Annotated in this window: 47 protein-coding genes and 1 tRNA gene (1 of these 48 running past the window's edge); 29 read left to right on the top strand and 19 right to left on the bottom strand. The window is 43.3% G+C overall.

Annotation, left to right across the window (positions count from 1 at the left end):
• Nucleotides 1–921 carry the 3' portion of an SMP-30/gluconolactonase/LRE family protein gene (locus ACO1R6_RS20335; RefSeq protein ID WP_486266943.1) on the top strand. It extends 15 nt beyond the left edge of the window, so the window shows 921 of its 936 coding nt (coding positions 16–936); its start codon lies beyond the left edge, outside the window; its stop codon occupies nucleotides 919–921.
• Between the two features lie 162 nt (nucleotides 922–1,083).
• Here the strand turns inward: ACO1R6_RS20335 and ACO1R6_RS20330 are convergent, their stop codons facing one another.
• From ACO1R6_RS20330 to ACO1R6_RS20300, 7 genes are all read right to left on the bottom strand, one after another.
• Nucleotides 1,084–2,226 (bottom strand): PQQ-dependent sugar dehydrogenase, encoded by a 1,143-nt coding sequence (locus ACO1R6_RS20330; RefSeq protein ID WP_486266942.1) that lies wholly within the window; start codon nucleotides 2,224–2,226, stop codon nucleotides 1,084–1,086.
• A gap of 295 nt (nucleotides 2,227–2,521) precedes the next feature.
• Nucleotides 2,522–4,168, bottom strand: coding sequence for a beta-N-acetylhexosaminidase (locus tag ACO1R6_RS20325; RefSeq protein ID WP_486266941.1), 1,647 nt, complete (start codon nucleotides 4,166–4,168; stop codon nucleotides 2,522–2,524).
• 181 nt (nucleotides 4,169–4,349) lie between these two features.
• On the bottom strand, nucleotides 4,350–4,511 hold the full coding sequence (locus tag ACO1R6_RS20320) for a hypothetical protein (protein WP_486266940.1): 162 nt from the start codon (nucleotides 4,509–4,511) through the stop codon (nucleotides 4,350–4,352).
• A gap of 275 nt (nucleotides 4,512–4,786) precedes the next feature.
• Nucleotides 4,787–6,163, bottom strand: a complete 1,377-nt coding sequence (locus tag ACO1R6_RS20315; RefSeq protein WP_486266939.1) for a neutral/alkaline non-lysosomal ceramidase N-terminal domain-containing protein — start codon at nucleotides 6,161–6,163, stop codon at nucleotides 4,787–4,789.
• Between the two features lie 803 nt (nucleotides 6,164–6,966).
• Nucleotides 6,967–8,031, bottom strand: a complete 1,065-nt coding sequence (locus tag ACO1R6_RS20310) for a LacI family DNA-binding transcriptional regulator (protein ID WP_486266938.1) — start codon at nucleotides 8,029–8,031, stop codon at nucleotides 6,967–6,969.
• A 256-nt stretch (nucleotides 8,032–8,287) separates the two neighbouring features.
• Nucleotides 8,288–9,628, bottom strand: coding sequence for a sugar MFS transporter (locus ACO1R6_RS20305; protein ID WP_486266937.1), 1,341 nt, complete (start codon nucleotides 9,626–9,628; stop codon nucleotides 8,288–8,290).
• A 1,104-nt stretch (nucleotides 9,629–10,732) separates the two neighbouring features.
• The gene (locus ACO1R6_RS20300; protein ID WP_486266936.1) at nucleotides 10,733–11,245 is read right to left on the bottom strand and encodes a hypothetical protein; all 513 of its coding nucleotides are present in this window, start codon (nucleotides 11,243–11,245) and stop codon (nucleotides 10,733–10,735) included.
• A gap of 1,347 nt (nucleotides 11,246–12,592) precedes the next feature.
• On the opposite strand from ACO1R6_RS20300, the gene ACO1R6_RS20295 reads away from it, so the two are divergent.
• Nucleotides 12,593–12,838: a hypothetical protein gene (locus ACO1R6_RS20295; protein ID WP_486266935.1), complete on the top strand. Its 246-nt coding sequence runs from the start codon at nucleotides 12,593–12,595 to the stop codon at nucleotides 12,836–12,838.
• A 189-nt stretch (nucleotides 12,839–13,027) separates the two neighbouring features.
• Nucleotides 13,028–13,300 carry a GNAT family N-acetyltransferase gene (locus ACO1R6_RS20290; RefSeq protein ID WP_486266934.1) on the top strand — a complete coding sequence of 91 codons (273 nt, stop codon included), beginning with the start codon at nucleotides 13,028–13,030 and terminating at the stop codon, nucleotides 13,298–13,300.
• Between the two features lie 852 nt (nucleotides 13,301–14,152).
• Here ACO1R6_RS20290 and ACO1R6_RS20285 read toward each other — a convergent pair.
• Complete coding sequence (locus tag ACO1R6_RS20285) at nucleotides 14,153–14,917, bottom strand: DeoR/GlpR family DNA-binding transcription regulator (RefSeq protein WP_486266933.1); 765 nt, start codon at nucleotides 14,915–14,917, stop codon at nucleotides 14,153–14,155.
• 245 nt (nucleotides 14,918–15,162) lie between these two features.
• Between ACO1R6_RS20285 and ACO1R6_RS20280 the strand changes: the two genes are divergently transcribed.
• The 11 genes from ACO1R6_RS20280 (at nucleotide 15,163) to ACO1R6_RS20230 (ending at nucleotide 31,045) form a co-directional block, all read left to right on the top strand.
• Nucleotides 15,163–16,791 carry a glycerol-3-phosphate dehydrogenase/oxidase gene (locus tag ACO1R6_RS20280; RefSeq protein WP_486266932.1) on the top strand — a complete coding sequence of 543 codons (1,629 nt, stop codon included), beginning with the start codon at nucleotides 15,163–15,165 and terminating at the stop codon, nucleotides 16,789–16,791.
• Between the two features lie 25 nt (nucleotides 16,792–16,816).
• On the top strand, nucleotides 16,817–18,343 hold the full coding sequence (glpK, locus tag ACO1R6_RS20275; protein ID WP_486266931.1) for a glycerol kinase GlpK: 1,527 nt from the start codon (nucleotides 16,817–16,819) through the stop codon (nucleotides 18,341–18,343).
• Nucleotides 18,344–18,348: 5 nt separating this feature from the next.
• Nucleotides 18,349–19,080 carry an MIP/aquaporin family protein gene (locus ACO1R6_RS20270; protein WP_486266930.1) on the top strand — a complete coding sequence of 244 codons (732 nt, stop codon included), beginning with the start codon at nucleotides 18,349–18,351 and terminating at the stop codon, nucleotides 19,078–19,080.
• A gap of 96 nt (nucleotides 19,081–19,176) precedes the next feature.
• Nucleotides 19,177–20,016, top strand: a complete 840-nt coding sequence (locus ACO1R6_RS20265; protein WP_486266929.1) for a glycerophosphodiester phosphodiesterase family protein — start codon at nucleotides 19,177–19,179, stop codon at nucleotides 20,014–20,016.
• 287 nt (nucleotides 20,017–20,303) lie between these two features.
• Complete coding sequence (gene glpT / locus ACO1R6_RS20260) at nucleotides 20,304–21,677, top strand: glycerol-3-phosphate transporter (RefSeq protein WP_486266928.1); 1,374 nt, start codon at nucleotides 20,304–20,306, stop codon at nucleotides 21,675–21,677.
• A 31-nt stretch (nucleotides 21,678–21,708) separates the two neighbouring features.
• Nucleotides 21,709–24,954 carry a SusC/RagA family TonB-linked outer membrane protein gene (locus tag ACO1R6_RS20255; protein WP_486266927.1) on the top strand — a complete coding sequence of 1,082 codons (3,246 nt, stop codon included), beginning with the start codon at nucleotides 21,709–21,711 and terminating at the stop codon, nucleotides 24,952–24,954.
• A 20-nt stretch (nucleotides 24,955–24,974) separates the two neighbouring features.
• Entirely contained in the window at nucleotides 24,975–26,444 is a 1,470-nt protein-coding gene (locus ACO1R6_RS20250) for a SusD/RagB family nutrient-binding outer membrane lipoprotein (protein ID WP_486266926.1), read from the top strand.
• A 44-nt stretch (nucleotides 26,445–26,488) separates the two neighbouring features.
• Nucleotides 26,489–27,784: a DUF5689 domain-containing protein gene (locus ACO1R6_RS20245; RefSeq protein WP_486266925.1), complete on the top strand. Its 1,296-nt coding sequence runs from the start codon at nucleotides 26,489–26,491 to the stop codon at nucleotides 27,782–27,784.
• Between the two features lie 138 nt (nucleotides 27,785–27,922).
• On the top strand, nucleotides 27,923–29,338 hold the full coding sequence (locus ACO1R6_RS20240; protein WP_486266924.1) for a calcineurin-like phosphoesterase C-terminal domain-containing protein: 1,416 nt from the start codon (nucleotides 27,923–27,925) through the stop codon (nucleotides 29,336–29,338).
• Nucleotides 29,339–29,380: 42 nt separating this feature from the next.
• On the top strand, nucleotides 29,381–30,295 hold the full coding sequence (locus tag ACO1R6_RS20235; RefSeq protein ID WP_486266923.1) for a glycerophosphodiester phosphodiesterase: 915 nt from the start codon (nucleotides 29,381–29,383) through the stop codon (nucleotides 30,293–30,295).
• A gap of 57 nt (nucleotides 30,296–30,352) precedes the next feature.
• The gene (locus tag ACO1R6_RS20230) at nucleotides 30,353–31,045 is read left to right on the top strand and encodes a GDSL-type esterase/lipase family protein (protein WP_486266922.1); all 693 of its coding nucleotides are present in this window, start codon (nucleotides 30,353–30,355) and stop codon (nucleotides 31,043–31,045) included.
• A 249-nt stretch (nucleotides 31,046–31,294) separates the two neighbouring features.
• On the opposite strand, the gene ACO1R6_RS20225 is transcribed toward ACO1R6_RS20230, so the two are convergent.
• From ACO1R6_RS20225 to ACO1R6_RS20205, 5 genes are all read right to left on the bottom strand, one after another.
• The gene (locus ACO1R6_RS20225) at nucleotides 31,295–33,784 is read right to left on the bottom strand and encodes a DUF5686 and carboxypeptidase-like regulatory domain-containing protein (RefSeq protein WP_486266921.1); all 2,490 of its coding nucleotides are present in this window, start codon (nucleotides 33,782–33,784) and stop codon (nucleotides 31,295–31,297) included.
• Between the two features lie 160 nt (nucleotides 33,785–33,944).
• Complete coding sequence (locus tag ACO1R6_RS20220; RefSeq protein WP_486266920.1) at nucleotides 33,945–34,109, bottom strand: hypothetical protein; 165 nt, start codon at nucleotides 34,107–34,109, stop codon at nucleotides 33,945–33,947.
• Nucleotides 34,110–34,386: 277 nt separating this feature from the next.
• On the bottom strand, nucleotides 34,387–35,025 hold the full coding sequence (rsmG, locus tag ACO1R6_RS20215) for a 16S rRNA (guanine(527)-N(7))-methyltransferase RsmG (protein ID WP_486266919.1): 639 nt from the start codon (nucleotides 35,023–35,025) through the stop codon (nucleotides 34,387–34,389).
• Nucleotides 35,026–35,217: 192 nt separating this feature from the next.
• Nucleotides 35,218–35,829, bottom strand: a complete 612-nt coding sequence (locus ACO1R6_RS20210; RefSeq protein WP_486266918.1) for an RNA polymerase sigma factor — start codon at nucleotides 35,827–35,829, stop codon at nucleotides 35,218–35,220.
• Nucleotides 35,820–37,010: a glycosyltransferase gene (locus ACO1R6_RS20205; RefSeq protein WP_486266917.1), complete on the bottom strand. Its 1,191-nt coding sequence runs from the start codon at nucleotides 37,008–37,010 to the stop codon at nucleotides 35,820–35,822. Before ACO1R6_RS20205 ends, ACO1R6_RS20210 begins: the two co-directional genes overlap by 10 nt.
• A gap of 96 nt (nucleotides 37,011–37,106) precedes the next feature.
• Between ACO1R6_RS20205 and tgt the strand changes: the two genes are divergently transcribed.
• From tgt to ACO1R6_RS20190, 3 genes are all read left to right on the top strand, one after another.
• A complete protein-coding gene (gene tgt, locus ACO1R6_RS20200) occupies nucleotides 37,107–38,237 on the top strand; it encodes a tRNA guanosine(34) transglycosylase Tgt (RefSeq protein ID WP_486266916.1) in 1,131 nt (376 codons plus the stop codon).
• Between the two features lie 303 nt (nucleotides 38,238–38,540).
• A complete protein-coding gene (locus ACO1R6_RS20195) occupies nucleotides 38,541–39,620 on the top strand; it encodes an LptF/LptG family permease (RefSeq protein ID WP_486266915.1) in 1,080 nt (359 codons plus the stop codon).
• Between the two features lie 448 nt (nucleotides 39,621–40,068).
• The gene (locus tag ACO1R6_RS20190; RefSeq protein ID WP_486266914.1) at nucleotides 40,069–41,022 is read left to right on the top strand and encodes a DMT family transporter; all 954 of its coding nucleotides are present in this window, start codon (nucleotides 40,069–40,071) and stop codon (nucleotides 41,020–41,022) included.
• Here the strand turns inward: ACO1R6_RS20190 and ispE are convergent.
• Nucleotides 40,970–41,779 (bottom strand): 4-(cytidine 5'-diphospho)-2-C-methyl-D-erythritol kinase, encoded by an 810-nt coding sequence (gene ispE, locus ACO1R6_RS20185; protein ID WP_486266913.1) that lies wholly within the window; start codon nucleotides 41,777–41,779, stop codon nucleotides 40,970–40,972. The two genes, ACO1R6_RS20190 and ispE, sit on opposite strands and share 53 nt — an antisense overlap.
• A 218-nt stretch (nucleotides 41,780–41,997) precedes the next feature.
• On the opposite strand from ispE, the gene ACO1R6_RS20180 reads away from it, so the two are divergent.
• The 5 genes from ACO1R6_RS20180 (at nucleotide 41,998) to ACO1R6_RS20160 (ending at nucleotide 45,894) form a co-directional block, all read left to right on the top strand.
• Complete coding sequence (locus ACO1R6_RS20180; RefSeq protein ID WP_486266912.1) at nucleotides 41,998–42,615, top strand: sugar transferase; 618 nt, start codon at nucleotides 41,998–42,000, stop codon at nucleotides 42,613–42,615.
• Nucleotides 42,605–43,282, top strand: a complete 678-nt coding sequence (locus ACO1R6_RS20175; protein ID WP_486266911.1) for an acetyltransferase — start codon at nucleotides 42,605–42,607, stop codon at nucleotides 43,280–43,282. The genes ACO1R6_RS20180 and ACO1R6_RS20175 overlap by 11 nt, the downstream gene beginning before the upstream one ends.
• The gene (locus ACO1R6_RS20170; RefSeq protein ID WP_486266910.1) at nucleotides 43,275–44,402 is read left to right on the top strand and encodes an aminotransferase class I/II-fold pyridoxal phosphate-dependent enzyme; all 1,128 of its coding nucleotides are present in this window, start codon (nucleotides 43,275–43,277) and stop codon (nucleotides 44,400–44,402) included. The genes ACO1R6_RS20175 and ACO1R6_RS20170 overlap by 8 nt, the downstream gene beginning before the upstream one ends.
• A gap of 2 nt (nucleotides 44,403–44,404) precedes the next feature.
• Nucleotides 44,405–44,986 carry a nitroreductase family protein gene (locus tag ACO1R6_RS20165; RefSeq protein ID WP_486266909.1) on the top strand — a complete coding sequence of 194 codons (582 nt, stop codon included), beginning with the start codon at nucleotides 44,405–44,407 and terminating at the stop codon, nucleotides 44,984–44,986.
• Between the two features lie 167 nt (nucleotides 44,987–45,153).
• Nucleotides 45,154–45,894 (top strand): carboxypeptidase-like regulatory domain-containing protein, encoded by a 741-nt coding sequence (locus ACO1R6_RS20160; protein ID WP_486266908.1) that lies wholly within the window; start codon nucleotides 45,154–45,156, stop codon nucleotides 45,892–45,894.
• A gap of 35 nt (nucleotides 45,895–45,929) precedes the next feature.
• Here the strand turns inward: ACO1R6_RS20160 and ACO1R6_RS20155 are convergent, their stop codons facing one another.
• Entirely contained in the window at nucleotides 45,930–47,072 is a 1,143-nt protein-coding gene (locus ACO1R6_RS20155) for a trans-sulfuration enzyme family protein (protein ID WP_486266907.1), read from the bottom strand.
• 207 nt (nucleotides 47,073–47,279) lie between these two features.
• On the opposite strand from ACO1R6_RS20155, the gene ACO1R6_RS20150 reads away from it, so the two are divergent.
• A complete protein-coding gene (locus ACO1R6_RS20150; protein WP_486266906.1) occupies nucleotides 47,280–48,209 on the top strand; it encodes a sensor histidine kinase in 930 nt (309 codons plus the stop codon).
• 2 nt (nucleotides 48,210–48,211) lie between these two features.
• On the opposite strand, the gene ACO1R6_RS20145 is transcribed toward ACO1R6_RS20150, so the two are convergent.
• Nucleotides 48,212–48,364 carry a hypothetical protein gene (locus ACO1R6_RS20145; RefSeq protein WP_486266905.1) on the bottom strand — a complete coding sequence of 51 codons (153 nt, stop codon included), beginning with the start codon at nucleotides 48,362–48,364 and terminating at the stop codon, nucleotides 48,212–48,214.
• A gap of 164 nt (nucleotides 48,365–48,528) precedes the next feature.
• Between ACO1R6_RS20145 and ACO1R6_RS20140 the strand changes: the two genes are divergently transcribed.
• Complete coding sequence (locus tag ACO1R6_RS20140) at nucleotides 48,529–49,227, top strand: LytR/AlgR family response regulator transcription factor (RefSeq protein WP_486266904.1); 699 nt, start codon at nucleotides 48,529–48,531, stop codon at nucleotides 49,225–49,227.
• 154 nt (nucleotides 49,228–49,381) lie between these two features.
• On the opposite strand, the gene ACO1R6_RS20135 is transcribed toward ACO1R6_RS20140, so the two are convergent.
• The 3 genes from ACO1R6_RS20135 to atpD all read right to left on the bottom strand — a co-directional run bounded on the left by ACO1R6_RS20135 (nucleotide 49,382) and on the right by atpD (nucleotide 52,269).
• Nucleotides 49,382–49,975, bottom strand: a complete 594-nt coding sequence (locus ACO1R6_RS20135; protein WP_486266903.1) for a hypothetical protein — start codon at nucleotides 49,973–49,975, stop codon at nucleotides 49,382–49,384.
• A gap of 461 nt (nucleotides 49,976–50,436) precedes the next feature.
• On the bottom strand, nucleotides 50,437–50,682 hold the full coding sequence (atpC, locus tag ACO1R6_RS20130) for an ATP synthase F1 subunit epsilon (protein WP_486266902.1): 246 nt from the start codon (nucleotides 50,680–50,682) through the stop codon (nucleotides 50,437–50,439).
• Between the two features lie 81 nt (nucleotides 50,683–50,763).
• Entirely contained in the window at nucleotides 50,764–52,269 is a 1,506-nt protein-coding gene (gene atpD / locus ACO1R6_RS20125; protein ID WP_486266901.1) for a F0F1 ATP synthase subunit beta, read from the bottom strand.
• Nucleotides 52,270–52,664: 395 nt separating this feature from the next.
• Between atpD and ACO1R6_RS20120 the strand changes: the two genes are divergently transcribed.
• The 5 genes from ACO1R6_RS20120 (at nucleotide 52,665) to ACO1R6_RS20100 (ending at nucleotide 57,669) form a co-directional block, all read left to right on the top strand.
• The gene (locus ACO1R6_RS20120; protein WP_486266900.1) at nucleotides 52,665–53,348 is read left to right on the top strand and encodes an ABC transporter ATP-binding protein; all 684 of its coding nucleotides are present in this window, start codon (nucleotides 52,665–52,667) and stop codon (nucleotides 53,346–53,348) included.
• A gap of 2 nt (nucleotides 53,349–53,350) precedes the next feature.
• Nucleotides 53,351–54,463, top strand: a complete 1,113-nt coding sequence (locus tag ACO1R6_RS20115) for a hypothetical protein (RefSeq protein ID WP_486266899.1) — start codon at nucleotides 53,351–53,353, stop codon at nucleotides 54,461–54,463.
• Between the two features lie 167 nt (nucleotides 54,464–54,630).
• Nucleotides 54,631–54,759, top strand: coding sequence for a hypothetical protein (locus tag ACO1R6_RS20110; RefSeq protein WP_486266898.1), 129 nt, complete (start codon nucleotides 54,631–54,633; stop codon nucleotides 54,757–54,759).
• A gap of 498 nt (nucleotides 54,760–55,257) precedes the next feature.
• Entirely contained in the window at nucleotides 55,258–57,513 is a 2,256-nt protein-coding gene (gene purL / locus ACO1R6_RS20105; protein ID WP_486266897.1) for a phosphoribosylformylglycinamidine synthase subunit PurL, read from the top strand.
• A gap of 83 nt (nucleotides 57,514–57,596) precedes the next feature.
• Nucleotides 57,597–57,669, top strand: a tRNA-Gln gene (locus tag ACO1R6_RS20100).
• The last annotated feature ends 2 nt before the right edge of the window (nucleotides 57,670–57,671 follow it).

Below are 57,671 nucleotides of genomic sequence, written 5' to 3'. Positions count from 1 at the left end.
CTACTAACTAGTTTCTTGCTGGGCGCTGCTTTTGCTTGCTCAGATAAAGACGATGACAACTTTACCATTGCGCAGGAAAGTTACACTTTACCGGGTAATACTTTTTTCCCGGAAGGTATTGCTTACCATGCTAAATCGGGCACTTTCTTTACAGGAAGCGTAAGCAACGGCGATATTTTACGGGTAAAGGTAGAAGACGGCAATGCAGTTTTGTTTGCCACGGGCAGTCAGCAGAACCGGGCCGCCGCCACCGGCTTAAAAATAGACCGGCAAGACCGGTTGTGGGTATGCGGTGGCGCCAGCAATACCATCCAGGTTTTAGATTTAAACGGTATGCAACTCAAAAGCTGGGACACCAAGTCGTTATTTGGCTCGGGTTTTATTAACGATTGTATTTACGACAATACCCACATTTATTTCACCGATTCACAAATTCAAAAAATTTACCGCACCAGCGTAACGGCCAACCAGCCCGGCGATTTAGAAGAATGGCTTACGTTTACCAATGCTCAGATTCCTTACGTGAGCGGCACCAATGCCAACGGTATTGTTAATACCCCCGACAATAAATATTTAATAATGGTAGTTTCTTCTTCGGGCAAATTATACCGCATCGAGAAAAGCAACAAAGCCATTACCGAAATTACCCTAAACACCCCGGTTAATGCCGGCGACGGGCTGTATTTAATGGGCCAAACCTTGTATGTATCGCGTAATGCAACCAACCAGATTTTTCCGGTAACGCTCAACACCGATTATTCCCAAGGCACCGTTGGAGCCGGTTTTGGCAACAATTTATTATTTAACACCACGCTAGATAAAGCCGGCGATTATTTTTTGGTGGTAAATGGCCAGCTTAACCGCCGTAACCCACCAACGCCCACTTTGCCTTTTACGGTAACCCGGGTTGCCATACCGTAAAAAATTGCGGATTGCCCTAAACAAAAAAGGAAGCTGCGGCTTCCTTTTTTGTTTTCATTAGATTTTAACTATTAAGCGTTTTGCTAATAGCTTTTACAGCGGTTTTCATCGTCAAGTAACCAGGTAAGGATTTGATTGCGGCCTTAACCAATATTACTGCTATTACTTCTTGGGCAGTAATTTTATAAGTAAACCGGGGCCTTCGGTAATCGCATAAATATATCCATCCGGACCTTCGGCTACGCATCTTACCCGGCCAATATCCTGGGCCAGTTTTTCTTCGGTTTTGTATTGGGTGCCATTTAACTGTACCCGGGCAATATGCCGGAACGATAAAGCACCTACTAATAAGTTACCTTTCCAGTTGGGGTAACGGTTGCTTGTAACAATGGTCATGCCGCAAGGTGCAATACTGGGAACCCAATAACGTACCGGGTTTTCTACCCCTTCCATTTCTTTATATTCCGTCAGGATGGTGCCATTGTAGTTTATGCCGTACGAAGTTTTGGGCCAACCGTAATTTTTGCCTTTTTGGATCAGGTTGAGCTCGTCGCCGCCTTTAGGCCCGTGTTCTACCGCCCATAAGCGGTTAGTGGTCGCGTCGTATACCATGCCCTGCGGATTGCGGTGGCCGTACGTCCAGATAGAAGGATTGGCACCTTGCTGCCCCACGTAAGGATTGTCTTTGGGCACCCGGCCGTCGTCGTGTAACCGGTGAATTTTGCCGTGGTCGTTGTTTAATTCCTGTACTTTGGGCTGGGTGCCTCTTTCGCCGGAACTGAAAAACATGTAGTTGTCTTTATCGAAAACAATGCGGCTGCCAAAGTGAAAATTAGCGGGCAGGTAAGGTTTGGCTTCAAATAGTTCTTGTTTCTCTACCAGCTCGTTGCCTTTCAGTTTAAACCGCATAATGGCCGTGGTAGCTCCTCCTTCAACGGGTTTGGAGTAAGAAATATAAATCCATTTGTTTTTAGCGTAGTTGGGGTGCAGCTTTATATCCAGCAAACCACCCTGTCCTTGGGCAAAAACTTTAGGTACGCCACTTAGCTTCTCACCGGTAAATTTACCAGCTTTAAAAACCAATATTTCGCCGGCCTTTTCAGTAACCAGCATGCGGCCATCGGGTAGCCAGGCCATGCCCCAGGGATTCTTAAAACCTTCGTAAAGTTTTTCTACGGTATACGCCGACGAATCGGCTACGGGCTGTGTAATTACCGTTTGGTGGGGAGGGGTAAAAGCTTTTCCGGGTAAAACCGTAAAGGCAGCGGCCAGAAAAGAAAGGGAAAAGATTATTTTTTTATTCATTTGGGTACTTAATTTATTTTTTTGCTAAACTACACATACGGCAGCAGCATTAAAAAAAGCATGCCAAATAAAAAAATATTACCTTTTCCCTTCCGTTATTTTAAAAAATTTATTGATACTACGCTAATAATAATTAATACAAGAGAAACTACTCTATTTCATTATTTTAAAAGGATCTTATCTGCTACCGGCAGATAAGATCCTTTTAGAAGAAAAGTGATAACCAGAAAGTACCTTTAGGTAAATATTTCTTCCTGTTTCTGTGACATCAAATATTCATTTAACCCGCTTGCGGTTATTCCTTTTTAAAATATTGCGAAAATTTCACGTTCATTTTTTCCAGGTGACGAATATTTCCATTTAACCGGGCTAAAAAATCCTGGTAATCTTTTTTGTCCAGCGCGGTCCAGCCTACCTCGGCCATGGCACAAGCCCTTGGGAAAGTCATGTGTTCGGCATGGTCGCCGGTAGACACATACTCTGACCAAACATTGGCCTGCGGACCCAAAATATGCTTCGCTTCGTCGGGGGTTAAACTGGCTGGTATAGGGTTATAACCGTAAACTTTTTCTAAAGGTAAAAAGCCGCCAATGGCAACGGGCTCAACCTCGCGGCCTTGTTTGGTCTGGTAATAATCAAGGTACATAAATTGATTCGGCGACATAATAACGTCGTGCTTTTGTTTGGCCGCCGCAATACCGCCTTCTTCGCCGCGCCAGCTCATTACAACTGCATTGGGTGCCAGGCCGCCTTCTAATATTTCGTCCCAACCAATTATAGTCCGGCCTTTAGAATTTACATACTTTTCGATGCGCTGAATAAAATAGCTTTGTAAACCGTGCTCGTCTTTTAAATCGTGCTTTTTAATCAGGTCCTGGGCTACCGCCGATTTTTTCCACCGATCTTTGGGTGCTTCGTCGCCTCCAATATGGATGTATTTACTTGGGAAAACATCCATTACTTCGGTTAAAACATCCTGCAAAAAGGTAAAAGTTTTTTCGTTCGGGCAGAAAATGTCTTTCTGAATACCCCAGGCGGTTAAAACTTTATACGTAGAATCGGGCTTGCAGCTTAATTCGGGGTAAGCGGCCAGGGCAGCCAGCGAATGGCCCGGCATTTCTATTTCGGGAATAATGGTAATAAAACGGTTCTGGGCGTATTTTACCAAGTCTTTTAGTTCTTGCTGGGTGTAGTAACCGCCGTGGCGTTTGCCATCGTATTTGCGGGGTTTATCGCGCACGTGGCCCACTACGGTGCTGTCGCGCCAGGCAGCAACCGACTGCAGCTTAGGATATTTTTTTATTTCCATGCGCCAGCCGGCATCTTCGGTTAAGTGCAGGTGAAACGTATTTATTTTGTAAAGGGCCAGCAGATCAATATATTTTCTTAAGAAATCGACCGGAAAATAATAACGTCCTACATCCAGCATAACGCCACGGTAGCCAAAGCGCGGGGCATCTTCTATTTGAACGGCCGGCACTTTAAAACTTTTAACGCCGCTATTTTTACTTTCTATTTCGGCGGGCATTAACTGCCGCAACGACTGAATAGCCAGAAAAGCACCTTTGGGGGTGCGGGCAGTAACAGTAATATTCTGGGGCGTTACGGCCAGTTTGTAGCCTTCGTCGTGGGTAATGCTTTTGTTTAAACTAAAGGTAATGCTATTGCTCTTTTTGGCAGTGCCGTACTTTAAGTTTATGCCGCTGGCATTTTTAACCAGGTTAACCAAAAAGTCGGTGGCCGTTTTTAAATTAGCATCGGAGCCATTTACCACAATTACTGTATTGGCATCGAGGTTAAAATCACCTTTCTGCGGAACCAGGTTATTGGGTCTAGGAATAATGGGGTAACGGGTGCTGTTGTCCTGAGCCGACAGGTAATTACTGCTACACAGCAGCGCAATTATTAAAAGCAGCAACTTGTGGTGGAAGGCTTTGACCATGGTATAAAATTTGATTTAATAATGGATAATTAGTTGGCGCAAAATATTTGTAATAATTGGCCATCATTACGAATGTGCTCGATGATCTCAATTATTATTTTCGGCTAATATAGATAAAAAACTCAAAGCATAGTTATTCCTAAAGTATTAGTTAATAAAAACAGCAAATAAATATTATCCTTTACAGCCGCCTTATTTTAATATTTTTAAAATATACTTTATCGTGGCGGTCCGCTAATAATATATGGCCGGCGGCAACTTCGCCGTAATAAACCTGGGTTTTAAGTTTGGTGCCCGCCACCTTATGCCGGAATTCCGGGCTGCCACTGGTGTAGCTTACCACTTTAACCCAGTTTAGCGGTACTTCTGTTATTAAATAATATTTCTGGCTTTTTCCTTTTTGCCTGACCGTAAATTGGCAACAAACAAGATGCGGTAGCCTAATATTACCGTAGATTGCGGAACCTGTGAGTGCCCCAACTCGTGTTTAGGAAGTAGTTGCCATTAATTTAACCGGCAGTATCAGGTATTTATCCGGCCTGAATTCAAAAAATCCTGGCCTATTACGGCAGCCAGGCAAAAAAGAAATTTAGAGGTGTATACAGCCGCCTGTTTTTATCAGGGTTTAGGCGAGACATTCGCTTGCTGGGCTAAGCGTTTCATTTCTTCAAGAATTAAAGTCTGAATATTAGGGCCCCATTTACTGGGTAAACCGTAAACAATCTGGGCCGATTCTCCTTCGTAGCCCCCCTCCTGCCAAACCGTAGCCGATGGAATATACGACATCACATCGTTAGAATAGCCCAGCACAAAAATTTGCGGGCCAAATAATTTTTTCAGTTCAATAGCATATTCAATTACCAATTCCCCACCTAAACTAAACAGCGGCTGGTCGCCTAGTTTCCAGACTTGTAACGGATACGGGTAAGCCGTCATAAAACTTTCGCCGTGTTTGGCTTTGTCCAGCATGCGCTCGGCCCAGCGTTTTTGGTAACCGGTATATTCCTGCACTAATTTCGTTAGTTCGGGCTGCGTAGGTGCCGGATTCAGGGGCAGTTGTATTTCGGAGTAAGCGGTAGTAATTTCCGGCGCCAATGGTCGCATTTCTTCTTCTAACACCCGCTCTACGGCTACAGCCAGCGTTCTGCCGTGCTGTTGGGCCAGAGCCACGGAACGCCGGGGTAATGGGTTTTGGTCGGCACCAGCCCCCTGGAAAAACATGGCCGTTACGCCCGGATGGGCTTTTTCCAGCTCCAATTGGGCAAACCCTACGTAATCGCCCGACCATTTGTAACCATCGAGCACGGTAGGATGACAGGCATACCCAAAAGCAATGGCCATTAGTTTACCGGCTTTGTTTACCACTTTAATTACCGGCACGGCAAAATCGTTGGGGCCTTTTAGTTCGGTTTGTTGGGTTAAAGTTGCTTCTTTGTTGTTGCGGCGGTTTACCTGAAAGCGGGTAACACCATTCTGGGCAAACAGTTGCACCGGTTGCAGCGAACCCAGCGCCGTACCCACTAAATTAACAATCTGGGTTTCGAACTTGCGCGAATATTGCTCTACCTTTTTTTTCTCGGCCGCATCCATGGGGTAAACATCCGACAAAGCATTTTCCAGCACCGGGGCCGAGTGGGTATGGGAGCTATTGAGTAATATTTGCGCTTTAGATAAATTATACTTGGTTTTTAGCCGCTCCCGGATATTATCTGAAACAACTTTGGGTAAGCCCAGCAAGTCGGTGGTTACCAGTACAGCTCTTTTACCTGCGGCATCTTCCATAACCAAAGCTTTGGCCCAAATAGGATGCAGGGTACCTTCGGAAGGATGCGTACGGCCGCCATAACCGGCCAGCCACATGGGTTGATCGGGAGTAATATTTACCCGCGCCACCCCGGCTTTCCAGCCGGCGCTGGTCTGATTTGTTTTTTGCGCGAAAATTAACGTGGTGGTTTGAATAAAAAAGAAGAATAAGAGCAACAGTATTTTTTTCATTTCTGCTTATTATTTAAGAGTAAATATATTCTGGCCTCGTTGGCTTAAGATAAAATTAAGTAGTTGATTTAAAGGCAATGTAGCGGCTGCTGAGCTACTTACCTGGCTCCCCTAAAGCCCGGCTATGTAACCCCTCAGCCGCTAAAACTCAGCTTAATCTACTATTTATTCTATGGTCTGGAGTGGCGGCACATTGTTCTCGGCGCCCACGTAGCCTTTATTCTGGTTAATAGTACCTTACCTTTACCTAATAATCAGTTTTTATAGTAACCTAAAATTCTGGTTATGTGCCGTTGCCAACTATATCCAAATTTTACGGGTACACACCTGAGTAAACAAAAGTAAAATTTTACATACAGCTATGTATATGTTTTCGGGCACGTACCCGAACATATTCAAAAAAATAGTTTTGACAAGCCAAAACTACCGGTTATAATTTAAAAGCGTGTTTAAAATTCATAAAACAAGTTTAAAAAGGTCATTCTGAAAGAATATAACTAGCACATAACCAATTAAATTCTTAAAAACGCCGGTTATGAAGGGAAGCTAGTGCTTTATTACTTATTTTTAAAATTTAAACATGTTCAGGCATTATTTATGATATTTAATTAAAAATAAGCCTGAAGCATCAATTAAACAAGCCTACTTTAAAAAAATTCTTTTGCTTTTAACAAAAGGTATCAAAAACAGAGGAATATTCTAAATATTTATTAAAAGCTACCTGTAAACTGGCTAAAAAACAACCCAATTATTTATAAAATACCTCGGCAACATTTAAGAAATATGACCGGTTTGTTTTTATGTTAATTGCGGTAAAACTCGTAGTTCTCGCGGGTTAAAATATCAATGGGCATGTAGTACATATTATCGGTCTTAATTTTTAAAATTAAGTTGTGGTACAAAGCCATTACCCCACGGTAACCCTGCTCCTCTGATTTCTGACAAATCAAAAAATTTAACATTTCGTCTTGCAGGCATTGTATATTCTCTTTTACAAAATCGTAGCCAATGAGCAAAACATTCTCTTTCTGGTTCTTTTTAAGGAAATTAGCCACCAAAAAAACCCTGGAATTGGTTACAAAAACCGAGGCAATATCCGGGTTGTTCTTAAAAACTTCTAACAGGCTTTTCTCAACCGCTTCGTAGTCAGTCTGGTGAATATCAACCTTCAGGATCTCGGTTGATTTGTTTTTATCTTTAAAAAATTGCCGGAAACCTTCTTCTTTTCTTAAGAGGTAATGTTGTTTATTTATTTTCTTAGCAATATTTACCAGCAGGGTTTTGCCCGTTTTCAGGTAAGCATAGTCGGTTAGGCTAGCCGCCAAGTACCCGCTTTTAAATAACTCCGGCCCTACGTAGCACAAACTATCCTGCGACGGAATATCGGAATTGATAAATACGTAAGGAATCTTTTGCTTTTTACAGGCATCGGTAAACTGCACCGCTTCCTGAATAAAAGAAGGAGCCAGTACCAAACCATCTACTTTGTTTTCCAGAATGAGTTTGGTTTGTTTAATAAAAGATTTTTTGTCGTTCTGGTCGAAAAAATATTTCTCTACGTTTATGCCGTATTGGTTTAGTTCCGCTTCGGCCCGGCTAATGCCGGTTAAGGGCGCTTGCCAGTAAGCTGTTTCGGTAGATACTTCCGGAATTAAAGCCGCAAATTTGTAAACTTTGCCTGAAGCCAGCCGGCGCGCCAGAATATTAGGTTGGTAATTTAAATTTTTAATAATTGCGTTAATCTTGTTACGGGTACTTTCCGAAACTCCGGTTCGGTTGTGCAGTACCCGGTCTACCGTTGCCAACGACACGTTGGCCAATTTGGCTATTTCCTTCACCCCTACCAATTCGTCACTTTTCTTCTTCATAGGTCTTTTCTGGCGTTTAGATTAACTTATTTTGCCTTACTATAATATACAAATAAAAACAGGTTTAAAACGATTCAGGAAAATTTTTGATATAAAACAGCCGGGCTGTTTTATTTTTGACTTTAGCTACTGGTGCGTATTTATTTGTAAACTATTATAAATAAATACTTTAACCAGATTTTGTAGTACAGAAAATTCTTACTACAGGTGCTTAGCCTAAAAATAAAACAGCCCGGAAAGTTGGTTTAAAAGAAAATTACCGCGACCAGCGCCGGATACGGTGACCGTAAACCGCATAAAATACCAGGTACAAATAGCACGGGAACAGTACCCAGTAAGCCTGCCGCACATCAAATAAATCGGCATAATGGCCGTAGAATAGCGGCAAAATAGCGTTACCACAAAGCCCCATAATCATGATAGAAGCGCCTAATTTGGTATAACGACCCAAACCATCGAGTGCCAATGGCCAAATACCGGCCCAAACCAAAGAGTTGGGTAAACCCAGTAATACCACAAACCAAATAGAAATATCGGCGGTATGGCCCAGCAAAGTTACCTCTCCGCTTGTAAAAATAATTAAGAGCGTGAAAACACAGCCCAACAAGGTACAAATACGAAGGGCATTTACCTGGCTAATAAACCGCGGAATACAAATAATACCCGTAATGTAGCCGCAAATGGTCATGAATAAAGTATACGACGGGAAGGTTTTGGCTTCCATTAAGGAAATATTCATAGAACCGGCGTAGCCGATAATGGTATCGATGGCAATAACCTGGGTACCCACGTGCAGAAAAATGGCAAATGCGCCTAAAATCAGGTGCGGGAACTGGAAAATACTGGTTTTGGTAGAGTTGGCATTGGCTACTTCCGGGGTTTCTTCTTCGGTATTAATTTCAGGTAACGGCGAGAAGCGCACCATTAAGCCCAAGCAAATCAGGAAAAAGCCCATAAATGTGTAAGGCATTATTACCCGACGGATTAATTCATCTAATGCCGCATCCTTTTGCGTTTCGGTCATGGAACCCAATTGGGCAAATAAATCAGTATCGGTGGCTTTTAAAATTACGGCCGCAAAAATAAGGGGTGCCACAATACCCGCAAATTTGTTGCAGATACCCATAATACTAATGCGCTGGGCAGCTCTTTCTTTGGGCCCCAGAACTGTAATATAAGGGTTAGAGGCGGTTTGTAACACCGCTAAGCCAGCCCCAATGGTAAACAGCCCCATTAAAAATATGCCGTAAGTACGGGTAAGAGCCGCCGGCACAAAGATAAAGGCACCAATGGCCATGGCCCAGAAGCCAAACATCATTCCTTTTTTAAACCCTACTTTTTTTAATAAAAAAGAAGAAGGCACCGACATAACAAAATAAGAAATGTAAAAAGCAAACGTAACCAGGTAAGACTGAAAATTGGTGAGTTCGCAGGCTATTTTAAAATAAGGGATTAAAATTGCGTTTACCCAGGATACAAAACCAAACATGAAAAAAAGTACCCCAATTATTAAAATGGAGATAATGGTATCTCTTTTACTCAGAGAACTAACCTCCACTTTGGCGGCCGATTTAGGTGCTACTAATGTTTTACTCATACAACTATTTTTTTGTCTTCGGAACTAAAGGGTTTAGAAATATTAAATTGAGTTTAGTTATTTAATGTTGGATAAATAGCTTTTTGCCTGGGCACTTTTTTATTATCAGATAAATAAGATTAAAATTAAACCAGCCTTATCTGTTAAGTACCCGCTGCCGGGTTTTACAGGTTTAGCATCTGTATTTTAAGACTACCCAAGGCAATAATCCATGCAGGTAGCAAATAAATTTTCAACTTTAATACACAGCCGTATCGGGGGAAATACAGGCTGCTGTGCCGGACTATAAAAAAGATTTTACCGGATAAAGCCCGAAAAACCCTTTTTATAAAATAAAGTAGCCAGGTAAATATATTCCGGACTAAGTAAAACCAATATCAGGTAAATAGCTCTAAACCAATTGTAGCACCTCTTTCTCAGAACTTCAGATTAGTTACAATATAAGTCTAAACTTAATTTGTAACCTGCTGGTACCTAATTAACCTATATTTTGCTTAACCGCCCTGCTGTTTTCTGAACTACCAGAACAATTTAAGACTCCTTTGTTTTTACCGTGTACGTACCCGAAAATAGTAAAAAGTTTTATAACATCTATACTAAAAACCGTATTTATTAAAAAATATTTTTTTTTCACTCAGCCACCTACTCTTTTACAGACCCTTAACCCATATTATTCTGGATAATATTATAAGTATATTATTCCTTATAATAAACCCAGAGCACGCATTGTAGACCTGGAATTTACTTCCAGCATAATTTATACAAAGAAGTAGCCAGGCTAATTTTTTACTACTTTCGGCTTTAGGCGGTAATATTAATAAATATTAGCAACCTGCTTATTTGCCTTTTATAATTATAATAGTGTGTAACCAGTAGTGCTAAGTAATAAATAATTTAATAATCAGATTACTGATAGATTGGGTTAGTTACAAAACAATTGTTTATTTTCTGTGTACCCGATTACTGGCTTTTAAATTTATTTAACAAAGTTGTTTATGCATTAATAAATAAACCATTCGTTAAGGAGTTGGCCCAACTACCTTTAGTTTAGGGCATAAAAAAAGCAAACCGGTAGGGCTTGCTTTTTCTTAGAATCTGTGGGCATTAACCATTATAATTTCTTCTGAATCGGGCATTATTTTCAACATCTCTGCCACCGCGGTTATTTCTTTGGGCTTGCATTTGCTGACGATCCTCTTCGTATTTGGCGTATTGTTTTTTACTTAAGATGCCTTTTAGTTCTTTTTCGTAGCTGGCGTGCATTTTTTGGCGATCCTGCTTTTGATAAGAATTTCCGGGTTTTTGGTTCTGATTCCGGTAGGCAGTCATTTGCTGAGCTTGTTTCAGGTTTAATGCCTGTAACTGCTTTTTCTGTTTGCTGCTAAGGTCTAATTTTTGGGCCAGCATTTCGGTACGTTGGGTAGCACGCTGCTCCGGGCTTACGGCCATCTTACGGTCTTTATTGCGCTTAAATTCACCCCGGGTATTTTTATCGGAGCGATTTTGTTCAGAAGGGTTGCGGTAAGTATTATTTCTTTCTCTTGGCGCAGTATTTTGGGCATTAACGGTTCCGGCTACAGCTACACTTAAAGCAATCATGGCTAGGTACTTTTTCATTTTCTTAAAATTTAAAGGTTATAAGTTCTATTTTCTGTCAGGTTAACTAACCTGGTTGATTCCTTTAATTCAAACCAAATGCCAGAAAACCAACCAGCGTTAACCAAACGAGCCAAATTACCGCAAGTATCGACCAATAGCTGTTTTGTATCGGTAAATACCGGCAAGAGCGTATTGGGGAAAACATTAAAACTAAAAAATAGATTTTTTTACCCAGGAGAGAATAGTATATAATAATATAGGAGTTGGAAATAAAAAGTAGCAAAAAAGAAAAAACCAGCCGTGGAGCTGGTTTTTACCTGAGTTTCCGAATTTGTTGCCGGCGTGAGTTGTAACCCTCAAAGCCTATTTGCTACTTCAGCGTTTACACATTGGCTTTTTCATACCAACCGCCTTTCGCACGTTTTATTGTTTGTGTGTGACATTATCCCATTTAGCTTTGGCATACCAACATTTCTGTTGCCTTTCGTCCTCTCAGGGTGCTAATATATATAGTTTTTTATATATTTAAAAATTCTGGCAAATAATTTCTTAAACTTTTCTTCAAACCGCAAATCGCTACCTAAAATACAGCCTTACAATTTCTATAATAAGGCCATATTTACTCGGGTATACTATCAGCCAGAAAAGGGTTAGGCCTACCCCTAATGTCAAACGTAACTTAAAATAATCAGCTACTCTTGGTGGTAGTTATCTGTTAGGGCTACTTCATTACTCCACTATTAAAGTAGCAAAATATAATTTGTCACTTTTAATTGACAGTCAGCGCTCCTACTTTATTTATTAAGTGCATTTTACAATGGCACGTAAATTAATATTTAATTGCGTAGTATCTCAGTTACATATATTAAGCAACGCCTTTCGTTTGTAAACTATTTTAATAAAAACAATTCAGGGTCAAAAATAAAAAACTGCACACCATTTTACCGGCTAAACTTTTATAAATTGGGCTTATTGCCACTAATTTATTTAAATATGGGCTAATAGATAAAAATGAATTGCACTTGCCAGTACACAAAAATTTTGATTCCCGGATATTGGATTAACTTTAGATTTAATCAGCAGGTTATACTTTATTTAAAACTATTTACCCCTTCCATAATTAAGAACATATTATCCTGCTTATTGTTAATATTTATTTGGAGAAATAGGGCTAATATATTAAAACTAAAACCTTGATTGTTTGTTAAGTAATTTAGTGTTCTGGTGCCTTTCATTTATTAAAATAATGAATTTATATTATGTTGTTAAAAAAGAGTAAATAAAAACTTGTAAAAGATTTTATTTATTTAAATAAAATTTGATAATCTTACATTTCTAATTACAAACATATAACCTAAAACAATCATGGCAAAAGACCCGAATTTTGATGAAATTGTACAAACCTTACAAGAAGCACAAAAAAACAAAGAGCATTTAGCTGCATTGGCATCTAGCATTGAGCGCTATGTTTCGCAACAAAAGAAAGGTTTAGAAGAGTTAGAGTCGCTTATTTCACAAGCCAGAGAAGGTAAACTGCAAGTAAAAAAGCGGGGCGGTTACAGAGGCAGAAAAAACAAAGCTAACAACGGCGATGCTGCCGCAAATGGTTAATTAATTTAATTTATTCTTTTAGCAGAAGTACATCCAAAACACTGGATGTACTTTTTTTATGTGTTGCCGTTTCATGAGGGGCAAACCTTTACATATTAATGCGCGTTGTTTTTTACCAGCTAATCTTCTATTAGGTTTTAACCTCCAGGCAGCCATTTCGTAAATCCAGAATAATTTAACCTAAAGCTTATGGAAATTATTCACGACGAAAAAGATTTTCGTTTTTACGCTAAAATAGCCGACGAGGAAGCAGAGCTTACCTATACTTACCCCGAGGAAACAGTTCTGGATTTTGATTATACTTTTGTGCCGGCAAGTGCCCGTAACCAAGGTTTAGCCGATAAATTAGTGCAAACTGGATTAGAGTTTGCCCGCTCCCGCAATTTAAAAGTGATTCCGTCATGTCCGGTAGTTGAAGCATTCGTAAAACGCCATCCCGAATACCAATCGCTATTAACCTGATATCCGATAAATTACCTGCTGCAAAAAGCAATAATACGCAACGCGCTACAGAATTCAATATCCGGACTTTTAAGTCATTTAGCCTGTATCAAGCCTTTGTTTTAAGCTACAGTAAATTTAGATACTGATCTGTTTGTTGCTTTTATTGTATTTTGTTAAATAATAGAATTTAGCACCACTAATCAAAAGTTTAATCTTGAATAAATAAACAGAGCTAAATATTTGATACGTGCTACACATTTAATTTACGGCTATAGTATACTATAATTGCAACTTTTGTTACACAGATAGCACATTAAGTATTCATCTTTAGGGTTCATCTTTCCACTTCCGTCATTCCAAAAGAATCTTATCGGCTAAAGGCAAATAAGATACTTTGGGAATGACGGTGGTAAATGGATTTAAACTTATCTAATTGTTGTTGCGAAACCTTAGTTTAATGAGTATTAACCGATTGAAATAACATTAATAAATGAAAATACAATAGTATTCCCGACAAATAAGCATTAATATTTATCTATACCAGTATTAAAGTTTGATAGATTAGAGGCTTGATTAAATTCTAGATGTTGGCTAAAATGTAGCTAACCGGTTACTATTAAGATTTCTCTGAAATTAGTGGAATAACTCGTATCGATAGATCAGGCATAATATAACCAGGCACTGTGGTTCTAAAGCTAATAATTAAGCAAGCATTGCTCTTATAAGCTTAATCTATACTTTTAACTTTATCAGAAAAATAGACTAACCTGGTTATACTGGTGGCTGGCTAAAAATGCTTTAATAATAGTATTTATTATTTAGTCTTTAAAAATATATAACCTCTTTCCCGATTAATTTAAACAACACCAACTAAACTAAAGTTACCTTTACACCCATCCCTTCTAAAGTTTTAATGGTGTGCTCCGAAATACCTTTATCGGTTATTATTTGGTCTATATCTTCGAAACCGCAAATCCGGCCAAAACCCCGTTTACCAAACTTAGTCGAATCGGCCAGCACAATGGTTTTTTGGGCAATACTTATCATTTGCCGGTTTAGGTGGGCTTCCATTACATTGGTGGTGGTTAACCCAAACTCCAGGTCAATGCCATCTACACCCAGAAATAATTTACTGCACGAAAAATCGGCCAGAATACCTTCAGCGTAAGGGCCGGTAACCGAAGACGAACTTTTCCTTAACAATCCTCCCAATTGTAACACCTCGATTTCGGGTTGCCGGATTAATTCTAAAGCTACCTGCAAAGCCGAGGTTATTACCGTTAAATTTTCTTTGGGTTTAATATTTTTAGCCAAGGCCAGCACCGTGGTTCCCGACGCAATTACAATCGAATCGTTGGGTGCTACCAATTTGGCCGCCGCTGCCCCAATGCGCGTTTTTTCGTTGGCCTGAATGCCTTCTTTTTCGTTTACCGAGCGGTCGACGGTATACGGGTTGTTTTGGGTGGCACCGCCGTGGGTCCGGAATAACAGCCCTTTGTCTTCGAGCAGTTTCAGATCCTTTCTTATAGTTACCGACGAAACACTAAGCTCATCGCATAGGTTTAAAACATTTACCTGCCCCTCCTGCTGCAATTTATTAATAATATATTGATGTCTTTTGGTAATGGTAAGCATAGAATTTCGGTATTTTAAAGCTTCTGAAATGGGCTTAGGCTAAAAACAACCAATACTACAAACATTTCCCAAGATTCCACAGGGCTAAGCACCCAATCAGTTAAATTTATCTCCCCTAACCCAATTGTTTTTCAGGAAAGCAATAATTTTATTTCTTTTTATGTATTTCGTTTTGCCTTTACAATTAATTTCATTTAATTTAAAACGAAATAAAAAGAAACCCCAATTTTTAAAGTAATTTTTCCGTGATAAATACTAATCCCAATCCATTGTTATTTAACCGCGCTCATTTTTTGCAGGAGATTAAAAATAATGGCCGGGTTTGGGACATTATTGTAATTGGCGGTGGCGCAACTGGTTTAGGCGTAGCACTGGATGCGGCCGCCCGCGGCTTCCGCACCTTACTTTTAGAACAATCCGATTTTGCCAAAGGTACCTCCAGCAGAAGCACCAAACTGGTACACGGGGGCGTACGTTACCTGGCCCAGGGCGATATTAAACTGGTTTACGAAGCGCTTTATGAGCGCGGCCTTTTAATCCAAAACGCTCCGCACCTGGTACGTATTCAGTCGTTTGTGATTCCTAATTATACCTGGTGGAACGAAATGCTGTACGGCGTAGGCTTAACCGTTTACGATTTAATGGCGGGCCGCTACCGGCTGAATAAAACCAATTTACTCTCGGGCAAAACCGTCCGTAAGTTATTACCTAACATTCAACCGCAAAGTTTAAAAGGGGGCGTTCGGTACTACGATGGTCAGTTTGATGATGCGCGTTTGGCGATAAACCTGGCCCAAACCTGTGCCGAACAAGGTGGCGTAGTTTTAAATTACGCCCAGGTAAATGGTTTATTAAAAGACCAGAATGGCAAAATAGCGGGCGTAAAGGCCCGGGACCTGGAAACCGGCGAAACTTACGAACTGCCCGCCAAAGTGGTGGTAAATGCAACGGGCGTTTTTGTAAACGAAATTCTGGAACTAAATGCCCCGGCCCAACCGCCCTTGGTGCGGCCCAGCCAGGGAGTACACGTAGTGCTGGATAAATCTTTTCTGCCAGGTTCCGATGCCTTAATGATTCCGAAAACGCCCGATGGCCGGGTATTATTTGCGGTGCCCTGGCACGATCATTTATTAGTAGGTACCACCGATACGCCTTTAGACAAACACAGCCTGGAGCCAACCGCTTTGGCCCAGGAAATAGATTTTATATTAGATACTGCCGGTAAATATTTGGTGCGTAAGCCCAACCGGACCGATGTACTGAGTGTTTTTGCCGGTCTACGGCCGTTAGCTGCCCCTACCAAAAATACCGGCAGCACCAAAGAAATTTCCCGGAGCCATAAATTAATCGTTGCTAACTCGGGGTTAATAACCATAACCGGTGGTAAATGGACTACTTACCGGAAAATGGCCGAAGACACCGTTGATCAGGCCATTGCGGTAGGCAACTTACCCGCTACTGCCTGCAATACAGCTCAATTAAAAATACATGGCTTTACCCAAAAAACGCCTACCGGCAATCATTTAAATATTTACGGTACCGATGCCGATAGTATTAATGCTTTGATTCAGGCGAAACCATCTTTGGGGCAAAAGTTGCACCCCGACTTCCCGAACGTACAAGCCGAAGTTATTTGGGCGGTACGCAACGAAATGGCCCGGACCGTGGAAGATGTTTTGGCCCGCCGCATGCGTATTTTGTTTTTAAATGCCCGGGTTGCCCAGAAAATGGCCCCGCAGGTTGCCGCTATTATGGCCGCAGAATTAAACCAAAACCAAGAATGGATACAAAAACAATTGGCTGATTTCTTAACTTTGGCTAATAATTATTTACTTGAACCTACAAAAATATTAACACCCGTTAGCACCACATAATTAAGAAAACCTAAAATCAGGAAAAATGGCAAAATATATTCTCTCATTCGACCAAGGCACCACCAGTTCCCGGGCCATTGTGTTCGACCGGAAAGGCGCGTTGGTATCGATTGCACAGAAAGAATTTACTCAAATTTACCCCCAGCCGGGCTTGGTTGAACACAATGCCAATGAAATCTGGTCGACGCAGGTGGGCGTAGCCGCCGAAGCTATCTTAAAAGCGGGTTTACAAGCCACCGATATACAAGCCATTGGCATAACCAACCAACGCGAAACCACCGTAGTTTGGGACCGGCGTACCGGCGAGGCCATTTGCAATGCCATTGTTTGGCAAGACCGCCGCACTGCCGAGCACTGCGACCGGCTACGGGCAGAAGGCTACGCCCCGCTTATACAGGAAAAAACCGGTTTGGTACTCGATGCCTATTTTTCGGCTACTAAAATCAGTTGGATTTTACAAAATATTCCGGGAGCCCGCGAAAAAGCCGAAGCTGGCCATTTGGCTTTTGGCACCATCGATTCCTGGCTGATCTGGAAAATGACCGACGGCCAGGTGCACGTAACTGATGTTACAAACGCTTCCCGCACCCTGTTGCTAAACCTGCATACCCTTACCTGGGACGAAGAATTACTAAATTTATTTGGCGTACCGGCCAGTATGTTGCCCGAAGTAAAATCGTCGAGCGAGATAGTAGGCGAAACCTCAGCCAATCTTTTCTCGGTCCGGATTCCGATTGCCGGTATTGCCGGCGACCAGCAAGCCGCTTTATTTGGTCAAATGTGCACCAAACCCGGTATGGTTAAAAACACTTACGGTACCGGTTGCTTTATGCTGATGAACATTGGCGACAAACCTATTGTATCGACTCATAAATTAGTAACTACGGTAGCCTGGAAAATTAATGGCCAGGTACAATACGCTTTAGAAGGCAGTATATTTATTGCTGGTGCGGTGGTGCAATGGTTACGCGATGGATTGGGTATTATTCAGACCGCCGCCGATGTAGAAACCTTGGCTAAAAAAGTAAAAAACAGCGAAGGTGTTTACATGGTGCCGGCTTTTGCCGGTTTAGGTGCCCCCCATTGGGACCAGCACGCCCGCGGCACAATGGTAGGATTAACCCGTGGCAGCACAGCCGCCCATATAGCCCGGGCTGCCCTGGAAAGCATTGCTTACCAGACCATGGAAGTATTAAAAGCCATGGAAGCCGATGCCGGCGTACAAATTGAAGAGCTGCGGGTAGATGGCGGGGCCACCGCCAATAATCTATTAATGCAGTTTCAGGCCGATATTTTAGAAGCGCGGGTTGTAAAACCCGAAATTACCGAAGTAACCGCTATTGGTGCCGCTTACCTGGCAGGCCTGGCAACCGGTTTCTGGCGCGATACCGACGAAATTCAGAAACAATGGCAAATAAACCAACATTATAATCCGGCCAAGAATTTCCCGAAAGAATCCTTTATTGCCGGCTGGGAGCGAGCCGTTAAAGCCGCTCGTGCCTGGGCGCAAAAAGGTGAACCCGAATTAGAAACCTCAACCACCATCAGCTAAGAAATATGTCAGCAATTACCGCCGAATTTATTGGTACTTTAATTTTGATATTGCTGGGCAATGGTGTGGTAGCCAATGTTTTACTCAAAGGAACCAAAGGCAATAACGCCGGCTGGATGGTTATTACTACGGGTTGGGCACTTTCGGTTTTTGCCGGGGTGGTTATTGCCGCTCCTTATAGCGGAGCCCACCTAAACCCGGCGGTTACCTTGGGTCTGGCCATTGCTGGTAAGTTTGCCTGGGATCAGGTTGGTATATTTATCGCGGCCCAGATAGCCGGTGGCATGGCCGGTGCCTTTATCGTTTGGTTACTTTATAAACCCCACTTCGATTCTACCGAAGATTCGTCTTTGCAGTTAGCCGTTTTTTGCACGGGTCCGGCCATCCGGCACCCCTTTGCCAACTTATTTAGCGAGCTGGTAGGTACCTTTGTGCTTATTTTCACGATATTCTACTTTACAGATCCCCAAATGGGCGACCAGAAAACGCCTATTGGTATGGGTTCGCTGGGCGCTTTGCCAGTAACCTTTATTGTTTGGGCTATTGGTCTGTCGTTGGGTGGCACTACGGGTTACGCTATCAATCCGGCCCGCGATTTTGGTCCGCGTTTAGTTCATGCGATATTGCCGATTAAAAACAAATGTGCCAGCGACTGGCAGTACGCCTGGGTACCCATTCTTGGTCCAATTCTGGGAGCCGCAGTAGCCGCGCTTTTGTATTTACTTTTAAGTGCTTAATTTATTTAAATGAAGGTGTTCAGATTATTACCGTTAGCTCTAAGTTTATCCTTTCTATTTTTTACCAGTTGTAAAACCAAATCGCCGGTTAAAGTGGTGGAAAAAAAATTTCCGGCTTTCCTGCAAGAAGGCCACCGGGGTACCCGGGGTTTAATGCCTGAAAATACGATCCCGTCGATGCGCAAAGCCATTGATGTGGGAGCCAACGTACTGGAGGTTGATATCCAAATCAGTAAAGATAATCAGGCAGTTATTGCACATGATTCTTCCATTAGCGGGCTTTATATGCTTTCGCCGGAAGGCCAGGAAATTCCGGTTGAAGAAGGACGTAAAATGTTGCTGTACCAAATGCCCTACGCAGAAATCCGGAAGTACGACGTTGGTTCTAAATATTACCCAGCCTTTCCTGATCAGCAAAAAATAAAGGTGCACATGCCTTTATTAGGCGAATTAATCGATTCGGTAGAACAATACCTGGCGGCTAAAAAAGTAGCCCCCATTATCTACAACATCGAATTAAAATCTAACCCGCAGCAAGACGGTGTATACCAGCCGGCACCCGCTCAGTATGTTAAATTAGTAATGGATGTTATAAAACAGAAAAAGCTGCCTACCCATCGTTTTTACATTCAATCTTTTGATATTAGGTTATTACAGCAAGTACACGCCAACTACCCGGAGGTGGTAATTGGATTTTTGACCGACAACAAGCAGGCTACTGTAGCCGAGAACCTACAAAAAATGGGGTTTACCCCCCAGATTTACAGTCCGTATTACCAATTAGCCACCGCCGAAATGGTACAGCAATGCCATGCTGCCGGGATGAAGTTTGTGCCCTGGACTGTTAATACCCTGCCCGAAATGCAAAGCATTAAACAATTAGGCGTAGATGGCATTATTACCGATTATCCAAACCTTTTCAAAGATCTAAACTAGTAAACAAAAATAAAGCTGTCGCAAACGCAGGCTTTTGCGACAGCTTTAGTGTACAATATTATTTTACCAAGAAATCATTTTCTACCTCCACCGGCCTTTTTCCTCGATAAAAAGGAGCATCTCTAAGATATCATAGAGACAATATTATGATTATGTTAAATCTGTAATACGCTCTTACCTGGGCGTATCCGGTCCTTTATTTTTGTCCAAAAAAGGCATAGTAAAGGCACAAACCTATTTTTTTGTTTAACGAACAAAGCCCCGTTTTACTTTACGCGTAATTATTCATGCAATCAACCACCCCTGTTAAAGAACCTGTCCGGAAGAAAAATTTACTATCGCCACCACCGCACCGCGAGCAGTTACCGCTCGACCGGATTGATCCGGAATACAAACATTTGCGGCTGCAGGTTTTCCTAGGAATATTTCTGGGCTATGCGGGTTATTACCTGGTCCGGAAAAACTTTTCGCTGGTAATGCCCGATTTATTGGCACAGGGCTATTCTAAGACCGATTTAGGTTTTGCATTGTCAGGCGTTTCTATTGCGTATGGTTTAAGCAAGTTTTTAATGGGCAACGTCTCCGATCGCAGTAATGCCCGCATCTTTCTCAGTTTGGGCTTATTGTTATCGGCGTTAACTACCATTTTTATGGGGCTTTCACCGTTTGCGACCAGTTCTATTATCATTATGTTTACCCTCTTGTTCCTCAACGGCTGGTTTCAGGGCATGGGCTGGCCGCCTTGCGGCCGGGTAATGGTACATTGGTTTTCGGCAAAAGAGCGCGGCACCAAAATGTCGATTTGGAATGTAGCCCACAACGTGGGAGGCGGCCTGGTAGGGCCGTTAACTATTGCGGCGGTGTCAATATTTGGTACCTGGCAAAGTAAATTCTATTTCCCAGGTTTAGTGGCGCTGGGGTTTGCCTTAATCGCTTACCTGCTCGTGCGTGATACGCCCCAGTCCTGCGGCTTACCTACCATTGAGGCATATAAAAACGATTACCCCGCTAATTATTCGCAAGCCCAGGAAAAAGAGCTGAGCGCCAAGCAAATATTTTTTGATTATGTATTTACCAACCGCGTGCTCTGGTACATTGCCTTTGCCAATGCCTTTGTGTACCTGGTGCGCTACGGCATTCTGGACTGGGCGCCCACTTATTTAGAAGAAGCCAAAGGTTTTTCGGTAAAGGAAACCGGCTGGGCCTATTTTGCCTACGAATACGCCGGTATACCGGGCACTTTGCTTTGCGGCTGGATCAGCGATAAAGTTTTTAAAGGCCGCCGTGCGCCCGCTACCATTATTTACATGGTATTGGTACTGGTAGCCGTTTTGGTTTACTGGCAAAATCCGGCTGGCAATATTCTGATCGATAATATTGCCCTCATAGCCATTGGATTTCTCATTTACGGGCCGGTAATGCTTATTGGGGTACAGGCCCTGGACCTGGTGCCCAAAAAAGCGGCCGGAACCGCCGCAGGTTTAACTGGTTTATTTGGCTACCTGGGTGGCGCTTTGTTTGCCAATATTGCCATGGGCTTTGTAGTAGACCAGTGGGGCTGGGACGGCGGCTTTATTGTACTAATAGCGGCCTGTGTACTATCCATTCTGTTTACCGCCCTTACCTGGAAAAAAGAAAAACAACATCTTAATTTAATTTAAAGAGAATATCCACCCACAAATAATAAGCATAATGATGAAAGTATTTTTACCACCTCCTTCCAGATTTAAAAGTAATGCCGGAAAAGGATTATTTTTAGGCTTTTGCCTGGCCTTGGTTACTCCTGGCTTAGAGGCCAAACCATTTACCCTTAGCGTGGCTGGTTTGCAGCAGACCCAGAATGTGCCGGTAAAAGGCCAGGTACACGACGAAAACAACACTCCCTTACCCGGCGTAACCATTATTGCCGATGGCAAAGCAGTGGGTATAACCAGTGGCGACGGCACCTTTGCGGTGGAGGTACCCCGCGGTGCTGTTTTAACCTTTACCTTTATTGGTTATCTGCAGGAAAAAATTACCATTACCAAAGCCGAAAGCAACCTGACGGTAAATATAAGACCCGATGCCAAACAATTAAACGAGGTAGTAGTAACGGCCCTGGGTATAAAGCGCGAGGAAAAGGCCTTGGGGTATTCTACTACTACAGTACAGGGTGAAACCTTAACAGAGTCCATGCCAAATAACTGGACCCAGGCACTGAGCGGCCGGGTAGCCGGTTTAAATATGGTTAAATCGGGTGGTGGCCCCGGTGGCTCCAACAAAATAATTTTACGCGGCGAAAATTCTCTTATGGGCGACAGCGAAGCCCTGATTGTAGTAGATGGCGTGGTGCTGGGTGGCAGTAACCGCCAAACCGGTAACGGAAGCAGCGCTTATTTACAATCCGAATCGCCGGTAGATTTTGGCAGCAGCTTAAACGACATCAATCCCGAAGATATTGAAACGGTAACCGTCCTGAAAGGCCCGGGTGCTACCGCCCTTTACGGTGCCCGGGGGGCCAACGGTGCTATTGTTATTACCACCAAATCGGGTAAACCCCGGGCCAAAGGCATTGGGGTTACGGTAAACTCCAATTCAGCAATCGAGACTATTTCGCGCTGGCCCGAATACCAGTACGAATATGGCCAGGGCGTAGCCGGCGAAAATTATTATTCCTTCGGAACCGATGTAGATGGCCGCGCCAGTACCCGCAGCACCAGTTCGGCCTGGGGTCGGAAATTTAACCCCGAAGAAATGTACTTCCAGTACGATCCGGTAACCCGCACCCGCGCTACCGAAAGAACCCCTTGGGTACCGTATAAAAACAACCGGAAAGACTTTTTCCAGACCGGCACCACGTTTACCAACAGTGTAACCTTAGATGGCGGCACAAATAAAACTTCGGTGCGTTTTTCCTTAACCAACCTGAAAAACTCCTGGATAATACCTAACACCGGTTACAACCGCAATTCGGTAGCCTTATCGGCAAGCCAGAAATTAACTGATAAGCTCCAGATTTCTACTAAGGTAAACTATACAAACAAATACACCGATAATTTACCATCTACGGGCTACAACAACCAGTCGCTAATGTACTGGCTCATGTTCCAGGTACCCAACGGTAACCTGGATTGGTTAAAAAACTACTGGATGCCCGGACAAGAGGGGCTGGTACAAAGCTACCCTTTCAGCAGTTTAGTCGATAATCCGTACCTGATTGTGAACGAAATGCTGAATAAATCTAACCGGCACCAAATTACCGGCAACATCCAGGCTACCTACAATTTCACTAAAGATTTAAGCCTGATGGTACGCACCGCAATGGATTTTTCTTACGATGCCCGGTCGCAGCAGCGCCCTATGGATACCGAAAAATTTAAACAAGGTATGTTCTGGACGCAGAATATATTTTCCCAGGAAGTTAACAGCGATTTCTTGCTGCGTTACGGCCGTAAATTAAGTGAAAAATTTGAAGCTTCTATTTCGGGAGGCGGTAGCCGCATGTCTAACCGGTATATCCGCGACGAAGTAAGAGCCAACCGTTTGTTATACCCGCAAATATTTACGTTTGCCAATAGCGCCGATGTGCCGCTGGTACTGCCCTACCGGGCTGAGTTTTCCGTAAACAGTTTTTATGGTTTAGGAACCCTTAGCTATAACAATTTTCTGTTCCTGGATGTAACTGCCCGGCAAGACTGGTTTAGTACTTTAGCCACCGAGTTATCTACTAAAAATACTGGCGCTTTTTACCCTTCGGCCAGCTTAAGTGCTGTGCTTTCGGAGGTGGTAAATATGCCCACGGCCATTTCTTTTGTAAAATTAAGAGGCTCCTGGGCGCAGGTGGGTAGCGGCACCACCCGTCCTTACCAAACATCTTTCACTTATGCTACCGTACCGGGCTTTCCGGCCGGTTTAACCAATCCGTCAGCAGTAGCTAATCCTAATTTGTTGCCATTAACTACCCGCAGTCTGGAATTAGGCGCCGATTTGCGGTTCCTGCAAAACAGGGTTGGTGTAGATGTAGCCGTTTACCGGAATAATACATTTAATCAAATATTAACGGCTCCAATTGATCGGTCTTCGGGTTACAATGCCGCTATTATTAATGCTGGTTTGGTTCGCAACCAAGGCATCGAAATTCAGGCCAATGGCTCGCCATTTAAGAACAAAGGTGGCTTTAACTGGAGTGTAACGGCCAATTTTTCGGCTAATCGGAACAAGGTGGTTGAATTAGCCGACAGCCTGAATACTTACCAAATGCAATCAGGTCCAGGCGGCCGCGGGTCAGTAGAGGCCCGCCCGGGTGGTGCTATGGGTAATATTTACGGCCGCGGTTATTTGCGCTCGCCGGATGGCCAAATTGTTTATGAAAACGGCTACCCACTTTTAAACGACGAACTGATGCTCTTGGGCAACACCATGCCTAAATGGCGGGGCGGGTTTGGAAATGAGTTTGCTTATAAGAACTTCCGTCTGAATATTTTAGTTGATGGATCATTCGGAGCCAAAGCCTACTCCCTTACCCACTCGGTACTGGCCGATGCCGGCAAATTGAAAAAGACCATTCCGGGCCGCTACAATGGCATTATTGGTAATGGCGTAATTAGTAACGGCGATGGCACCTACCGCCCCAACGATGTAATTGGCGAAAGTATCTGGACATATTATAACCGGCACTTTGGCCGCGACAACGTGGAAGGCAATATTTTCAGTACCGATTATGTTAAACTGCGTGAGGTTCGCTTTGATTACACTTTACCCTCCAGCCTGTTAAAGCGGGTAAGATTGCAAAAAGCCACCATTGGGGTTTATGGCCGCGACTTGTATATGATTACCAACTGGCCCGCCTTCGATCCAGAGTTTGGCACCCTGAACAACGGCACCATTGATGCAGGCTTTGAGCTTGGCCAATTTCCGGCTACCCGCACCATGGGTATTAACCTCACCATTGGCATTTAAAAACAAAAGAGATTTCAATCATGAAAAAAATAAAAATATTTGGTCTGGCGCTATTAACCATAAGCAGCTTAGCGGTTATTCCGGCCTGTACTGATGGGTTTGAAGAATTAAACACCAACCCCAACCAAAGTTCTAAAGCCTTACCAGAATCCTTACTGGCTACTTCTATTACCGATATTGTAAAGCGGAATATGAACCGGGCCATGCGCATCACCAACGAGCTCATGCAGGTACACGTTACCACCGTCGATTCGGATGAGATTCACCGCTACGAAATCCGCACCGCCGAGGCCGATTACATGTGGAATAACTGGTTTACAAAGCTGACCGACATCCGGGATATTTATACCGGCGGCGAAGAAACCGCGAATAAAACCTATATGGGTATTTCCCTGATTCTGGATGCCTGGGTAACTTCTTTACTAACCGATACTTTTGGTGATGTTCCTTATTCTGAAGCTATCCGGGGTCGCGAAGGAATATTTATGCCCAAGTTTGATAAGCAACAGGATATTTATACCGATATATTCCGGAAACTAGAAGAGGCTAATACTTTATTAACCGGAGCCGCCAACCTGGCCGGCACGCAGGCTGATAATGACCCCATTTACCGGGGCAGTGCCTCGCTCTGGCGGAAGTTCGGTAATTCGCTTTATCTGCGTTTGTTGCTACGGGTGTCGGGCAAATCCGAACCGGTGGCCAATGGCATGAACGCTATAAACAAAATAAAGGAAATGGTAGATACTAATCCCGGGAACTACCCGGTATTGGCAAACAACAACGAATCGGCTATTCTTAAATGGACGGGTACCGTGCCCTATCAATCAGAATTTCAGTTGTGGCGGGCTTTCGATTTTAACGGGTCGCACGGTCTAAGTTCTTTCTTTGTCGATAACCTGGTGGAATGGGGCGACCCGCGAATTGCAAAATGGGCAACTTTATCGCAAGGGGTTTACGCAGGTATTCAGAGTGGATACGAAGTTTCTAAAGTGCCGCCAGCCCAATCACGTTACCAACTTACTTTGCAAACCGAACCTTTACTGGGCAATATTCTGAATTATGCGGAACTGCAATTTATACTGGCCGAAGCTGCTGCTAAAGGCTGGATTAATGGCAGTGCCAAAACCTATTATGAGCGGGGTGTTACCAACGGTATTACGCTTTGGGGGCTAGAGGTTCCCGCCGACTATTTATCCGGTGAAAACCTGAAATGGGACGAAAACTTTACGCCGGATATTAAAATGGAAAGAATTCACCTGCAAAAATACTATACCTTGTTTTTTACCGATTTTCAGCAATGGTTTGAGTACCGCCGCACGGGTTATCCAACCCTGGAAAAAGGACCGGGTTTGCGCAACGGGGGCAACATGCCCGCCCGCTTAAATTACCCGCTTTATGTGCAGTCGCTTAATGGTGCCAATTACCAGGCAGCCGTTGCCGAACAAGGCCCGGATAATATTAATACCAAAGTATGGTGGCAACGCCAATAAGCCTAACCCGGCAATATTTATTTTTAATTTTTTGCAGAAATAAAATGAAATATACTTTATATACCCGTTTAGCTGTATTGGTAAGCATTTTTACTTTTACAGCTTGCTTAAAAGAAGATCCCAACTGGGCCGAAGGCCGACCCAGCCCCATTATTTCTATTGAAGATATCCGTGACCTGCACCGAGGCAATGAGTTAACATTAACCCCCGATAATTTAGCCGGAGCCAACCAGATAGTAGGCATTGTTATTTCCGATGCCGCCGGCAAAAATGTTCCGGAAGGCACCTTGGTTATCCAGAACCGGCGGCGCAATGTAAATCGCGGAATTATTATTTCTTTGGGCAGCAACTCAGCAGTTCCTTTTGTTCCCGGCGACTCGGTGGTGATAGATATTCTGGGCAGTAAATTAGCCAGTGTAAATGGCGCTTTACAAATTACCGGCATTACCACCGATAAAATTCAGAAAGTAGGCGAAAACAAAATTGTAAAACCTACCGACGTAACCGTAGAAAAATTATTGGCTAGCCCTAATGTGTACGAAGGCACTTTAATCCGGGTGGCTGCTGGCACCATTAATCCGGTGCCAGTATCCGGCGAAACGTATAGCGGCGATAAAAACCTGGAAGACGGCTCCGGAACCATGATTCTCCATACCGAGCCCAATTCGCTTATAGCTACCCGCCGCTTACCGGCCAGTGCCGCTTTTACCGGAATTTTAATCCGGCATAATCCGGCGGGTAACGCCACTCAAGGAGCTCAGGTTCAGCTCTGGATGCGCAATCCGGGTGATGTGGAGAATGCCAGTGGGCCCATTTACACTGGCTGGCCCGAAAACTTTGATGGCTTGCCAGCTACAGCTAAAAGTAGCTACAACATGAACACAGCGGCCGTACCTAACAACCAGATTACCCTGAGCACCGGCCCCTGGATGTTGTTTCAGTCAATCCTGGGCGATACTGGCAACGACCGGGCCGTAACTGCGCCTAATGCCATTCGGATGCAACAGGATTTAAGTGTACCGGCTTTGCTACAAATGAATTTTGATGTGCCGAATGGGGCTACTAAAGTAACTGCCTGGATAGGTTCTTACGGAGCGGCCGCCGATAAGCCTGCCCTGTGGAAACTGGAATATTCTACCGATAAGGGGGTAACCTGGAAACAAACCGGAGCAGATAAATTGGCTGTTAATAAGAATAAGGAATTGATAACTTTCCTGATGGATATAGAAGGCCCGGTACGTTTCAGAATATTTAAATACGGCCCTGGCAACGGTTCTACTAATGCTGCCATTCAGAACGGCCGCTTAAGCGTAGATGATTTTGCTATTTATTCAAATTAGCATCAATCCCTTTACGAACGGATTTTATTTATTCTCCTTCCGGAAGAACTGCTTACCCTGAAGCAAACCAATTCTTCTGGAAGGAGAATAAAATAAAAATTAAAGCTTTCTGACCAACTAAATTTTAATTCCACAATAATGAAAAGACGTTCTTTTCTGCAAAGCTTTTTGCTGGTATCGGGTGGTCTCTTGCTCGGAAACCAACGGGCTTTCGCGTTTAAACCAACAGCTGTAACCAAAATCAAAGGCAGCGTAACCGCTAAAGGTAAAAAACTGGCCAATATTTCCGTGTCGGATGGGTTTAGCGTGGTAAGAACAAATAAAAAAGGCCGCTACGAAATGCCTTTAAATCCAAAGGCAAAGTTTGTATTTATATCGGTGCCAGCGGGTTACCATTTCCCCCAAGAAAAAGGTCTGGCCAAACATTACCTGCCGCTTAACCCAACGGCCAACGAATCTTATAATTTTGAATTAACGCCCTTAACTACCGACGATACCCAACACAAATTTATTATCTGGGCCGATCCGCAGGTAAAAACCAAAGCTGATGTAGCCCAAATGATGGCCGAGTCGGTGCCGGATGTGCAGCAATTATTAAAATCTATGCCGGCCGATACGTTAATCCACGGCATTGGGGTCGGCGATTTGGTTTGGGACAACCACAGCCTTTTCCCGGATTACAGTGCTGCGGTAGCCGCCATGAATATTCCTTTTTTCCAGGCCCTAGGCAACCACGACATGGATTACCGCCTGGGCGGCGACGAAACTTCCGATGCTACTTTTCATAAAATTTACGGCCCCACCTACTACTCTTTTAACCGCGGAAAGGTACATTATGTAGTGCTCGATGATGTGCGTTACCTGGGTCGCGAACGCGAATACGACGGCCACATCAGTCAGCAACAATTAGACTGGCTTAAAAAAGATTTGAGTTTTGTACCCAAAGACCATTTAGTAATCTTAAATGCGCATATACCAGTAGCCCGGATAAAAAACCGCGATGCTGTATATGCCCTGCTGGCAGGTTACCAGGTACATATCATGACCGGCCATACCCATTACAACCAGAATATTATTCAGAATGGCATTTACGAACACAACCACGGTACCGTTTGCGGCGCCTGGTGGACCGGTCCCGTGTGCAGCGACGGTGCTCCTTCGGGCTACGGGGTGTACGAGGTAAACGGCACCGATATTTCGTGGTATTATAAATCTACCGGTTTGCCCGCCAATCACCAGATAAGCATACACGTAACCGAACTCACAAACCAGAAACGATTAGTAGCTAACGTCTGGAACTGGGACCCCGCCTGGAAAATAGAATGGTACGCCGATGATTCCTACATGGGGGTATTAACCAATTCTAAAGGCCTGGACCCCACCGCAATGGCTTTGTACCAGGGTGATAAATTGCCGGCCAAGCGGCCCTTTGCCGAACCTACCCGCACCGAGCATTTATTTGTGGCGCATTTTAAACCCGAAGTAAAAAAGATTAAAATATTAGCTACCGACCGGTTCGGCAATAAATACGAAAAGCTTACCCAAATGGCTTAATCGCCTTTATTTAAGTTGTTATTAAACCTTACAATTGCATAAATGAAAAACTTGACTTACCTGGTGCTTAGTGCCGTGTTATTTACGGGTAGTTGCAAAAGCAGCCAACCTAGCGCTCAAAATACACCTCCCCTCCCTTCTTTTAGTACCGAAGGCCACCGGGGCGCTCGCGGTCTGATGCCCGAAAACACCATTCCGGCTATGCGCAAAGCCATTGATTTGGGCGTAACCACCCTGGAAATGGATAGCCAGATTACCCGCGATAAAAAGGTAATATTAGCCCACGATGCACACATTAACCCCATGTTTATGCTGGGCCCCAACGGCCAGGAATTAACCAAAGCCGAAACCGAAAAATTAGCTTTATACCAGTTAGATTACGCCGATATACGGCAGTACGACACCGGTTCTAAATACAATAGCAATTTCCCGGATCAGAAAAAAGTGCCGGCTTACATTCCGTTATTGTCCGAATTAATTGATTCGGTACAAACGTATATTAAAATTAAAAACAAGCCGCAGGTATTTTACAACATCGAAACTAAATCTAAAGTAACCGGCGACAACAAGCTGCATCCCGAGCCGGAAACGTTTGTTAATTTATTGATGAACGTAATTCAGGAGAAGAAAATAACGCCTTACGTTATTATTCAATCTTTTGATTTGCGTACCCTGCAGGTTTTAAATCAAAAATATCCGCAGGTAAGAACTTCTTTCCTCGTCGATAATAAAAAAACAGTAGCCGAAAATATTGCCCAACTGGGTTTTACGCCATCGGTTTATAGCCCTAGCCTTAAAATGGTAACACCCGAACTGGTAAAACAATGCCACGACCTGAAAATGAAAGTAGTGCCGTGGACCGCCAATACCGCCGAAGAAATAGCCCGACTGAAATCTTTAGGCGTTGACGGCATTATTTCGGATTATCCTAATTTATTAACGGCTCAACGTAACTAGCACCGCCGTTCCAGATTCATAATTGTTTTACATAATTTGCGCTTGTTTTAAACCTGTATGATTAATTTTAAGCCTGCCTTTCTCGTGTTTATCTCCTGGCTTACGCTGGCAGCGGCGGCAAAGGCCCAAACCACGGCTGCCTGGGACAGCACCCACCGCCCAGGCAATTTTAACTTAAAAGTTGACCAGTTTAAATCATACCCGAACTCTACCCAGGATATTATTTTTTTAGGTAACAGCATTACCGCCAATACCGATTGGGTAGAGCAGTTGGGCAACCCACGTGTCCGGAACCGGGGCATTTCCGGCGATATTACTTTTGGCGTACTCGAGCGGCTCGCTGAAGTAATTGAAGGTAAACCCGCCAAAGTCTTTATCCTGATTGGCATTAACGATATTTCCCGAAATATTCCCGACCAGGTTATTTTGCAGAACTACCGCAAAATGGTTGCCCGCATTAAAGCTGGTTCGCCGGGCACTAAAATTTATTTTCAGACGCTGCTGCCCACGAACAGTACTTTTGGTAAGTTTAAAAACCATTACAACAAAGAAGAGCACATTCTGTGGCTGAACAATGCCATAAAAGAATTGGGCAAAAAAGAGAAAATAACAGTTATTGATTTATACCCGGCCTTTTTAGATAACCAAAATCGCCTGAAAAAAGAATTTACCCACGATGGCTTACATTTAACGCCGGCCGGCTATCGCAATTGGGCAGCAGTTTTACAAAAAGGCAAATATTTAGATTAAGCCAACTAGAAAATTTACCTTTTAATCCTTTGGGTTAAATACCAAAAAAAGCTTTGGCTAATGTCTGACGACCGAGCCAAAGCTTTTTTGTTTTAATTAAATAATCCTTGATCAGGAGGTTATAACATTAACTTATTTTATTTTAAGTCTGATAGAATGCGAATTGATATACTCTCTTGTACTATTAAACTTGTAGTTGCGTAAGGATGTTTATATGGCACATCAAAAATAACCGCGTTCCTGTTTTTTCTAAAGTTTAAACTGCACAGAAAAACGCAAACCAAATTTCTTCACGGCCGGATCGTTCAGGTAAGTCAGGCGGTGGAAGGCATCTATCCGCAATACTTTAAAAATATTCTCAACGCCGTACCCCACTTCTACATACGGTTTCTTATCCAGGCTTTTAAAAGATTCAATGGGTAAGCCATCCGTTCCGATTGCGGGAATCAGGTTAAGGTTTTGTTTGCTTAAGTTGCCGTACAAAATATTAGAAGTAGACAGCAAACGCCATTTTAATTTTTTAATCAAAGGCAAACTATTCAGGAGCAAACCTTCAAAATATTGCTCGTAGTGCAAAGAAGCGTAAGTATCACTGGCAAACTCAAAATTATTCATGAGGTTAAAAGTTTGCTCGTAGTAAAAAGGCGTTTCGTTACCCAAATGTACCTCTAATAATGGGTACGGTACCGGCGAAAATATTTTACCTGCCTCTAAGCGGTAACGGGCATTACCCAGGCGGCCCATTACAAAATATTGGCTAATACCCACGTCTAAACGCTGGTAATCGACCGACGAATTAATAAAATTATTTAAGCCAATGGTATATTTTAATGATAATACCGGCCATTTGCCGTTGCCTAAACTAATTTGGTCGTTATCGTTAATTACTTTAACCTCGTTGTTGGCGTAACGGGTAAAAAAGCTAATCTCGGAAGTAGAGAAATCCTGGTTCAGGCTGGGCTGCTCGCCCGGCCGGGTATAAAAAGCAAAGTTATAAAGCGGGTTAAAATACCGGTTGGTAAAGGTTATACGTTGGGTTACGCCTTGCAATATTTCGCGTTGCAGGTAAGCACTGGTTTCCTTTGTTAAAAAAGGCCGGCTTAATTCGCCGAAACGCGCAAAACCCATTAAAAAAGGGCTGGCTGCTAACTTTTCCGACATAAAACCTACCCGCTGCAAATCTTCGCGTCGCGACACTCCGGCTTCGCTCCAGCGCTTGCGCGAAAAAATGTACCGGGCATTTACACCGTATTTAAATTGCTGATCTAAAGTACCTAGGGCACCGTAGCCACTAAAAACCCATTTTTTACTAAAATCGATATTGGTTTTTAAACCTACCTGTAGCCGGATGCCTTCGCGGCTGTTGTTGGCATAAAAATACGGGTAAGGACCAAAGCTTATTTTACCGGCTTTAATATACCCGGTAGCCAGAATGGTGGCTATTTTGGTAATCTGTACCATGCGCGGATCGGAGCGAATAGAATCGATCGCGGCATATACCTGGCTTTCGTGGGTAGTTAACGTATCGTGCCGGTTCTGCGCCCAAAAGTCAGCCGATTTGCCTTTGGAGTTGGCCAGCCGTTCAATGGGCTGCTCAAAAAAAGATAATTTTTGCGGCTGGTTTACCACAATATTTTTCGCCGATAAATTTAAATTAACAATAAAGCCCGGCCGGGTTTTACTCATGCGGGCCACTACCATGGTTATACCGGTTTTTACCGGCATCCAGGCGCCGGCGCCGGCACTGGTAGGCTGTTCTTCCTGCACCAGCCTAATGCTTTCTACAAAATTAATATTGGCCGATTTACTAATGGCCGCATCTATTTTACGAATAGCAAACGTTTCATCATCAATCCAGAGGTAGCCGTTAAAAGCTAAATCCTGGGCTCTTTTCTGGGTAAATTTTATTTTATAACACCAGCTATTGCCCAGCAAAAGGCTATCTTCGAGGTCGTATTCATAAGAGCCTTTCCACCCATCGGCAATGGGGCTAATAAAATCTTTCTGGAGCACACTAACCCAGTTCTGGTAAAAATTGTAATCCTGGTATTTATTACCAATTACCTGCGATACCAAACTGCCATCCTGAATGCCAATGCCGGTTATTTTAGTGGCCTTAATAATTTCTTTCGATTTTTTGGGATCGCGGTTGTAATAAACATCTGAAATTGCCTCTGATATAAACAAAGGCATTACCTTTTTGCCTTCGGCGTTGGTTACAAATTTCTGGGTATCTACCAGCGAAGTTATCGCCGACCGCAAACCAATCTTTTTCTTTTGCTGAATCAGGTTATCGGCCTCCAGTTGCATTTTGGTATAGGCTTCGTACTGGTACGCTACCAATTTACGCTTGTCGTTGTTTTTTTTATGGGCAATAACCTGCCGCATAATCGGGAAAGCCGGATTTTCGCCGGGGGTAATGTATATTTCGTTTAACGCTACGCTGGTAGTGGTAAGCGCAAAATTAATTTCCTGGGTAGCTACGCCTTTCTTTACCGGCTGCGTTAAATTTTGGTAACCAACAAACGAAGCGGTAAGCGAATCGGGTAAGTGGGTAAATTTAATATTGTACTTACCTTCTACATCGGTGGTGGTGCCGGTATTGGTATTTTTTATATATACACTCACAAAAGGCAGAATTTCACCAGTGCGTGCATCGGTTACCTTTCCTGAGATCCGATTCTGGGCCATACCGGCATTAACCATAAACGCCAGCAAGAGAATTAACAGAGCTCTCATAAAATATTTCAATATTGGCGCAAATATATTGAAAAATTAACAACTAATGTTATTCCCAGTTACAGATATATAAACAACTGGAATTAAGCTAATTGTTAATATTTACAAACGAGACCAATATCTCAAAATAGTACTATTCTGATGATTTCCTAAACCAATATCAGTAACTAAAAAGCTTTCTTTTAATAGCCGACCTTAACTTCAGATAAGTATTTAATTTCTCCGACATAGCCTTGGGGCTGGGCTGCGGTGTCCGGTAGGTCTGGCGCTTAGCGGTATTCTCGAAATTATCGGGATTAAATAAAAAAAATATTTCCTTTTCCATAGTGTGTAAAAATTGCAGTTCGATGATTCAAAGGTATAAATCTGGAAAAGCCATTACATATTTATTCCTTAAAAAACAGACTTATACTTTACTTTTACAACTACACAAATTACTAATTATCAATATTTTATATAAAATATTTCAGACTTTTAAATTTGTTATTAATAGGCAAAATATTAATTTTATAGCCCAACTTATTTCATTTTATTTTACTTCAATGCTGCTCAGGAAGCTTTAAAAAAGATAAGTAGGCTTTAAACCCACCGCCAAAATTTATTTAAAAATGCGTAATAGGCACAAAAACTACTTTTTTGGTCTCGAAAAAATCTTCTTTAAAGTAGTTTTCTAAATCGTACACTTGGGTTATCAATCCCGATTCCTGTATTTCTTCGGTTAAATCGCCGCCCTTCAGGTAATAAAGGCCATGGTTTAGGTCGTCAGACGGTTTAAAGCGGTTATGGATCCAGGTGTAAAATTCGCCGAGACGCGCTACGGCCCGGCTTACCACAAAATCGTACTTTTCGGTTAGTTGTTCGGCGCGGGTTTGGGCAGCTTTTACGTTGGTCAGGTGCAAAGCATGGGCAATTTCCTGCACTACCTTAATTTTTTTCCCAATCGAATCGACTAATGTAAATCTAACCTCGGGAAACAAAATAGCCAACGGAATACCGGGTAAGCCGCCGCCGGTACCTACGTCTAATACCGTGGCACCCGCCGGAAACTGCACTACTTTGGCAATACCCAGCGAATGTAAAATATGGTGCACCGCAATCTGGTCGGTATCTTTCCGGGAAATAACGTTTATTTTGGCGTTCCAGTCGCGCAGGAGTTCTTCTAAAGCCACAAACTGGCTTAGCTGTTTGGAGCTAGCCTCCGGAAAATATTGCTGAATAAGCGTAGCAGTAGTGCCAGTCATGCGTTTAAAATTATTGGCGTATATATGGGCCTAGTTAAAAACCCGGCCATATTTTACCGGTAATTATTGGTAAAATACGGGGCAAAGGTAAAAAAAATAAGCCCCGATACCTGTGCAGCAACGGGGCTTAAGTATATTCTTTTTAATCTATTTTCCGAAAGAAACTTATAACTAATTTCTAACAACTAACCACTAAATCAAGTGCTTTTTATTTTTAACCATATCATATAGTAACTCGCGGGCGCGGTGCAGTTGCGCTTTTACGGTACCCAGCGGGGCATTTAGTTCAGTGGCAATTTCTTCATAAGAAAGTTCATCGAAATAACGCAAGGTTACCAGGCGCTGGTATTTATCGGGCAGTTTACTTACAATAAACTGCATAATCTGGATTTTCTGGTTTTTAATAGCGCTTTCCTGCGGATTGAGGTTCAGGTCTTTAAAATCGATGTTAATCTCATCGCCGTTATCAATTTTAATGGCCGAGTCGATGCTCATGGTTTTGATTTTATTTTTGCGGATAAAATCAATACAGTTGTTTGTAGCAATCCGGAAAAGCCAGGTGCTAAAAGCATATTCGGGGTTAAATTTGTGCAGGTTACGGAAAGCTTTGGCAAACGCCTCAATGGTCAAATCCTCGGCATCGTCGGGGTTACGCACCATTTTAAGCACCACATGGTAAACCGGCTTTTTGTAAATGGCCATCAGTTCGGCGTAGGCTTTTTCGTCGCCTTCTTCTACTGCCGCCTGAATCAACTTAAAATCGTGTTTTGCTTTAGCAGAAAATTGTTTATTGTTTATTTCCATTTTACTGTTTTAAAGATTAATACCGAGGCACCCAAAACCAGGTAGTGCAAAAAGTACACCAAGTCCAGCACGGGCAAAAGAAAAACCGACAAAGGTTCTTTTAGTTTTCGGGCTATCAAAACATATACCAAGTATACAACGACACCGCGTAGGGTAAAAATTATACCCAAAGGCACAAAATAATCCGGCAAAAACAAAAGAAAAATCGAAATCAAATAAAAAAAAATGTTTGACAGCATAAAGACACCTATGCGCAACTTGTCAGGCAATTTATACTGACGGCCAACCTGCAGGTGCCGTCTTTTCTGAATAATCCACTCCTGGTAAGTATTTTTAGGTAAACTCGCGGTTTGACTTTCTTCTGTAATGGCAATATTTACATTGTGCTGTTTTACAGCGGCTTGTACAAATAAATCATCGTCTCCTCCTAAGGTAGCTATGTGTGAATGAAACCCGTTGTTTTGATAAAAACACGCTTTGGTATAAGCAAGGTTCCGGCCTACACCCATATACGCATGTCCTTTAACCGAAAATGACAAATACTGGATAGCGGTTAACAAGGTTTCAAAACGAATTAAATGATTTAGGAATCCTGATTTTTTTATATACGGCGAATAACCCACCACCAGATCCACACCCCGAACAAAACCCGCCAGTATTTCAGTTAACCAATTAACACTTAAAGGTTTACAATCCGCATCGGTTAGTACCAGGTGCTCGTGTTTTGCTACCGCTACACCTTGGGTAAGTGCATGTTTTTTATAATTTTCAGTATTTACCGCAGTATTTATTAATACATATCTTAAATTTTTAAATTCGTTTTGTAAATGGGTTAAGTAATCTGTGGTGTTGTCGGTAGAACGGTCGTTTACCACAATAACTTCAAACACCGGATACGCTTGGTTAAGCACGGCCGGCAGCAATTGTTGCAGGTTTAATAATTCGTTGTGGGCGGCAATAATAACCGATACAGGTGGCTGAAAGTTTTTGGCCCGGGGCGGCTGAAACTTAACAAATGGTATAAAATAATAAACAGCATACCCCACCTGCACCAGGACCCAAACAAGCAGTAAGTAAAAGCAAGCGGTGGCAACCAAGTTTTTAATAATAGATAATCCTGCAATAATAAATAAATTTAACCAGAGTGTTTTCCCGAAATAGTTGGTCTGCCATTTCGGCATATCAGATATTTAGGTGTAATTTTACCCTTCGGATTACATTAAATTTTAACCGGTGGTTTTTAGCTTACCCAAACAGAAAACGCTGGTACCCCAAACATGACTTTTGAACTAAACGCAACCGATACACATTCTAAAGCCCGCGCCGGCCAGCTTACTACGGCCCACGGCACTATACATACGCCTATCTTTATGCCGGTGGGCACCGCCGGTACGGTAAAAGCCGTACACCAACGCGAACTGAAAGAAGATATAGAAGCGCAAATTATTCTGGGCAATACCTACCACCTGTACCTGCGGCCGGGGTTGGATGTGCTGGAGCAGGCCGGGGGTTTACATAAATTTAATGGCTGGGACAAACCCATTCTCACCGACAGCGGCGGTTACCAGGTATATTCACTTTCGGGAACCCGCAAAATTGTAGAAGAAGGCGTAAAGTTTAAATCACACATTGATGGCTCTACCCACTTTTTTTCGCCGGAAGGCGTAATGGACATTCAGCGCACCATTGGGGCTGATATTATAATGGCTTTTGATGAGTGTACCCCCTACCCTTGCGAATACAACTACGCCAAGCGCTCTTTAGACATGACCCACCGTTGGCTTAAACGCTGCTGCGACCGTTTTGATAGCACCACCGGTAAATACGGCTACGACCAGACGCTTTTCCCGATTGTGCAGGGCAGCACCTATAAAGATTTACGCATCCAGTCGGCCGAAACTATCTCTTCTTTTGGCCGGGAAGGCAATGCCATTGGCGGGTTATCGGTGGGTGAGCCGGCCGAGATGATGTACGAAATGACGGAACTGGTTTGTGATATTTTGCCTAAAGATAAGCCCCGTTACCTCATGGGCGTGGGTACGCCGGCCAATATTCTCGAAAATATAGCTTTGGGCGTAGATATGTTTGATTGTGTATTGCCCACCCGCAATGCCCGCAACGGTATGCTATTTACTACCCAGGGTATTATTAACATCCGGAACGAACGCTGGAAAAATGATTTTTCGCCGATAGATGAAACTTTAGGCGGTTACGCCAGCACTTTTTATTCTAAGGCTTATTTGCGCCACCTGGTACACAGCGGCGAAATGCTGGGTGCCCAAATATCGAGCGTACATAATCTTACTTTTTACCTCTGGCTGGTTAAGCAAGCCCGCGAACAAATATTGGCCGGTAATTACCTGGCCTGGAAAGATAAAATGGTAAAACAAGTAATGCAACGCCTCTAGGTCTCGTTATTCATCTGTTGTTTATCCATTTTATTTTCAGATTGGAAATACTTCATCGTTAGTCGGCTTAACAGATGCTTGGGGATTAGGCGTAATATTTGCAGGTAAAAAATGGTTAATAAAAATTTAACTACATGAAATAAGGAGCAACCGTAAGCCAGCGGCTACGCTAATCTATAAACGCTTAAAAATAATTAAAAACAGATACCCAAATCCCAATAGTCGCTATTCAAAAATAATCGAACCATTGGTTATTGAACAACAAAAATCGATCAACGGTTAACGACAGACGATTAACGCATAATGAAGCTCCTCGATAAGTATATTTTAAAAAAGTTTCTGACCACATTTGTGTTTGTGGTATTAATTCTGATTTCGATTATTTGTGTAATTGATTTTACCGAAAAAAATGACGATTTTATTCAGCACAATGTTTCGATAAAAGAAATATTGTTTGATTATTACATAAACCTGGTGCCGTTTTACGCCAATATGCTAAGCCCCATAACCGTTTTTATTGCCACGGTTTTTGTTACGGCTAAGCTGGCCTCGCACACCGAAGTAGTAGCCATTTTAAGCAGCGGCATTAGCTTTAAGCGTTTTCTGGTACCTTATGTACTGGGTGCGGCAATTATTGGGGCCTTTATTTTTGCCATGATTGGCTGGATTATTCCGAATGCCAACAAAACCCGGGTGGCTTTTGAGGTAAAATATATTAAAAGCCCGTACAACTTCGACCAGCGCAATATCCATTTTAAACTATCGCCTACCGAATACGCTTACCTCGAAAGTTATAACAACACAGCCCACATTGGTTACCGCTTTACCATGGAAACCATTGAGAATAATACTTTAAAGCGTAAGCTATCCGCCGAGTCTATTTCCTGGAACGCCGAGAAAAAGAAATGGCGCTTAGACCGGTATTTGCTGCGCATTATAGACGGTGATAAAGAACAAATTATTGCCCACAACACGCCCGTTGATACTACGCTTAACCTGCTGCCCAAAGATTTTGAAAGCACTTACCGCCTGGCCGAAACTTTTACTTTACCCGAGCTAAACCGCTACATAAACGAACGCGAAATGCGGGGAGCCGACGATGTAGAAATTTATTTAATTGAAAAATACGAACGCTACAGTTACCCGTTTGCCATTATTATTTTAACCGTGATTGGCGTTATTCTGAGTTCGCGGAAAGCCCGCGGTGGCGTTGGTTTCCAGATTGCGCTGGGCTTTGTGCTGGCTTTTATCTTTATTATTTTCGTGATCATGAGCCGCAGTTTGGCGCAGGTTGGCGATGTACCGCCCATGTTAGCCGCCTGGATTCCTTCTATTGTTTTTACCGGCATTGGCATTGTCTTGTACAAAACAGTACCCCGCTAAAAGCACTATTTTACGTAATCAGTTAAAAGGTTTATTACTTTTCTTTCAGGTAAGTGATATTAACTTGTTCTAAAAAATATTTAAGAGAAATTTAAGTTCTGATGTTACGCAGATGGCGCATTAAAATTTAATTTTAAGGTTCACCCTTCCAATTCCGTCATTCCAGAAGAATTTTATGGGTTACCTAATCAAAAGGTTCCTTCGGAATGACAGTGGTGAGTGGGTCTAAGCCAATTGAATTGTTGTTGCGTAACTTCAGTTACTTTAACAGAGCAGGAAAATTATAAGTGGAAAATCCTGCCGGAATATTTTACCTATTAGCTTTTGCCGGCCTACTCCAAGTGCTCTTTATTCTTTATATCTGCCATACATCCACCAACTTAGTTAAAATCAGCAGCTAAACTGCAGAAGTTAAATTTTAACGCATATTACTTATACATTAAACCTCTTGAAAGAGACTGCTACCTTTAAAAATTACCTGGAACTGCATTTTATTGTTTTCCTGTGGGGGTTTACCGCTATTCTGGGCAAACTTATTACCATACCGGCTGTAGAATTGGTTTTTATCCGGACTTTACTTGCGGCTTCAGCTTTGGCTTTTATTATTTACCTGCGCAAAATATCATTTAAAATTGGGCGGGGAGCCATTGTGCGTATTATTGCCGTTGGCTTTTTAATTTCGGCGCACTGGATTTTGTTTTTTGCTTCGGCGCGGGTTTCGTCGGTGGCTATTTGCCTGGCCGGCATGTCTACCATTAGCCTCTGGACAGCTTTTCTGGAACCGCTTTTTACCAGCAAAAAACTACAACTGCACGAAGTATTTATGGCGCTGTTAATCATGGTGGGCTTATACCTGATTTTCCGGTTCGAGTTCGACCACGTCTTAGGGATTACCATGGCGGTTGCCTCGGCTTTGCTCAGCGCTTTATTCTCGATTATTAATGCACGTTTGGTAAAAACGTACCGGCCAGCCGTTATTAGCTGCTACGAAATGGCCGGGGCTTGTGCCGCTACGGCTTTGTTTTTTCCGGTTTACACGCAATATTTTACCGAGGGCAGCGGGTTAAATTTAAACCTGACGGGGCTGGATGTGTTGTGGTTATTGCTGTTATCGCTGGTGTGTACGGTTTATCCGTTTACAGCTTCGGTAAAACTCATGAAAAAAATATCGGCTTTTACGGTTAATTTAAGCATAAACCTGGAGCCGGTTTACGGTATTTTGTTTGCGTTTTTTATTTTTAAAGATGCCGAACGCATGTCGGGTGGTTTTTACCTGGGTGCGGTTATTATTTTATTTAGTGTTTTTGCGCATGCTTTAATTGAGCGGTATTTAAATAAGCGCTACAAACTTAAAGTTGGCCCTGCCACACCCGGTACGCCGCCGGAAACACCGGCACCTTAATTTCGCCGGGGGCAAAAATGCCGTAAATAGCCGAACCGGAACCCGTCATGGCGGCGTATAAAGCCCCTTGCTGATACAGTTGGGCTTTTATTTGGGGTAAAACAGGGTAACGCGGAAACAAAGAATCTTCAAAATCATTCTTAACGCTATCTTTCCAGGTGGTTATGGGCTCTGCTAGTAAAGCTAACAAGGGTTGTTGCGGCGTAGCGGGTTTTACGTGGCTATAGGCCTCGGCGGTGGTAATATGTAAATCGGGGTAAACCACCACGCAATTGTAATTACTTAAATCTAAACTTATCTCCTGGAAAACATCGCCTTTTTCAATGGCAAATATTGGTTTGTTTTGTATAAAGAAAGCACAATCGCTGCCCAGGCTACGGGCATAGTTTTCTAACTGATTGGTTGTTAAACCTAGTTGAAATTGTTCGTTTAAAAGGCGCAACGCAAAAGCTGCATCGGCCGAGCCTCCGCCCATACCCGCCCCGATGGGAATATTTTTGTGCAGGTGCATGCTTACTGGTGGTAAAGCAAAATCGGCTTTTAACAATTCATAAGCTTTCAGGCAAAGGTTAGTGGCAGCCTCGCCGGGTACCGGAATACCCGATAAAGTTAGTTGTGTAGTCTGTGCCGGCAATATTTCCAGGGCATCGCACCACTGCACCGGGTAAAAACACGACTCCAGGTTACGAAAGCCGTCGGGCCGTTGCGCTACAATGTTTAAACCAATATTAAGCTTAGCGTTGGGGAACAGAATCATGGCGGCGAAGTTAGGTAACCGCCTGCATAGTTAAAAGCGTTATGCGTGCGTTTATCAATCCTAATAACATTCAATTTTCATAAGAGCTAAGAAGATTGATAATTTTAGGTTTAACCAAAAACAACCAAATTATTAGTCTGGATTGTAAAATAAAGAACCCTGATTTAGATTTTTAAGCCAGATGAATTAATTTTGGGTTAATTTGTGTTTATACAGGCATGTACCAACGGTATTTTAAAAGAATTTTCGACCTCTTTTTAGTACTGGTAACCTTACCGGTTACTTTGCCGGCTTTTCTGTTTACCGCACTGGTACTTACTTTAGCCCAAACAGGCCCCTTATTTTTTAAGCAAGTACGGCCAGGTAAGCACGGGCAGCTATTTACTATCTATAAATTTTGCACCATGCGGCAGGCTTTTGCACCCGACGGTACCCTGCTGCCCGACGCCGACCGTTTAACCCGGGTGGGCAAACTGGTCCGGAAATATTCTTTAGATGAATTGCCGCAACTCCTGAATGTGCTACGCGGCGACTTAAGCCTGGTTGGTCCGCGGCCGCTATTGCCCGAATATTTAGACCTGTATACACCCGAGCAAGCCCAACGGCATTTGGTTAAACCCGGCATTACCGGTTGGGCTCAAATAAATGGACGCAACAGCATTTCCTGGGAGCAGAAATTTGCGTTGGATGTTTGGTACGTACAAAGGCAAAGTTTTACCCTGGATCTAAAAATATTAATTTACACAGCCGCACAGTTAATTAAACCAAGCGGTATTCAGGCACCAGGTAGTGCCACTGCCCAACGTTTTACCGGAACTTTACCGCATGTTGCCTAAAAACAAATCTTCTTACCCAAAAAATATTGCCATCTTTGGGGCCAGTGGATTGGGGCGCGAAGTCCTGATGCTCATCCACCAGATAAACCAGGTGGTACCTACGTGGCACATAGTTGGTTTTTATGACGATAACTCCGCTACTCCCGTTACCATCAACAAATATCCGTATTTGGGTACGCTCGCCGATTTGCAGGCCGTAAACGAGCCGCTGTGCGTGGCAATTGCCATTGGCAACCCCCAAATGAAAAAAAATGTCCGCCAGAAATTAACCAACCCGCACCTGCAATACCCGGTTTTATTGCACCCGGGCATTGCCAACGAGCCTTACCAGTTTAACCAATTGGGCGAAGGTACTATTATTACCCAGGGTTGTATTTTAACCACCAATATTACTTTGGGCCGGCACGTGTTTTTAAATTTGGGGTGTACGGTGGGCCACGACGTGGTTATCGGCGATTTTAGTGCGCTGATGCCCCACGTAAATATTGCCGGCAATTCTGCTTTGGGCGAGCAAGTGTATGTTGGTACCAACGCCACGATAATCCAGTTTTTAAAGGTAGGCACGCAAGCCATTATTGGAGCCGGGGCAGTAGTACACCGCGATTTACCCGGTGGGGTTACTGCGGTTGGCGTACCGGCCCGTGTGATTAAAAACCACCATGACTAACCCGCCCCGCATTTATTTGTCGCCGCCGCACCTGAGCGGTACCGAGTTAACTTATATCGAGCGGGCTTTTGCCGAAAATTACATTACCACCGCCGGCAGCAATTTACCCGACTTTGAGAACGAATTATGCCGGCTTACCGGGTCAGGGCATGCGGTGGCTTTAAATTCCGGAACGGCGGCCATCCATTTAGCGCTGCAATTGGTGGGAGTTGGTCCCGGCGACGAGGTTATCTGCCCTACTTTTTCGTTTGTGGCATCTGCTAACCCTATTCTTTACCTGGGAGCAACGCCTATTTTTATTGACAGTGAGCCCGAAACCTGGAACATGTGCCCCGCACTGGTTGCACAGGCCATAGAAAGCCGGCTACGGTTGGGTAAAAAAATAAAAGCTATTTTGGTGGTGCATTTGTACGGCATGCCTGCCCAACTTACCGCGCTTTTGGCTTTATCCCGGCAGTATAATATCCCGTTAATAGAAGATGCCGCCGAAGCGTTGGGCAGTACGTACCACGGTCAACCGGTAGGCACCTTCGGCGAAATAGGTATTTATTCTTTTAACGGCAATAAAATTATAACTACCTCGGGTGGCGGCGCATTGGTTACGCCTAAGCCGGCGTATGCCCCAAAAGCTTTGTTTCTGGCCACCCAAGCCAAAGACCCGGCCCCGCATTACCAGCATTCTGAGGTTGGTTACAATTACCGCATGAGCAATATTGCGGCGGGTATTGGCTTAGGACAATTAGCCGTGCTGCCAACCCGCGTAAAGCAAAGGCGCGCTATTTATGATTATTACCGAACCGCGCTGGCCGATTTGCCGGAAATTTCGTTTTTACCAGAACCAACCGACTACTTTAGCAACCGTTGGCTTACTTGTGTTGTGTTCTCGCCAGCAGCCACCGAAAAACTGGAGAAAGTAAAGCAAGCTTTAGCCGCAGAAAATATTGAGGCCCGGCCGCTCTGGAAACCTTTGCATTTGCAGCCTTTATTTGCGGGTTGCCCTTATTTTGGGCAAGAAACAGCCACCAATTTATTTAGCCGGGGTTTATGCCTTCCGTCTGGTTCGGCCTTAACGCCCCAGGACCTTAACCGTATTGTGGCGGTTATTAAAAATCAATTTTAATTATGAACGATTTTCCAGTTATTCAACATATTATTCAATCGCGCCGTACTACCAAACCTTTTATGATGAACGGCCGGCAAATTCCGGAAGACCAACTAATGGAATTGCTGCACCTGGCCCACTGGGCCCCTACGCACGGCCTGACTACGCCCTGGCGCTTTATGGTATACGCCGGCCAGAAAGTACCCGAATTTTGCCAGCAGCACGCCAACTTGTACCAGCAACACATACCCACCGGAAAGTTTGTACCGGAAAAATACGAAAAATTAAAAGCCATGGGCGACCGGGCGTCGCATGTGCTCATTGCCGTAATGGAGCGGGGTAATCTGCCCAACATACCGGTGTTGGAAGAAATTGCCGCTGCCTCTTGTGCCGTACAAAATGTTCTGTTGGGGGCTACCGCGTTGGGCATTGCTACTTACTGGGGTTCTGGCGGCATGGCTTACCACCCGGCTATGAAAAACTTCTTAAACTTAAAAGAAGAAGATCTGGTACTGGGTATTATTTATTTAGGGTATTCTGATAAACAAATGACCGGCCGGAGGCTGAACCGCATCGAAGAAAAAATTACCTTAATCAAATAAAGCGGTAAAGTTTTACAAGCAAATAATTAAACCAGTACTTATTTTATTGGGTTTAGCTAGCCAAATCAGGGATTTAACCAAATAATTTCGGGATTGATAAACTTAATTAAGCGTAAAATTCTGGGGCAATGTAAATTCCCGGACTTTTATCTTAATCTGTTCAAGCTTTGATTGATTTTAAATTGCCCAGCACCCGCCGGCCCTTAAATGCCTTGTTTTTTAGAATAAGAAGATATGGCTTTCTCTTAATTTACCTTTGCCTCTTTTTGGCTTTAACCGGTTGCGGCGACGACTCAATCCTGGACCCTACTTATAAGGTTTCGGGCATTATTACCGATGAATTTACCCAACAACCGCTGGATAACGCTCTGGTACAATTGCACGAAGATATGGCAGGGCCTTTTATGGGTTCAAAGGTAATCCGGGAAGTAACCACCAACCATACGGGGCAATATGATTTTAAATTTGAGTGGAAAGAAGGACCTTATAAAATTGTCGTAACCCGCCCACAGTACGGCTATTTTAAGTTAGTAAAAGGCACCGGCCCTTTGCCGGACCGGTACGTTAATTTTCGTTCCTTGGATGGCTACCCGTTTAAAAAATCAGAGAAAATAGATTTTGCCATGGAGGCTTATGGTACATTGCAAATCAAAATAAAAAACACCGGCTCGGCCAGCCACGACGACGTACTGAATCTGCAACTGGAAAATATCAGAAAAAATCTGCCTACATTTATACACCAACCCATACGGGGCCAGCAGGAACAAAACCTGGAGCTAACCGACGTAGCCGGTAACCACTACGTCAGGCTAAAATATGCTGTAACTGCAGGTGGTGTAACCAAAGATTTTAAAGACTCAATTTTTATTAAACCTTTTGTGGATAATATATTTGAGTTGAATTATTAAACTGCTGCTTACCGCTTAAATGCCTCTTCCTTAAACTATAGTGCAGCCAATGCCGTCTGTAGCTCGGCAATAATTTCTTCCGGTTCTTCTACGCCTACTGATAACCGGATAACCCCCATGGTAATCCCCAGGGCATCGCGCTTGGCCGGATTTAAAGAGCGGTGAGAGGTACGTACCGGATGCGAAATAGAAGTACTCACGCCGGCCAATGAAGGCGCAAACGGAATAGTAGGTAAACTTTGCATAAATTTATTTACCACGGCTTCCTCGTCGGGTAAGGCAAAAGACAACATGCCGCCGCATAAGCCATTTCCTTGCTGCAGGGCTAACTGGTGCTGCGGGTGGGTGGCCAAACCCGGATAATACACGCGGTTTACCTGCTTTTGTTCTGTTAGAAATTGAGCTATGGTTTGGGCATTGCTGCAATGTTGCTTTATACGCAAGCGCAGGGTTTTTAAGCCTCTAACGGCCAGCCAACTTTCAAAAGGACTCAGGTTTAAGCCAAAGTGCATCATAATTCCGCGGGCACGCTGGGCATCGAATTCGGTTTTGGCTATTACTACGCCGGCGGTTACATCGCTGTGACCCGCCAAATATTTGGTTACGCTGTGTATTACCACATCGGCACCTAAGGTTAACGGCCGGGTAATTACCGGCGAAGCAAAGGTGTTATCGATAATTAATTTAATATTTACGCTGGTACAGGCAGCGGCTAACCGGGCAATATCTACCACTTGCAGCAAAGGGTTACTCATGGTTTCGGCCAAAAGCAATTTGGTATTAGCCTGGCAATAGGGCTGCAGGTCGTACAGGTTTTCGGAGGGCACAAACGTCAGGGTTATGCCTAGCCGGGTTAATTCCTGGTTTAGTAATACCGCCGAACCGCCGTAAATTTCTTCGGCACAAAGCACGTGGTCGCCGGCCTGGCAATACAGCATAATGGCGGTAAAAATGGCCGACATACCCGAAGAGGTTACCACCGCCCCGGCACCTTGCTCCAGCTTGCTTACTTCTTCGGCCAGTTCGTTACCATTGGGGTTGCTGTACCGCGCGTACATATACTTTTGGCCCGGCGCTTCAAAATATGCTTCTAATTCGGTTAAGTCATCGAAGGTAAAAACCGAGGTTTGGTAAATGGGCGTTACTTTAGGTTTAATGGGTAAATGCGACTGCGCCATGCTGATAACGTTAAAAGGAGTTGGGCAAAGGTAAAAAATAGCGACAGGATAAGAAAAATAAAAACGGCTCCTGGTTCAGCATTTTCCGTAAGGTTACTTATTTAAAACGATTCGTACCGAGGGCGACGGCGGCGCATTCGTCTATATATTTCGTTAAACTACCGGCACCTGGTTATTCAGAATAAATTAAATGCTTTATTTTGGCAAATGTTTCCTGTAAAAGCATCGGCTGTAATTACCCACGTGGCTGGCTGGCTTCTTTTCTTAAGCCTGCCCTTGCTGTTTATCTCGGGCCGGGCCGAAGAAAATATTGATTATACTTTCCTGTTTTCGCCTTATTACTGGGTATTTTGCCTTTCTTTTATTTTCCTGTTTTATTTTAATACTTACTTTCTGATTCCCCGGTTATACCTGTCCGGCCGGTACCTGGCTTACGGGTTGGTACTTTTGCTGCTTTTTGTGGCTTTCTATTTTCTACGGCCTTTCAATACGTTTATTCGTGAGAGTCAAATCCGGTTCCGGCCCAATACCACGGCCACCCGGCCAGCCCGCGAGTTTCGTCCACCACCAGATTTTAACCGCCAGCGTCGCTCGCCACCCCGCCGTAACGTTCAAAGAATTGACTTAATTAGTTTTTTCCTGTTTATCCTGGTTACTACCATGGGCCTGGCCATTCAGATTGCCCATAGGTGGCGCGAAACCGAACGGCGGGCCGTACAAGCTGAAGCCGACAAAGCTAATGCCGAACTATCTTTTCTGAAAGCCCAGATTAATCCGCATTTTTTATTTAATACGCTAAATAATATTTATGCTTTAGCCATTACCCAAAACGAAAATACCGCTGCCGCTATTCTTAAATTATCGAATATTATGCGGTACGTTACCGATGATGTTACCCAAAACTTTGTTAGTCTGGCCAGTGAGGTAGCTTGCATCCGGGATTATATTGATTTGCAAAAACTCCGGATTGGCGATAAAGTGGTGGTAAATTTTATGGTAACGGGCAATCCGGAGCATAAAAATATTGCGCCTTTAATTCTTATGACCTTTATCGAAAATGTATTTAAATACGGCATCAGCAAACACGAGCCCGCCAATATTGATATTTCTTTAACCGCTGCGCCCGACCGCATCTAGTTTTATTGCCAGAACAAAATATTCTCGTCTTCTTCGCCGACCGAAAGTACCGGCATTGGCTTAATAAATACCCGCCAGCGGCTAAACTCTTTGTACCCCAACCAACACGAGTTAAACATAACCCAAACCCCCGATACCTTTACCGTACAGCTCACGTTACAGGGATAGTGTTTAGTATTTAGCTTTCAGTTTGTAAATCAATATAATCAAGAATCATAAATGCTATAACAGAACATATCTCTTAATATCGGTATAAAGTTCACGTAATCTAAACCCTCTAAAAACTAACAACTAATAGCTAACCACTAACAACTAAAAAATGAACTTGCGCTGCGTTGCCATTGATGATGAGCCGCTGGCCCTGGAAATAATAAAGGCTTATGCCTCTAAATTTCCGGTGCTGCAAATGGTACAAACTTTTGAGGATGCTATTGCGGGTGCCGAATTTTTAAAAAGCACATCGGTAGATTTGTTGTTTATTGATATAAATATGCCCGACATTTCGGGTTTGGATTTGGTACGGGCCCTGCCGGTTAAACCCATGGTAATATTTACCACCGCCTACAAAAACTTTGCCTTTGAAGGTTTTGAACTGGAAGCCCTGGATTATTTGCTGAAGCCGATTGATATAGAAAGGTTTGGCCGCGCCGTACAAAAAGCTTTGGATTATTATACCTACAAAAATACCCCCAAACCCGAAGTAAACGAAAGTATATTTGTGTACTCAGAATACCGGCTGGTAAAAATAGATTTAAAAGATATTTTATACATCGAAAGCCTCGAAGATTACATTAAAATTAATGTTACCGGTAGCAAACCTATTCTGACCTTAATGCCGCTCAAAAAAGTACTCGAAAAACTTCCGGCCGATAAATTTAAAAGAATTCACCGCAGTTACATTGTACCGGTAGCGCAGGTAAAATCTATCCTGAACCGTAAACTGCTTTTAGATTCGGGCAAAGAATTACCTATCAGCGACAGCTACCTGGGTGCTATAAAAGAATGGTTTGGGAATTAGCTGTTTCGGGGTATGCAACATAAGCTTTAAACCATAGATTCTCCTGGCAGCAAGCTTCTGGAACAAGGTTTTGGCATTCTGATAAAATGACCGCAGCTTTATTTTCCGGTTAAGAAAGCAGTTAAGGAGATTGGGTATTGTATGCTGGTTTGACCTACAGTCCAGCCGCCTGATAAGTCAGGATATCGGTGCCTTGCATCTCTTTAACAATATCTTTTACGTTGCTGACTTCTAAAACAGAACTATTATTATAATCCCGGCTGTACGCGATAAAATCGCCATTGCTGGTTTGCTGGTCTACCACATAAATATGATATAAATTGGGGCCGGAAGCGAGTGAAATAATTACCTTTCGTCCGACTTTTAATTCTGCAGCGATGGTCTGGTAAAGCTCTTCCAGCGGAAAATCATTTCCCCTTGGTTCTGGGAATTGCTGTTTAAAGGTAATGCCTGCTATTATTCTACCATTATAATCCTGAAAAGAACCGGTTGACATGGTACTTAAATCGTCTTGCATTTGGTAAAAATCCGGTTCTACCTTTTTATAATATTTTAGTATCATTTCAATGGCAGAAGGAATGCAAGTCATGGGGTAAACCTGCTTATGCTTTTGCACCGTTTCATAAAAAGATGCTGTATTTACCCCGGCACTATTACTAATCTGAGCGTTGTTATTACATCCCGAAAGTATAAAAGTTAAACCTAGCAGGTATCCTATAAATCTAAAACCTAAGAGTTGCCTGGTCATATAATTTAATCAACCATTTAAATAAAATATTGACTTGATCGCTCGCTGTAGCTCCAATCTCCCCTGAAATAATTAGCAATAATAAGGTTATTATTTTTGAGTGTGCATAGCGTTTCCTCAAAAGTATTTCCAGTCGCCATTGGTGGTGTTATCAACGCCAATCTATTAGCTTTCATCTAACTACCTGCCGATGAAAAACACACGGCAAGGGCACTCTTTTATGAGATTTTCAAAACGCTAAACAGATTCTTTATTTTCAGGAGTTTCGCCCAACTAACAAATCATTATTTCTTATAGTCCATTACCAGAAAATTAGGCATAATACCGGCGGGTGAAAATACACCGCAGGGCGGCTTTGGAAAAAGTTCTGATCTCATTAAAATGCCTCAAACATAAAGCTTAAAACAAAAAAGCCTTTCACATTGCTGCAAAAGGCTTCTTTTAAATTATTTATAAAAAGATTATACGGTAATGGCTTCGGCTAAAACTATAATTTTATTGTTTAACACCTCTACTACCCCACCGTCGACGTTAAAGTATTGGTTACCGCTGGCAGCAGTAACCCGTATCCGGCCGTTTTCTAAAGTACTAATTAACGGCGCGTGGTTATTTAATACTTCAAAAGAACCTTGGGTGCCCGGAAACTGCGCCGAACTCACTTCGCCTTCAAATACTTTTTTATCGGGGGTAATTATTTCTAAGTACATGTTTACAATGTGCTAATTACTAATTGTGCTGATGCAGTAATTATGAAAATTAGCCCATCAGCACATTAGCAAATTAATTAATTATTTTGTTTCGGCCATTAACTTCTCACCTTTGGCAATGGCATCATCGATGGTACCAACCAAGTTGAAGGCTACTTCGGGTAAGTGGTCTAACTCACCATCCATAATCATGTTAAAGCCTTTAATGGTATCTTTAATATCTACCAGCACACCTTTTAAACCGGTAAACTGCTCGGCCACGTGGAAAGGCTGCGATAAGAAACGCTGTACCCGACGCGCGCGGTGTACGACCAAACGGTCTTCTTCTGATAATTCGTCCATACCCAAGATGGCGATAATATCTTGCAATTCTTTGTAGCGCTGCAGGGTTTCTTTTACGCGTTGGGCTGTGTTGTAATGCTCATCGCCTAAGGTTTGAGCATTCAAAATCCGGGACGTTGAATCCAATGGATCCACCGCTGGGTAAATACCTAACTCTGCAATTTTACGCGAAAGTACCGTAGTAGCATCTAAGTGAGCAAAGGTTGTAGCCGGAGCCGGGTCAGTTAAGTCATCCGCCGGTACATAAACCGCTTGCACCGAGGTAATAGAACCCCGTTTGGTAGAAGTAATCCGCTCCTGCATGGCACCCATTTCGGTAGCCAGCGTTGGCTGGTAACCTACCGCCGATGGCATCCGGCCTAAAAGCGCCGATACCTCAGAACCCGCCTGCGTGAAACGGAAAATATTATCGATAAAGAAAAGAATATCACGACCGGCACCGGTTCCATCACCGTCGCGGAAGCTTTCGGCTACGGTTAAACCCGATAACGCAACCCGGGCACGGGCCCCTGGCGGTTCGTTCATCTGACCAAATACTAAGGTTGCTTTAGAGTCTTTCAGGGCTTCGGCATCTACTTTAGATAAATCCCAGCCGCCTTCTTCCATCGAATGTTTAAACTCTTCGCCGTATTTAATTACGTCTGATTCCAAGAATTCGCGCAGTAAATCGTTTCCTTCGCGGGTACGCTCACCTACGCCGGCAAATACCGACAGACCACCGTAAGCTTTGGCAATATTGTTTACCAGCTCCATAATCAATACAGTTTTACCTACCCCGGCACCACCAAACAAACCAATTTTACCACCTTTTACATAAGGCTCCAGTAAGTCGATAACTTTGATACCGGTATATAATACTTCCGAAGAAGTAGCTAAATCTTCAAAACGGGGGGCATGGCGGTGAATAGATAAACCACCAGTGCTTTGGGGTTGGGCAATACCATCAATGGCTTCGCCAACTACGTTAAATAAGCGACCTCTTACATCATCGCCGGTAGGCATAGTAATAGGGCCACCCAAGTCTTCTACTTCGGCGCCACGGGTAAGGCCATCGGTAGAGTCCATAGCGATGGTACGTACCCGGTCTTCGCCAAGGTGTTGCTGGCATTCCAGAATAATTTTCTGACCATTGCCTTTGGTAACCGCCAGCGCATCCAGGATTTTTGGTAATTTAGAGTTTTCACCCGAGAAGCTAACGTCCACCACCGGACCAATAACCTGGGTAATTCTGCCAATATTTGCCATTAGAATTTATTATAGTATTTGAATACAGTTCGTTTTCAGGGTGCAAAAGTAATTTATAATTTGCTTAATTCAAACGGGTAAGGTTAAAAGTTTTTATTTCCAAAATCACCTTCATTTTTATAATTAAACCAAATCTTTACAAAAACCTTAAACCTTGATTTTTAGCAAGATAATTCTTTTTCTTTTACGGCTTTAAAAATAATCTGCCGCCTATATGTATAACTGGTTTGTTTGTTGCCTCACCTGGTTCATTTCCTTACCATGGTGCTGTTGGCGGTTGCCAGCCGCCAATATTAAGCTAAATTCATTATTTATTTGTAGTGCAACTGTAAATACCTTTTAAAAGAGCCACTTTTACCGAATAGTTTAAGGGCTTTAAACTGGTTTAAAGTATATTGGCGTTTACAGATAATTATTTATTGCCCCAACATTTTACTTACCACATGCTTTTATTCCGGAATTTTAGAAAATCTTATGGTTCTGATTTAATATTATCCATTCCGGATTTAACAATACCCGCCGGCATTCACTGGATACAAGGGCAAAATGGGTCGGGTAAAACTACTTTGTTTAAAGCACTGGCGGGGTTGGTGCCTTACCAGGGCGATATATTTTTAGAACCGGATCTGCATTTAAAGCAACACCCTATTTTACACCGGCAATATATTAGTTTTGGCGAAGCCGAACCTTTATACCCGGGTTTTATAACGGGCACCGAATTGGTAAATTTATTCCAGTCGGCCCGGCAAGCCGCTCCCACGCAAGCTGCTGAATTAATGCGTTATTTCGGAGCCGATTATTTAGCCAAACCCGTAAGCACTTATTCATCGGGCATGCAAAAGAAGCTTTCGCTGATACTGGCTTTTATTGGTAAACCCCAGATCATTCTACTGGACGAACCTTTAATTACTTTAGATACCGCTACCGTAGAATTGGTTTACCGCCTAATTTTAAACTACCAGCAACAATACCACACCAGTTTTCTGGTATCGTCGCACCAGGATATTCCAATGCCGCAATTGCCGATTAAAGCTAGCTGGCGGGTACAAAACAAAACCCTCGTACGCTTACCGGAATAAACATGGCGGCTTTAAACCCAATATTATCAAAAGTGGTGGTACACCAATTTTATCGCCAGAATGCCGGCTTTTTCCTGGTTGTATTTTTTCTGGCTTTTGGTATTCAGCAGCCGACTACACTTTTAATCAGTCCGAATTTTTTAAGCGGGGCTATTGCTTCACTTTGGTTTGTAGCCGGAATATTGAGCTTATTTACCTTGTATTACCTTAAGTGCTTCAATTTTATATCTAAAACGCTGGCGCTGCCCGAAAACGAATTCTTGTACGTAGCGGGTTTATTTTCCCGGCCCCATTTAGGGCTAGCCTTTGCCCGCGTTCACTGGCAGCTCTTTTTGCCAGCCCTGGCCTATACCTCTTTAATGGGTTTTTATGGCTTTATTACCGGGTACCTATTGGTATTGTTAACCGTAGTACTGTATAATTTAATAGCGCTTGTATTTACCGCCTACTTCTTTAGCCAACAAATCAGGAAAACGCTTCGGGCCACGCCCCCACCCAATTTCTTTACCCACACCGAACGCAAAATATTGGCTAACCCCGTCTGGTGGCCCCTACGGCATTTATTCCGGCAGGAAAAAGTAATGTTGGTTTTAACCAAAATATTGTCGGTAGGTATCTTGTACGCTTTTATGGTGCTGTACCCTTACCAGATTTATAGTATGCGGCCCACGCAGGTTGGTTTTTTAATAGCGGTAATAGCTCATTGCATGCTGTTCCGGCAAATAGTGGTATTTAACGAAACCAGCTTAGCCTTTCTGCGTCAGTTGCCCCTTAAATTATATCAGCGTTTTCTCCGGCAGGTTTTACTGAGTGCGGTGCTTTTATCTCCCGAGATAATATTGGTTTTAAAATTCACCTTTTATGTTGCTGCCCTGCTGCCCTTGCTATCCCTGGTCGGTTTTGGTCTTAGCTTGTTTACGCTTTTTCTGGCCTTACTATACGCTTTTAACTTGCGGCAGGAACCTTATATAAAGACCGTGTTCTTTTTATTTATCGGTTTTACCTTGCTGTTGTTACTCTCGCCACCGCTTTACCTGGTGGCAGGCTTTGTATTGGGAGTGGCTTTGCTGCTGTTCCACCAAAACTATTATCACTTCGAACCGCCACAAGATTAACCGGTCGGTCTTTATTCTAACGCTGCGCTTTTACTGGTTTTCAGACTACTGGGCCTACGCCCTTCGGTTATGGAGCGTCAAAGCTTTACAGGTAGAATACTAAAAAATCAGTACGCCGCCTGGATTATGGGCTGAACCTAGGCGTTGGTTACCTCGTTGGTCCGGCTTTGCTTACCGCCACTTATTCCTGGGGCTTAGCCAATACTTACCCTAAATACAAAGGCAATAATAGCAGTAACGACGAAAAAATTCGGAACAAAGGCCTGGGTTTGGCTTTAACCTTTTATTTTAAGTAAAAATATTCCCAGCCATTGGCCTAAACAGATAACATAAGAGTAATATTTAAATTTAGCGCAAAGCCTAACCGCCAGATGGTTGGGCTTTGCTGTTTTGGTTCTGGCCTCAACAATCTTTTTTAGCTTTTGGCCGGTTAATTTTGCAGTAACCCTGGTAAAGCTAAACAGTGTTGGGGCAAGGTTCGCCTCATGGTATTTTAAAAGCAACTTTAACCGCATGAGTTACAAAGCACTGTATATTCTTACCAACCAGACAACCCTCATCAATAATTTTCATTGGTTAGAGCAGAAACGCATGGTTTATTTTATCAGCTTAACTTCAATAAATCTTTGCTTAATATAAATACTAGCGCATCTCTTGGCCCCGGCGCATCCCTGAAAATGCTTGCCTTTTTTGCCTTACCAAAATGTAGATGGGTTACCCGGCTGGCCGGCTTTCCGACTCAACCGTGAGAAATTAAAATTATTATTAAGCGGTTAAACCAGAATTCTCTAATTTTGCGCAACCAAAACCAAAAGAGCTACCTGGTGGAACAACAGCTAACAACCGTAGAAACAGCCAAAAAATTAGGGCTACTTCCCGAAGAATTCGAAAAAATCAAAAATATTCTGGGCCGCACACCCAACTTTACCGAGCTGAGTATTTTCTCGGTTATGTGGTCGGAGCACTGCTCTTACAAAAATTCCATTGTGTGGCTGAAAACCTTGCCTAAGAAATCGAGCCGTATGCTGGCCGAGGCCGGCGAAGAAAATGCCGGCCTGGTAGATATTGGTGATGGTTTGGCTTGCAGCTTTAAAATTGAATCGCATAACCACCCGTCGGCCATTGAGCCTTACCAGGGTGCGGCCACCGGCGTGGGTGGTATTAACCGCGATATATTTACCATGGGTGCCCGCCCGATTGCGCAGTTAAATTCATTGCGTTTTGGCAACCCCAACAGCGAAAAAACCAAGCGTTTATTAAGAGGCGTGGTTAAAGGCATCGGCGATTACGGCAATGCCTTTGGTATACCAACTGTAGGCGGCGAATTATATTTTGATGAATGCTACAACGTAAATCCGCTGGTAAATGCGTTCTCGGCGGGTATTGTAGAAGTAGGCAAAACTGCTTCTGCTATTGCCGAAGGCGTAGGTAACCCGGTATTTATTGTGGGTTCGGCTACGGGCAAAGACGGTATTCACGGGGCAACCTTTGCTTCCGAAGATATTACCGCTGCTTCCGCCGAAAAACTGCCCTCGGTACAGGTAGGCGATCCTTTTCAGGAAAAATTATTATTAGAAGCTACCTTAGAAGTATTAGAATCAGGTTGCGTAGTGGGCATGCAGGATATGGGCGCGGCCGGTATAACCTGTTCCACTTCCGAAATGAGCGCCAAAGGCGAAAGCGGCATGGAAGTATGGCTTGATAAAGTACCTACCCGTCAGGCCAACATGGTACCTTTCGAAATTTTATTATCGGAAAGCCAGGAGCGCATGCTGATTGTGGTAAAGAAAGGCGAAGAAGATAAAATATTAAAGATTTGCGACAAATGGGATTTGTACTGCGCCCAGATTGGAGTAGTTACGGATACCAAGCGTTTAAAATATTATATGCACGGCGAGTTGGTAGCCGATGTACCTGCCGAGGATTTAGTATTGGGAGGCGGCGCACCAGTTTACCACCGTGAGTACCGCGAACCAGCATATTTTAAAGAAGCCCAAAAATTTAACATCGAACAGGTAGCCGAACCGCAAGGTTTAGCCGAATACCACCAGATCGCCGAATTTTTAGCCAGCCATCCCAATATTTGTTCGCGCCGTTGGGTGTATCATCAATACGACTCGATGGTAGGAACGGCCACCATGACCACCAACTGCCCCAGCGATGCCGCCGTGGTTAAAGTTAAAGGCTCCGATAAAGCCATTTCGATTACCGTAGATTGCAATAGCCGCTACGTAAACGCCAACCCCGAAGAAGGCTGCGCCATTGCGGTAGCCGAAGCGGCCCGGAATATTGTTTGCTCCGGCGGCGAACCGGTAGCTATTACCAACTGTTTAAACTTTGGTAACCCGTACGTGCCGGAAGTGTACTGGCAATTTGTAGGCGCTATTAAAGGCATGAAAAAAGCCTGCGAAAAATTTGAGACACCGGTAACCGGGGGCAACGTGAGTTTCTATAACCAGTCTTCCGATGAAGGTCCGGTATTCCCGACCCCAACCATTGGTATGTTGGGCATATTAGAGAACAAAGAACTGGCTACTACCCTGGCCTTCCAAAACGCCGGCGATTTAATATATTTGGTGGGTGCGGCTCAAAACGATATTAATTCATCAGAATATCTTTATTCTTACCACAGTGTAAAATTATCGCCGGCACCGGCCTTTGATTTAGAAACCGAGTACCAGGTACAAGCCGCTACTAAAAAACTGATCCGGGAAAAGCTGGTGCAATCGGTACATGATGTAGCCGACGGTGGTTTGTACATTACGTTGCTCGAATCGGCTATGCCCAATGATTTAGGCTTTGAAATTACGACCGATGCCGCGTTCCGGAAAGATGCATATTTATTTGGCGAGAGCCAGAGCCGCATTGTGGTTTCAGTTGCGCCCGATAAAAAAGAAGCTTTTGAAGCGGCTTTAAACAGCCAACAAACCACTTTTACGCACTTGGGTACAGTAACTACCGGCAACTGCCAGATTGATGGCGAAGCGTTCCCGGCGACTGCAAAAATTAAGTTTCTGTACGACACTGCGTTAGAGAAAATCATGAATTAATTTCAAAAAAAATTAATTTTAGATTTTGAAAAAGAAAAGTTCGCCGTATATTTGTGCCACCAAACGATAAGCGAATGGAAAATTGTCCGATGGTGTAACTGGCAACACGTCTGATTTTGGTTCAGAAGAGTCCAGGTTCGAAACCTGGTCGGACAACT

Source organism: Adhaeribacter sp., assembly GCF_057359045.1.
This window is presented reverse-complemented; position numbering and strand designations above follow the sequence as displayed.

Bases quoted from the DNA above. Each gene is read 5' to 3' on its own strand.
- ACO1R6_RS20330 (WP_486266942.1), bottom strand. From the start codon at position 2,226: ATGAATAAAAAAATAATCTTTTCCCTTTCTTTTCTGGCCGCTGCCTTT.
- ACO1R6_RS20325 (WP_486266941.1), bottom strand. From the start codon at position 4,168: ATGGTCAAAGCCTTCCACCACAAGTTGCTGCTTTTAATAATTGCGCTG.
- ACO1R6_RS20315 (WP_486266939.1), bottom strand. From the start codon at position 6,163: ATGAAAAAAATACTGTTGCTCTTATTCTTCTTTTTTATTCAAACCACC.
- ACO1R6_RS20310 (WP_486266938.1), bottom strand. From the start codon at position 8,031: ATGAAGAAGAAAAGTGACGAATTGGTAGGGGTGAAGGAAATAGCCAAA.
- ACO1R6_RS20305 (WP_486266937.1), bottom strand. From the start codon at position 9,628: ATGAGTAAAACATTAGTAGCACCTAAATCGGCCGCCAAAGTGGAGGTT.
- ACO1R6_RS20300 (WP_486266936.1), bottom strand. From the start codon at position 11,245: ATGAAAAAGTACCTAGCCATGATTGCTTTAAGTGTAGCTGTAGCCGGA.
- ACO1R6_RS20295 (WP_486266935.1), top strand. From the start codon at position 12,593: ATGGCAAAAGACCCGAATTTTGATGAAATTGTACAAACCTTACAAGAA.
- ACO1R6_RS20290 (WP_486266934.1), top strand. From the start codon at position 13,028: ATGGAAATTATTCACGACGAAAAAGATTTTCGTTTTTACGCTAAAATA.
- ACO1R6_RS20285 (WP_486266933.1), bottom strand. From the start codon at position 14,917: ATGCTTACCATTACCAAAAGACATCAATATATTATTAATAAATTGCAG.
- glpK (WP_486266931.1), top strand. From the start codon at position 16,817: ATGGCAAAATATATTCTCTCATTCGACCAAGGCACCACCAGTTCCCGG.
- ACO1R6_RS20270 (WP_486266930.1), top strand. From the start codon at position 18,349: ATGTCAGCAATTACCGCCGAATTTATTGGTACTTTAATTTTGATATTG.
- glpT (WP_486266928.1), top strand. From the start codon at position 20,304: ATGCAATCAACCACCCCTGTTAAAGAACCTGTCCGGAAGAAAAATTTA.
- ACO1R6_RS20255 (WP_486266927.1), top strand. From the start codon at position 21,709: ATGATGAAAGTATTTTTACCACCTCCTTCCAGATTTAAAAGTAATGCC.
- ACO1R6_RS20250 (WP_486266926.1), top strand. From the start codon at position 24,975: ATGAAAAAAATAAAAATATTTGGTCTGGCGCTATTAACCATAAGCAGC.
- ACO1R6_RS20245 (WP_486266925.1), top strand. From the start codon at position 26,489: ATGAAATATACTTTATATACCCGTTTAGCTGTATTGGTAAGCATTTTT.
- ACO1R6_RS20240 (WP_486266924.1), top strand. From the start codon at position 27,923: ATGAAAAGACGTTCTTTTCTGCAAAGCTTTTTGCTGGTATCGGGTGGT.
- ACO1R6_RS20235 (WP_486266923.1), top strand. From the start codon at position 29,381: ATGAAAAACTTGACTTACCTGGTGCTTAGTGCCGTGTTATTTACGGGT.
- ACO1R6_RS20230 (WP_486266922.1), top strand. From the start codon at position 30,353: ATGATTAATTTTAAGCCTGCCTTTCTCGTGTTTATCTCCTGGCTTACG.
- ACO1R6_RS20225 (WP_486266921.1), bottom strand. From the start codon at position 33,784: ATGAGAGCTCTGTTAATTCTCTTGCTGGCGTTTATGGTTAATGCCGGT.
- ACO1R6_RS20220 (WP_486266920.1), bottom strand. From the start codon at position 34,109: ATGGAAAAGGAAATATTTTTTTTATTTAATCCCGATAATTTCGAGAAT.
- rsmG (WP_486266919.1), bottom strand. From the start codon at position 35,025: ATGACTGGCACTACTGCTACGCTTATTCAGCAATATTTTCCGGAGGCT.
- ACO1R6_RS20210 (WP_486266918.1), bottom strand. From the start codon at position 35,829: ATGGAAATAAACAATAAACAATTTTCTGCTAAAGCAAAACACGATTTT.
- ACO1R6_RS20205 (WP_486266917.1), bottom strand. From the start codon at position 37,010: ATGCCGAAATGGCAGACCAACTATTTCGGGAAAACACTCTGGTTAAAT.
- tgt (WP_486266916.1), top strand. From the start codon at position 37,107: ATGACTTTTGAACTAAACGCAACCGATACACATTCTAAAGCCCGCGCC.
- ACO1R6_RS20195 (WP_486266915.1), top strand. From the start codon at position 38,541: ATGAAGCTCCTCGATAAGTATATTTTAAAAAAGTTTCTGACCACATTT.
- ispE (WP_486266913.1), bottom strand. From the start codon at position 41,779: ATGATTCTGTTCCCCAACGCTAAGCTTAATATTGGTTTAAACATTGTA.
- ACO1R6_RS20180 (WP_486266912.1), top strand. From the start codon at position 41,998: ATGTACCAACGGTATTTTAAAAGAATTTTCGACCTCTTTTTAGTACTG.
- ACO1R6_RS20175 (WP_486266911.1), top strand. From the start codon at position 42,605: ATGTTGCCTAAAAACAAATCTTCTTACCCAAAAAATATTGCCATCTTT.
- ACO1R6_RS20170 (WP_486266910.1), top strand. From the start codon at position 43,275: ATGACTAACCCGCCCCGCATTTATTTGTCGCCGCCGCACCTGAGCGGT.
- ACO1R6_RS20165 (WP_486266909.1), top strand. From the start codon at position 44,405: ATGAACGATTTTCCAGTTATTCAACATATTATTCAATCGCGCCGTACT.
- ACO1R6_RS20155 (WP_486266907.1), bottom strand. From the start codon at position 47,072: ATGGCGCAGTCGCATTTACCCATTAAACCTAAAGTAACGCCCATTTAC.
- ACO1R6_RS20150 (WP_486266906.1), top strand. From the start codon at position 47,280: ATGTTTCCTGTAAAAGCATCGGCTGTAATTACCCACGTGGCTGGCTGG.
- ACO1R6_RS20140 (WP_486266904.1), top strand. From the start codon at position 48,529: ATGAACTTGCGCTGCGTTGCCATTGATGATGAGCCGCTGGCCCTGGAA.
- ACO1R6_RS20135 (WP_486266903.1), bottom strand. From the start codon at position 49,975: ATGACCAGGCAACTCTTAGGTTTTAGATTTATAGGATACCTGCTAGGT.
- atpC (WP_486266902.1), bottom strand. From the start codon at position 50,682: ATGTACTTAGAAATAATTACCCCCGATAAAAAAGTATTTGAAGGCGAA.
- atpD (WP_486266901.1), bottom strand. From the start codon at position 52,269: ATGGCAAATATTGGCAGAATTACCCAGGTTATTGGTCCGGTGGTGGAC.
- ACO1R6_RS20115 (WP_486266899.1), top strand. From the start codon at position 53,351: ATGGCGGCTTTAAACCCAATATTATCAAAAGTGGTGGTACACCAATTT.